The organism is Longimicrobiales bacterium, from assembly GCA_029245345.1.
Taxonomy (GTDB): domain Bacteria; phylum Gemmatimonadota; class Gemmatimonadetes; order Longimicrobiales; family Gaopeijiaceae; genus CALFPJ01.
In genome coordinates this window covers 115,344-171,828 of record JAQWPM010000012.1, presented here as the reverse complement: position 1 = coordinate 171,828, position 56,485 = coordinate 115,344, and the positions used below count along the sequence as shown (strand labels likewise).

General features: G+C 61.6%; 55 protein-coding genes, 1 tRNA gene and 1 other RNA gene (2 of these 57 only partly in view). 42 read left to right on the top strand and 15 right to left on the bottom strand.

Annotation, left to right across the window (positions count from 1 at the left end):
- The 4 genes from P8L30_03790 to P8L30_03775 all read left to right on the top strand — a co-directional run.
- Positions 1-1,946 carry the 3' portion of a 4Fe-4S binding protein gene (locus P8L30_03790; protein MDG2239298.1) on the top strand. 181 nt of this gene lie to the left of the window's left edge, so the window shows 1,946 of its 2,127 coding nt (coding positions 182-2,127); its start codon lies off the left edge, out of view; the stop codon is at positions 1,944-1,946.
- Complete coding sequence (locus P8L30_03785; GenBank protein MDG2239297.1) at positions 1,936-2,952, top strand: FAD:protein FMN transferase; 1,017 nt, start codon at positions 1,936-1,938, stop codon at positions 2,950-2,952. Before P8L30_03790 ends, P8L30_03785 begins: the two co-directional genes overlap by 11 nt.
- A 246-nt stretch (positions 2,953-3,198) precedes the next feature.
- Positions 3,199-3,435 carry a hypothetical protein gene (locus P8L30_03780; GenBank protein ID MDG2239296.1) on the top strand — a complete coding sequence of 79 codons (237 nt, stop codon included), beginning with the start codon at positions 3,199-3,201 and terminating at the stop codon, positions 3,433-3,435.
- Between the two features lie 148 nt (positions 3,436-3,583).
- Entirely contained in the window at positions 3,584-4,438 is an 855-nt protein-coding gene (locus P8L30_03775; protein ID MDG2239295.1) for a hypothetical protein, read from the top strand.
- An 18-nt stretch (positions 4,439-4,456) separates the two neighbouring features.
- Here P8L30_03775 and P8L30_03770 read toward each other — a convergent pair whose 3' ends face one another.
- Genes P8L30_03770 through P8L30_03760 form a run of 3 tightly spaced genes read right to left on the bottom strand, consistent with a single transcriptional unit; the run spans position 4,457 to position 7,532 of the window.
- Entirely contained in the window at positions 4,457-4,969 is a 513-nt protein-coding gene (locus P8L30_03770) for a histidine phosphatase family protein (protein MDG2239294.1), read from the bottom strand.
- A gap of 60 nt (positions 4,970-5,029) precedes the next feature.
- Positions 5,030-6,355 (bottom strand): sodium-dependent transporter, encoded by a 1,326-nt coding sequence (locus P8L30_03765; GenBank protein ID MDG2239293.1) that lies wholly within the window; start codon positions 6,353-6,355, stop codon positions 5,030-5,032.
- Positions 6,356-6,386: 31 nt separating this feature from the next.
- Positions 6,387-7,532: an aminotransferase class V-fold PLP-dependent enzyme gene (locus tag P8L30_03760; protein ID MDG2239292.1), complete on the bottom strand. Its 1,146-nt coding sequence runs from the start codon at positions 7,530-7,532 to the stop codon at positions 6,387-6,389.
- 89 nt (positions 7,533-7,621) lie between these two features.
- Here P8L30_03760 and rnpB point away from each other — a divergent pair.
- From rnpB to P8L30_03740, 4 genes are all read left to right on the top strand, one after another.
- Positions 7,622-7,987, top strand: an RNA gene (gene rnpB, locus P8L30_03755) — RNase P RNA component class A.
- A gap of 89 nt (positions 7,988-8,076) precedes the next feature.
- Positions 8,077-8,150: transfer RNA gene (locus P8L30_03750), tRNA-Arg, on the top strand.
- 311 nt (positions 8,151-8,461) lie between these two features.
- Positions 8,462-9,376 carry an SgcJ/EcaC family oxidoreductase gene (locus P8L30_03745; protein ID MDG2239291.1) on the top strand — a complete coding sequence of 305 codons (915 nt, stop codon included), beginning with the start codon at positions 8,462-8,464 and terminating at the stop codon, positions 9,374-9,376.
- A 137-nt stretch (positions 9,377-9,513) separates the two neighbouring features.
- Complete coding sequence (locus P8L30_03740) at positions 9,514-9,663, top strand: hypothetical protein (protein MDG2239290.1); 150 nt, start codon at positions 9,514-9,516, stop codon at positions 9,661-9,663.
- A gap of 276 nt (positions 9,664-9,939) precedes the next feature.
- Here P8L30_03740 and P8L30_03735 read toward each other — a convergent pair whose 3' ends face one another.
- Entirely contained in the window at positions 9,940-10,782 is an 843-nt protein-coding gene (locus P8L30_03735; GenBank protein ID MDG2239289.1) for a TauD/TfdA family dioxygenase, read from the bottom strand.
- Between the two features lie 49 nt (positions 10,783-10,831).
- Here P8L30_03735 and P8L30_03730 point away from each other — a divergent pair, with 49 nt between their 5' ends.
- A complete protein-coding gene (locus P8L30_03730; protein MDG2239288.1) occupies positions 10,832-12,448 on the top strand; it encodes a GMC family oxidoreductase in 1,617 nt (538 codons plus the stop codon).
- 7 nt (positions 12,449-12,455) lie between these two features.
- Here the strand turns inward: P8L30_03730 and P8L30_03725 are convergent, their stop codons facing one another.
- Positions 12,456-13,574, bottom strand: a complete 1,119-nt coding sequence (locus tag P8L30_03725; protein MDG2239287.1) for a serine hydrolase — start codon at positions 13,572-13,574, stop codon at positions 12,456-12,458.
- A gap of 332 nt (positions 13,575-13,906) precedes the next feature.
- Positions 13,907-14,845: a creatininase family protein gene (locus tag P8L30_03720; GenBank protein ID MDG2239286.1), complete on the bottom strand. Its 939-nt coding sequence runs from the start codon at positions 14,843-14,845 to the stop codon at positions 13,907-13,909.
- Between P8L30_03720 and P8L30_03715 the strand changes: the two genes are divergently transcribed.
- The 5 genes from P8L30_03715 to P8L30_03695 all read left to right on the top strand — a co-directional run bounded on the left by P8L30_03715 (position 14,844) and on the right by P8L30_03695 (position 18,311).
- A complete protein-coding gene (locus tag P8L30_03715) occupies positions 14,844-15,155 on the top strand; it encodes a hypothetical protein (protein MDG2239285.1) in 312 nt (103 codons plus the stop codon). The two genes, P8L30_03720 and P8L30_03715, sit on opposite strands and share 2 nt — an antisense overlap.
- Positions 15,152-15,376: a MarR family transcriptional regulator gene (locus P8L30_03710; GenBank protein MDG2239284.1), complete on the top strand. Its 225-nt coding sequence runs from the start codon at positions 15,152-15,154 to the stop codon at positions 15,374-15,376. The genes P8L30_03715 and P8L30_03710 overlap by 4 nt, the downstream gene beginning before the upstream one ends.
- 140 nt (positions 15,377-15,516) lie before the next feature.
- Positions 15,517-17,220 carry a D-aminoacylase gene (locus P8L30_03705; protein MDG2239283.1) on the top strand — a complete coding sequence of 568 codons (1,704 nt, stop codon included), beginning with the start codon at positions 15,517-15,519 and terminating at the stop codon, positions 17,218-17,220.
- Positions 17,221-17,350: 130 nt separating this feature from the next.
- Positions 17,351-17,500 carry a hypothetical protein gene (locus P8L30_03700; protein MDG2239282.1) on the top strand — a complete coding sequence of 50 codons (150 nt, stop codon included), beginning with the start codon at positions 17,351-17,353 and terminating at the stop codon, positions 17,498-17,500.
- Positions 17,501-17,714: 214 nt separating this feature from the next.
- Positions 17,715-18,311 (top strand): sulfocyanin-like copper-binding protein, encoded by a 597-nt coding sequence (locus P8L30_03695; GenBank protein ID MDG2239281.1) that lies wholly within the window; start codon positions 17,715-17,717, stop codon positions 18,309-18,311.
- A gap of 98 nt (positions 18,312-18,409) precedes the next feature.
- Here the strand turns inward: P8L30_03695 and P8L30_03690 are convergent, their stop codons facing one another.
- On the bottom strand, positions 18,410-19,177 hold the full coding sequence (locus P8L30_03690) for a TerC family protein (protein ID MDG2239280.1): 768 nt from the start codon (positions 19,175-19,177) through the stop codon (positions 18,410-18,412).
- Positions 19,178-19,416: 239 nt separating this feature from the next.
- On the opposite strand from P8L30_03690, the gene P8L30_03685 reads away from it, so the two are divergent.
- The 3 genes from P8L30_03685 to P8L30_03675 all read left to right on the top strand — a co-directional run bounded on the left by P8L30_03685 (position 19,417) and on the right by P8L30_03675 (position 20,852).
- Positions 19,417-19,716, top strand: a complete 300-nt coding sequence (locus tag P8L30_03685; protein ID MDG2239279.1) for a hypothetical protein — start codon at positions 19,417-19,419, stop codon at positions 19,714-19,716.
- A gap of 290 nt (positions 19,717-20,006) precedes the next feature.
- On the top strand, positions 20,007-20,225 hold the full coding sequence (locus tag P8L30_03680) for a hypothetical protein (GenBank protein MDG2239278.1): 219 nt from the start codon (positions 20,007-20,009) through the stop codon (positions 20,223-20,225).
- A 156-nt stretch (positions 20,226-20,381) separates the two neighbouring features.
- Positions 20,382-20,852 carry a MarR family winged helix-turn-helix transcriptional regulator gene (locus P8L30_03675; GenBank protein ID MDG2239277.1) on the top strand — a complete coding sequence of 157 codons (471 nt, stop codon included), beginning with the start codon at positions 20,382-20,384 and terminating at the stop codon, positions 20,850-20,852.
- A gap of 374 nt (positions 20,853-21,226) precedes the next feature.
- Here the strand turns inward: P8L30_03675 and P8L30_03670 are convergent, their stop codons facing one another.
- Positions 21,227-21,799 (bottom strand): YkgJ family cysteine cluster protein, encoded by a 573-nt coding sequence (locus P8L30_03670; protein ID MDG2239276.1) that lies wholly within the window; start codon positions 21,797-21,799, stop codon positions 21,227-21,229.
- On the opposite strand from P8L30_03670, the gene P8L30_03665 reads away from it, so the two are divergent.
- Positions 21,789-23,369 carry a M14 family metallopeptidase gene (locus P8L30_03665; protein ID MDG2239275.1) on the top strand — a complete coding sequence of 527 codons (1,581 nt, stop codon included), beginning with the start codon at positions 21,789-21,791 and terminating at the stop codon, positions 23,367-23,369. The two genes, P8L30_03670 and P8L30_03665, sit on opposite strands and share 11 nt — an antisense overlap.
- A gap of 19 nt (positions 23,370-23,388) precedes the next feature.
- Here P8L30_03665 and P8L30_03660 read toward each other — a convergent pair whose 3' ends face one another.
- The gene (locus P8L30_03660; GenBank protein ID MDG2239274.1) at positions 23,389-24,510 is read right to left on the bottom strand and encodes a saccharopine dehydrogenase C-terminal domain-containing protein; all 1,122 of its coding nucleotides are present in this window, start codon (positions 24,508-24,510) and stop codon (positions 23,389-23,391) included.
- Positions 24,511-24,647: 137 nt separating this feature from the next.
- On the opposite strand from P8L30_03660, the gene P8L30_03655 reads away from it, so the two are divergent.
- The 5 genes from P8L30_03655 (at position 24,648) to P8L30_03635 (ending at position 30,767) form a co-directional block, all read left to right on the top strand.
- Positions 24,648-26,900: a VWA domain-containing protein gene (locus P8L30_03655; GenBank protein MDG2239273.1), complete on the top strand. Its 2,253-nt coding sequence runs from the start codon at positions 24,648-24,650 to the stop codon at positions 26,898-26,900.
- The gene (locus P8L30_03650; GenBank protein MDG2239272.1) at positions 26,897-27,409 is read left to right on the top strand and encodes a sigma-70 family RNA polymerase sigma factor; all 513 of its coding nucleotides are present in this window, start codon (positions 26,897-26,899) and stop codon (positions 27,407-27,409) included. The genes P8L30_03655 and P8L30_03650 overlap by 4 nt, the downstream gene beginning before the upstream one ends.
- Positions 27,396-28,568 carry a zf-HC2 domain-containing protein gene (locus tag P8L30_03645; protein MDG2239271.1) on the top strand — a complete coding sequence of 391 codons (1,173 nt, stop codon included), beginning with the start codon at positions 27,396-27,398 and terminating at the stop codon, positions 28,566-28,568. Before P8L30_03650 ends, P8L30_03645 begins: the two co-directional genes overlap by 14 nt.
- A 104-nt stretch (positions 28,569-28,672) precedes the next feature.
- Complete coding sequence (locus P8L30_03640; GenBank protein MDG2239270.1) at positions 28,673-30,208, top strand: M20/M25/M40 family metallo-hydrolase; 1,536 nt, start codon at positions 28,673-28,675, stop codon at positions 30,206-30,208.
- 286 nt (positions 30,209-30,494) lie between these two features.
- The gene (locus tag P8L30_03635; GenBank protein MDG2239269.1) at positions 30,495-30,767 is read left to right on the top strand and encodes a hypothetical protein; all 273 of its coding nucleotides are present in this window, start codon (positions 30,495-30,497) and stop codon (positions 30,765-30,767) included.
- Between the two features lie 162 nt (positions 30,768-30,929).
- Here P8L30_03635 and P8L30_03630 read toward each other — a convergent pair whose 3' ends face one another.
- Positions 30,930-31,229, bottom strand: coding sequence for a hypothetical protein (locus P8L30_03630; protein MDG2239268.1), 300 nt, complete (start codon positions 31,227-31,229; stop codon positions 30,930-30,932).
- 200 nt (positions 31,230-31,429) lie between these two features.
- On the opposite strand from P8L30_03630, the gene P8L30_03625 reads away from it, so the two are divergent.
- Together P8L30_03625 and P8L30_03620 are read left to right on the top strand one after the other, a co-directional pair.
- A complete protein-coding gene (locus tag P8L30_03625; GenBank protein MDG2239267.1) occupies positions 31,430-31,969 on the top strand; it encodes a hypothetical protein in 540 nt (179 codons plus the stop codon).
- A gap of 7 nt (positions 31,970-31,976) precedes the next feature.
- Entirely contained in the window at positions 31,977-32,648 is a 672-nt protein-coding gene (locus P8L30_03620) for a nitroreductase family protein (protein MDG2239266.1), read from the top strand.
- A 227-nt stretch (positions 32,649-32,875) separates the two neighbouring features.
- Here P8L30_03620 and P8L30_03615 read toward each other — a convergent pair whose 3' ends face one another.
- Entirely contained in the window at positions 32,876-34,597 is a 1,722-nt protein-coding gene (locus P8L30_03615) for an amidohydrolase family protein (GenBank protein ID MDG2239265.1), read from the bottom strand.
- A 318-nt stretch (positions 34,598-34,915) separates the two neighbouring features.
- On the opposite strand from P8L30_03615, the gene P8L30_03610 reads away from it, so the two are divergent.
- The gene (locus tag P8L30_03610) at positions 34,916-35,446 is read left to right on the top strand and encodes a hypothetical protein (GenBank protein ID MDG2239264.1); all 531 of its coding nucleotides are present in this window, start codon (positions 34,916-34,918) and stop codon (positions 35,444-35,446) included.
- Here P8L30_03610 and P8L30_03605 read toward each other — a convergent pair.
- The 4 genes from P8L30_03605 to P8L30_03590 all read right to left on the bottom strand — a co-directional run bounded on the left by P8L30_03605 (position 35,406) and on the right by P8L30_03590 (position 38,548).
- Positions 35,406-35,624 (bottom strand): hypothetical protein, encoded by a 219-nt coding sequence (locus P8L30_03605; GenBank protein ID MDG2239263.1) that lies wholly within the window; start codon positions 35,622-35,624, stop codon positions 35,406-35,408. The two genes, P8L30_03610 and P8L30_03605, sit on opposite strands and share 41 nt — an antisense overlap.
- Before the next feature lie 75 nt (positions 35,625-35,699).
- On the bottom strand, positions 35,700-37,115 hold the full coding sequence (locus P8L30_03600) for an amidohydrolase family protein (protein ID MDG2239262.1): 1,416 nt from the start codon (positions 37,113-37,115) through the stop codon (positions 35,700-35,702).
- 49 nt (positions 37,116-37,164) lie between these two features.
- The gene (locus P8L30_03595) at positions 37,165-38,283 is read right to left on the bottom strand and encodes an aminotransferase class I/II-fold pyridoxal phosphate-dependent enzyme (protein ID MDG2239261.1); all 1,119 of its coding nucleotides are present in this window, start codon (positions 38,281-38,283) and stop codon (positions 37,165-37,167) included.
- A 10-nt stretch (positions 38,284-38,293) separates the two neighbouring features.
- On the bottom strand, positions 38,294-38,548 hold the full coding sequence (locus P8L30_03590; protein ID MDG2239260.1) for a hypothetical protein: 255 nt from the start codon (positions 38,546-38,548) through the stop codon (positions 38,294-38,296).
- Positions 38,549-38,601: 53 nt separating this feature from the next.
- On the opposite strand from P8L30_03590, the gene gpmI reads away from it, so the two are divergent.
- The 16 genes from gpmI to P8L30_03510 form a co-directional block, all read left to right on the top strand.
- Positions 38,602-40,146 carry a 2,3-bisphosphoglycerate-independent phosphoglycerate mutase gene (gpmI, locus tag P8L30_03585; protein MDG2239259.1) on the top strand — a complete coding sequence of 515 codons (1,545 nt, stop codon included), beginning with the start codon at positions 38,602-38,604 and terminating at the stop codon, positions 40,144-40,146.
- A complete protein-coding gene (locus tag P8L30_03580) occupies positions 40,143-40,991 on the top strand; it encodes a hypothetical protein (protein ID MDG2239258.1) in 849 nt (282 codons plus the stop codon). The genes gpmI and P8L30_03580 overlap by 4 nt, the downstream gene beginning before the upstream one ends.
- 63 nt (positions 40,992-41,054) lie before the next feature.
- Positions 41,055-42,332, top strand: a complete 1,278-nt coding sequence (locus tag P8L30_03575) for a pitrilysin family protein (protein ID MDG2239257.1) — start codon at positions 41,055-41,057, stop codon at positions 42,330-42,332.
- Positions 42,329-43,681 (top strand): pitrilysin family protein, encoded by a 1,353-nt coding sequence (locus P8L30_03570; protein ID MDG2239256.1) that lies wholly within the window; start codon positions 42,329-42,331, stop codon positions 43,679-43,681. Before P8L30_03575 ends, P8L30_03570 begins: the two co-directional genes overlap by 4 nt.
- 25 nt (positions 43,682-43,706) lie before the next feature.
- A complete protein-coding gene (locus P8L30_03565) occupies positions 43,707-44,291 on the top strand; it encodes an NUDIX hydrolase (protein MDG2239255.1) in 585 nt (194 codons plus the stop codon).
- A 187-nt stretch (positions 44,292-44,478) separates the two neighbouring features.
- The gene (locus tag P8L30_03560) at positions 44,479-45,132 is read left to right on the top strand and encodes a sigma-70 family RNA polymerase sigma factor (GenBank protein MDG2239254.1); all 654 of its coding nucleotides are present in this window, start codon (positions 44,479-44,481) and stop codon (positions 45,130-45,132) included.
- A 118-nt stretch (positions 45,133-45,250) separates the two neighbouring features.
- Positions 45,251-45,829, top strand: a complete 579-nt coding sequence (locus P8L30_03555; protein ID MDG2239253.1) for a zf-HC2 domain-containing protein — start codon at positions 45,251-45,253, stop codon at positions 45,827-45,829.
- A gap of 56 nt (positions 45,830-45,885) precedes the next feature.
- A complete protein-coding gene (holA, locus tag P8L30_03550; protein ID MDG2239252.1) occupies positions 45,886-46,887 on the top strand; it encodes a DNA polymerase III subunit delta in 1,002 nt (333 codons plus the stop codon).
- On the top strand, positions 46,884-47,729 hold the full coding sequence (locus P8L30_03545; GenBank protein ID MDG2239251.1) for an SPOR domain-containing protein: 846 nt from the start codon (positions 46,884-46,886) through the stop codon (positions 47,727-47,729). Before holA ends, P8L30_03545 begins: the two co-directional genes overlap by 4 nt.
- A complete protein-coding gene (locus P8L30_03540) occupies positions 47,730-48,293 on the top strand; it encodes a response regulator (GenBank protein MDG2239250.1) in 564 nt (187 codons plus the stop codon). It abuts the gene before it with no gap.
- 125 nt (positions 48,294-48,418) lie between these two features.
- The gene (gene mutS, locus P8L30_03535; protein MDG2239249.1) at positions 48,419-51,019 is read left to right on the top strand and encodes a DNA mismatch repair protein MutS; all 2,601 of its coding nucleotides are present in this window, start codon (positions 48,419-48,421) and stop codon (positions 51,017-51,019) included.
- Positions 51,016-51,423 (top strand): energy transducer TonB, encoded by a 408-nt coding sequence (locus tag P8L30_03530; protein MDG2239248.1) that lies wholly within the window; start codon positions 51,016-51,018, stop codon positions 51,421-51,423. Before mutS ends, P8L30_03530 begins: the two co-directional genes overlap by 4 nt.
- A gap of 32 nt (positions 51,424-51,455) precedes the next feature.
- On the top strand, positions 51,456-52,841 hold the full coding sequence (locus P8L30_03525; GenBank protein ID MDG2239247.1) for a pyridoxal-phosphate dependent enzyme: 1,386 nt from the start codon (positions 51,456-51,458) through the stop codon (positions 52,839-52,841).
- Entirely contained in the window at positions 52,838-53,854 is a 1,017-nt protein-coding gene (locus P8L30_03520) for a D-alanine--D-alanine ligase (GenBank protein ID MDG2239246.1), read from the top strand. The genes P8L30_03525 and P8L30_03520 overlap by 4 nt, the downstream gene beginning before the upstream one ends.
- Before the next feature lie 146 nt (positions 53,855-54,000).
- Positions 54,001-54,798 carry a rhomboid family intramembrane serine protease gene (locus P8L30_03515; protein MDG2239245.1) on the top strand — a complete coding sequence of 266 codons (798 nt, stop codon included), beginning with the start codon at positions 54,001-54,003 and terminating at the stop codon, positions 54,796-54,798.
- A 77-nt stretch (positions 54,799-54,875) separates the two neighbouring features.
- Positions 54,876-56,485: the 5' portion of a S46 family peptidase gene (locus P8L30_03510; GenBank protein MDG2239244.1), read on the top strand. The gene runs 676 nt beyond the window's last position; 1,610 of the gene's 2,286 nt are visible here — the first part of the coding sequence; its start codon is at positions 54,876-54,878; its stop codon lies beyond the right edge, outside the window.

Genomic DNA, 56,485 nt, shown 5'->3' with positions numbered 1-56,485 from the left:
CCGATCCGGCTACCGGCCAGGAAGTCTTGATCGGGTATGCGTTCCATACGTCGGATCTTCCTCCCGAACAGATCGGGTACAGCGGCCCGATCGAGGCGGTCGTGGGGATGGACCTCACAGGTCACATCACCGGCGTCCGGGTCACGTATTATTGGGAGTCGATCCAAAGCAGCATGGGTGACTTCTTGCGCGCGCGTGGCTTCCAGGAGCACTTCGCGGGAAAACACATCGGGGACGCCTTCAAGCCTTACCAGGACGTTGAAGGCATATCACGGGCCACCATCAGCGTTCGGGCGCTCGCGCGCGGGGTTCGCGACGCCGCACGCCGGGTTGCCATCGCCCACCTCTCCACAGAGGTCGTCTCGAATCCAGACGATGGCGACGGGCAGCTGAGCTGGCTCGAAATGCGGCAGCTGGGCATGGTCGAGACCTTCCTGATTCAGGACGCTATGGGTGCGGCGGAGATCAATTTGGTTCACATCGAGAGTGAGCCATTTGGCGAGTATCTCGTGGGTGAGACCGCCATGAACAGTGCGCGCAGAGCGCTCGCATCCAGGGGTGACGACGATCATCTCCTGATCTACGGCGTCGATGGGGCTCGGCTGCGCCTCTTCGAACGAGAGGGTTGGTCGGTGGTTCAGGGGGCGGACACGATCGAGCTGAGTGAGGGAGAGGTAAGGCCCTTCGGCCTTGCCGCGGCCGGCCTGCTCGACGGTCAGGTTGTCATCAGCGGCGCCATGATCATCGATGGTTCGGTGGATGTGTCGAAGCCTTTCACGATCATCTATGACCACGAGGCATTCGAGGAGCCTGTCGAGGTCGAATTCCTGACTGGCACTGCGCAACTCGCTCTGGAAGAGGCCACGCTCGTGGAAGCCGCGGAGGCGGCGGCGGAGGCCCCTGAGGCCCAGGAAGACGTGGCGGAGGTTGCTGCGGATGAGGCCGCTCCGGACGTGCCACCGGTGACGGTTGCGGAGGTGCCAGTGGAAGACGTGGTGCCGGCCGTAGCAGCGCCTGTGTTGATTGACGATGTCCCAGCGGTCCCCGCCGCTCCCGTCCTCGACTTCACCGTCGTACAAGAAGAGACCGTCCTCGAACGGACCTTGTTAGACATCTCTTGGCCGCGCCTCATCGGCATGGTGATCACGATCCTTCTCGCCATGGCCGCGTTCTTTTCGAAGCGAATGCTGCTTCGTGGAGCCTCGCTCACCGTGACGTTGGTCTACCTCGGCTTCGTCGACGGTGGGTTCCTCTCGGTGTCGCACATCACCGCAGCCATCTGGAGGGGCCCGTCTGTCTTCCTGAGCGACATCCCGCTCCTGATCATCGTGTCGTTCACGCTCCTGACGACCCTGTTCTGGGGACGTGTCTTCTGCGGGTACCTATGCCCATTTGGGGCGCTTCAGGACCTCCTGGACCGGATTGTCCCCAAGCGATTCCAGATTGCCGTCCCGAAGCGAATTCACCGCCCAGGTCTCTACCTGAAGTATGGAATCTTGGCCGTGATTCTGGTTCCGGCCATCGCGGGAAGCCGAGTCAGTCTCTACCAGTACTTCGAGCCATTTGCCACGATCTTCTTCGGGTCACCGTCTAGAATTCTGTGGCTGATCGCCGGTCTGATTCTGGCCGCCTCTGCAGTGATCCCGCGCTTCTACTGCCGGTACGCCTGTCCGTTGGGTGCAGCCCTTGCCGTCGGGTCACTCATCTCGTTGAAGCGCATCGCACGCGTGCCGCAATGCGGTCACTGCAACGTGTGCGAACAGAAGTGCCCGACCGGGGCGATCGAAAAAAGCACGGTCGACTTCAAGGAATGTGTTCGCTGCAATGTCTGCGAGATCAAACTGATCGAAAAGGCTGGCGTGTGTCGTCACGAGATGAGCGACGTCAACGAGCGTCTCATTCAGATTCAGACCGAGTCTACGCAGGAGGCTGGCGATGTCGTTTGATCCGCCGTCGGTCAGCCGCCGAGATGCTTTGAGGATCACTGCGGCGGTGGGCATCGCTGCTGTCGCGGGTGGGCACACGGCCATGGAAATCATCCGCCGTGCTGGACTCCACCGGGTGAGTGTGTCAAAAGCCCGACTCGGCACGCTGGTCGAGATCGACGTCGTGCACCCGGATCGAGATGGAGCGCACGAGATGATCCGTGGGGCCTTTGCCGAGATCGATCGCCTTGAGTCGATTCTCAGTCGACATCGGACGGACTCGGCGCTGTCGATACTGAACCGCGCGGGCGAGGTGATGACGCCGTCTCATGATCTGGTCACCGTACTCGAATCGGCGTTACACATCGCACGCATGACGGATGGTGCGTTCGACCCGACGGTGCTGCCATTGCTCGAAGTGCACGCCTCCAGCTTCTCAGTGTCAGGTCGCCCACCCGAGCCGGATGTCCTTCGCCGGACGGTCCAGCGCGTAGGACATCAGAACGTCGTCGTCTCGGAGGAGCGCGTGGCACTGATGCGACCGGACATGGGGGTCACTCTGGACGGCATCGGCAAAGGGTACGTCGTGGACCGAACCGTCCAGGCTCTAGTTCGCGCCGGAGCCGAACGGGTCCTGGTCGACGCCGGAGGAGATATCGCGTCAGGTGGTGAACGCTCCAAAGAGGACCCCTGGAGAATCGGGTTGCAGCATCCTCGTACGGCTCGGCTCGTTGGGGTCGTCGACCTGGCTGGACGATCCGTGGCTACCTCGGGCGACTCTATGCAGTCATTTACCGAAGATCGGAGCCATCACCACATCATCGATCCAAGAACCGGCGTATCCCCAGAGGAGACTGCGGGCGTTTCGGTAGTGGCAGAGAGTGCGATGGAGGCGGATGCACTCTCGACGGCCTCCTTGGTTCTCGGGCCTGGAAAAGCGTTGCCATTGTTGGATGGTATGGCTGGAGTTGAGGGTCTTCTAGTCACGAAGGACGGCGAGATACACTCCACCAGCGGTATGCCCTAGAAGTTGGCTTCCAAAGACGCTTAGCCGCGCACCGCTGCACGGATACGGCGTATCACGCTGGATTCGTGAGACGACCGGAGCGGAATTCCGTGCCGAGGAGAGTGCGATGTGTCGAGTGCTCCGAAGACTCGAGAAGAAGGGCCGTTCGTCGACATGAGCGAGGACAAGAATTAGAGCTGTCTCGGGGGCCGGCTCGCCACTGGCGTGCCAACGTCTTGGCCGAGATGGGCAGGCGTCCCGGACGCGATGGCCGATGCTCTTCAGACCGTCGACCTAGATCGCCTGTCACCGGCCATCGAAAGGGAGTTGGGCCGGATTCTGCTCTGGTCAGGGGACGCCGATGGGGCCCAACGCGAGTTCGACAGAGCCACGCGGCTGGAGTTTGGGTGCGCAGTCACGGTCCAGGGAAAGGCGTCGATCGCGCTTGGGAACGAAGACGCGATCGATCTGCAGATGGCGCTGACCGAATGGGCTGCGGTGTAAGAGATTCCAGGGTCGTTGGCGGCGGAGCTCGGATCGGGCATGCGCGCGCATCTACAGGCAGGCGGTGAGCAGTCGATTCCGTATGATCGGCGCCTGATTCGATTCTGGCCTTACTCCTAGCGGTGTCCCCGTTCATATTGCAGGCCTGATGCCCGCACTCCGCCGCTCCCAACTGTTTCGCACTTTCCGCATCGGCCTCGTCTTGGCCGTTGGACTCGTGGTGCATAGTGACGCGTGTGCCCAGCTCCGCCCACTGGACCCGATCGGGTGGTCGACGTTTGATCGACCTGGTGGGGTTTTTCTCATGGGTGTGGCGGCCCACGTGGACCAGCGCATTTCGTTGGCGGGTGCGCATGGTCGGCTCTACGAGTTGGGTGTCTTCCAGGCTACGTGGAGTTACGAGCGGGTGGCTGTACGAATCGGCGGTACGTTGTACCGGCTCTTCGACGGTCAGGGCGTCTACGACGACCCAGTCACCGGGACTCGTGCCCCGGACGGCACGTTACGGAAGGACTCGGGTGACATCCGCGTCTCTACGCTGATTTGGCTCACGAACCCGAAGGACCGCGTGAGCTTTGCGTTTCGTTTCGGGTCTCGTCTTCCGACCACCGACAACAAGGAAGGGCTGGGTCGTGACCAGGCAGATTTCTTCACCACGGTCGGAGTCCGGCTACGCGATGGGCCGTGGGACCTCTCCGCGGAGGGTGGCGCGGGCATAAACGGCACGCGGGATCCCCAACACGAGCAGATCGACCCGATCCTGTTTTCGGGTGCGGCAGTCTATGACGCGGGGAGCGTCGATCCGTTCCTCGAGTTTACAGGCCAGCACGACCCTCGGTCGGAGCGCGACCGCCGCGGAAACGAGAATGTGGGAGAGGTTCGCGTCGGCGTGCAGGTCGGGGGACAGCAATGGCTCCGGATCATGGCTGCGCGAGGATGGACGTCGACGAGCCCCGACCTGGGGGTCACCGTCCTGTTCGGTACTCGGTTCGGGGGCTGCTGAGGCTACCCCCGATTCGTGTCAGCCTTCGTACAGCTCGCCGAATCGGAGCATGACAGTGCTCACCTGGCCCCCAATGATCGTCACGATGTAGAAACGGTCGTATTCCATTTCTTCGATGTCACCCCCAGGGTCACCCCCAAGCGCCTCGACGAGCTGCGGCGTCGTATTGCTGTGCCCCAGGACCAAATGCCGACCGGGCATCGTCTTGAGTTGAGCTGCGAATCCAGGTAAGTCGCGCGAGTCGTAGGACTCGATCTCGATACCGGCCCCTTCCGCTGTCGGCTGTCCTGTGGATCGCGTTCGCTTGAAATCCGTCGAGTGGATTCTTGTGAGCCCCGCATCTGCGAGCATCGTTCCCACGAGGCGAGACCGCTCCCAACCTGCTTCGGAGATCGGCGGGTCGTTGCTCCCGTCCTCAGCGCGCTCCGCGTGGCGAACCAGGTAGACGACGACTGTCTCTTCTTGGGCCTGTAGGACGGTCGGTGCCGCAAGAAAGAGCGCGAAAAGCGCGAGAAAAGCACGACGACGCATGGATGACTCCCTTAGGGTGGTTCGCAACGCACCAACCTACTTGCGATCCCACCCAGGTGGCTACAGTTGCACCAGACCTAGGACGTCAGTGACGAGCCACCATCCGGAGGCGGCCAGGACCGCTGTCGGCACGACCCACCGGAGCCAGTGGATGAGGGCCCGATCCGTGCTCGAAGGGTTCGCTCCCGCGACTTGCTCAAGAAGCGTCGCGCGGCTCATGACCCAACCGACCGTCACCACTGCGATTAGGGCGCCCATGGTCTGGCCTCCCGAGCCGAACGTGAGGTCCCAGGGCACGAAGATCTCAAGGTTGATCATGGGAGGGAGTGCTAGGAGCATCGACACTCCGTAGACCGTCCAGACCGCTTTCTTCCGCGTCCACCCGAGGGAATCTGAGAAGCCCGCGACGAGTACCTCGTAAGCGGCGATTCCCGAGAGTAGCGCCGCACCGGACAGTCCCCCGAAGAAAAGGCTTCCGAAGATCCAACCTGCCGGGAGTTGCTCGAAGACTTGGGGAAGAGTGGCGAACAGGAGGCCTGGCCCCGACCCCGGCTCGAGGCCGAAGGCGAATACCGCCGGGAATATTGCGAGTCCTGCGAGTAGCCCCGCTCCCGTGTCACCGATCACGGTCCAGATGGCGTTGGCCCGGATGTCAACGTCGTCGCCGAGGTACGACCCGTAGACGAGCATGAGCGTGCCGCCGAGCCCTATGGAGAACACCACCTGGCCTAGTGCCGCGATCGCCACGGTAGGTGTGATCTGACTGGGCTCGAACGCGAGGAGCCAACGAATCCCCTCATCGGCGCCTGGGAGCGTGACGGACCGTACAATCACAATCAGGAGCGTCACGAAGAGGATGGGCGTGATGATCTTGGACGCCCGTTCGATTCCGCGCTGAACCCCCCGGAGCACGATCCTCGCTTCCGCGAGCAGCACTAAAGCCGTGAAGCCGACTTGAAGGCCCATCGACGTGGCTGAAAAACCCTGCTCAGGCGGAAGAATGCGAGACGGATCGATGGGGCGTCCGAACGGGGCCGTGATCTCGGCCAAGGCGTGGTAGACCACCCACCCGATCGCATTGGTGTAGTAGGCAACGGCCGCCCACGTGATGCCCATGAGGAGCCACCCGATGTACCGCCCGCCCGGCATTCCAATGGCCTGGTACGCCCCCAGGGTCCCGTGCCGCGTGTGACGACCCAACGACCACTCGCCCATAAGAGCCGGAACGGCCACGAGTGCTGCGATCAGCAGGTAGAGCACGATGAATGCTGCCCCGCCGAATTGTCCGACCATGTAGGGGAAGCGCCACACGTTTCCCAGGCCGACCGCCAGACCGACCATCGTGGCTAAGACCCCGAGTCGGCTCCCGAACCTCTCGCGGGTCATTCTGGCGCCGCCGTGCGGTTCGCCATGCCGATCATGTCGCCATTACTGCGGCTAAAGCATCCAGGGCCTGGTCGACGTCGTCCATCGTGTTGTAGAAGTGTGGGGCGATGCGAATCGCGGGCCCTCGCGCCGAGGCGATGATCCCTCGTGCGCGCATCTTGGCCTCGACGGTGTGACTGTCTTCACACGCGATCGCTGTCGTCGGAGCCCTACGGGCCGCCTCTGCTGAGCCCAGGACCTCCAGGCCGCGCTCTGCCGCCCCCTCGGCCGCTCTCCGGCCAAGGGCCCGGTTCCATGCGCCGATATGATCCATCCCGATCTCTCGCAGCCATGCCATCCCGGCCCTGGCGACATACGCTTCCATGATGGGTGGTGTGCCCGTATCCAGCCGTCTCGCGCCTTCTCCCCAGTCGAGCCGGTCGGCTTCGAAGGAGTATGGATTCGCCCTTCCGAACCAGCCGGTGATGGTGGGTTTGAGCTGATCCGCTAGGCCAGGCCGTACCCACACGAAGGCGATGCCTGGGATGCCCATCAGGAACTTGAGGTTCCCCGATGCCACGAAATCGGCTCCGCACTTTGGGGCATCGAAAGACTCCGTACCCAAAGTCTGGTAGGCGTCTACGTAGAGCAGGGCACCCTTGGCATGAGCGAGTTCCGCGATCGCCCCGATGTCCTGCTTGAAGCCGGTTTGGTAATAACCCTGGCATGCCGACACGATCGCGGTCTGTTCGTCGATCGCGGCCTCGTAGTCCTCGAGTTCGATGCAGCCGTCACGTACGGGGACCCAGTCCACTTCGGCTCCCATGCGTTCCTGGGCGAGCCACACGTGGCCTACCGTGGGGAATTCGCCGCCGCTTGCTACAACGCGGTGCCGCGTCCCCGTGTAGTCGAGTCCGGTGGCGACGCTCGCTGTTGCTTGAGACACCGAGGTGGCCACCGAGACGTCATTCGGGTCCGCATTGATAAGGGCCGCGAATTCAGCTCGGGCCGCATCCGTCTCGGCCATCCAGCTGTCCCAGTCCATTCCAGCCTCGTTCCATGAGGCCAAATAGGCGTCAGCTGCAGCTCGCGTCACGCTGCATTGCGGCGCTTGTGAGCAATTGTTCATGGGGATCAACGATCCCAGGATCGGGATCTGCGCCCTGACCGAGTCGAGGTCGTATGCGGGAGAAGTCATGGCTCAGAGGATATGGGTGGGGGAGAGGCAAGGCGAGGCCTGACCGGCCGCCTGTAGATGCAAGTGAGCCAGGACGTTACCATGGGGATGAGCGTGCGAGTGAGGATCGCCGGTAGCTTAGGCTGCTGGAGGAAAGTCCGAGCTGCTCAGGGCAAGGGTGCCGGGTAACGCCCGGGCGTCGAAAGGCGACGGAAAGTGCAACAGAGAACAGACCGCCGATGGCCGCTTAGGCGGCACAGGCAAGGGTGAAACGGTGCGGTAAGAGCGCACCGGGCTCCTGGTAACAGTGAGTCGCTGGTAAACCCCACCCGCAGCAAGGCCAAATAGGGAACGAGGAGTGGCCCGCTCCATTTGAGTTCCGGGTAGGCTGCACGAGGCTGTTGGTAACAGCAGTCCTAGATGAATGATCCTCCCCCGTAAGGGGACAGAACTCGGCTTATTCCGCGCGTTCAACTGACGGCGCCCGTCGCGAAAGCGGCGGGCGCCGACTCCTTGCCCCTCGCTTGACCCGGACCCCCGTTTGGCGAGATTGATCCTCCACAAAGCGCCCGTAGCTCAGTTGGATAGAGCGCGTGCCTCCGGAGCACGAGGTCGCAGGGTCGAATCCTGCCGGGCGCACTGTGATCATGAGCGCCGTCAGATCCCGCTAGGGTCTGACGGCGTTTGTGCTTTGAATCCGAACCTGTGACCTCGTGGGCAGCAAGATCAGCGCTGGTTCGAGTCAAGCGGTCAGGCCGCTAGTGATGACCTATGTGATGTTTCGCGAGACCACGGAGCGAAGCTCCGTGCATCCATCCATCCGCCGGGCTGCCTGGCCCTGTCCGCCTGCCATCAAATGCGGGATCGGTTGCGATCCTGTCCGGCGCCGCGCAGATTTTCCTCCGCGGCATATCCGTAGTCGCGTGCTGGACACTCCGGGAGATAACTCTATGAAGATCCGTACCATAGCCACTCTGGCACTGGCATTAGCGCTGGGCGCCTGCGCGTCCGAAGAAGCCACCGACGACGCGATGGCGGATGCTACGCCCGAGGCATCCGCGGACGCTCAGGCGGTCACCGAACTCGCTGAGTATTGGGCTACGCATTACAACATGGGCCATCCCGGTATGGTTGCCGGCAAGTATGCAGATGAAGCCTGGTTGCTCAGTTCGGACGGAACCCTTTCTGAAGGTTCAGAAGCGATCGAGACCTTCTTGGGAAGCACGGCCGAGATGAACCCGCAGGTTGTGATCACGCCTGGCGAAGTCAGGGTCTTCGGTGATCAGGCTGTGGGCGTGGGGATGTACGAGATGACGCTAAGCCCGGAAGGGGCTGAGCCGGTGAGCTACGGCGGATCCTACATGACGCACAACGTGAAGGTCGATGGTGCCTGGGTGATCGCAGGGCATATTGGGAACCTCACGGACGACCCGTTCGAAGGCTTTGAGTTCTCGGCGCCTGAGGGTGAGGCTGGGGAGAACCAGGGGACCATGGGTGAGCTGACAGGCGGCTGGGCGACCCATTACAACTTGGGCCACGCTTCGATGGTCGCGGACTACTATACCGAGGACGCGATGGCATCCTTATCGCGCGGCGGGCAGGTCATGGGTCGCGAGGCGATCTCGACCGCTCTTTCGGACATGATGGAAGCGCGCCCGGGGAGGACGGTCGACATCAACAGTCTGCAAACGTGGGAGCTCGGCGATGGCTGGGCGCTCGACGGCGGCTGGTTCGCTTCGACGGAAGCCGGCGCGGATGCACCGTTCCAGTCGGGCGGTTACCTCAACCTGCTCAAGCAGGCGGATGATGGGTCGTGGCAGATTCATTGGGGGGTGTCCAACGCTTGGCCGACGGGCGACATGTAGTCTGTCTCGCTTCGAGCGACACTAAAGGGGGGCGGGTCCAAAGTGGGCCCGTCCCCTTTTTTCGTCTCTTGCCCACTCGCGCTTGGACCTTGGTATTCGGTCGGAGGAACAACGTCGGCCTCACCTAACATTCGCCCATGACCTTCGTCTTGATCGCTCTCGGTGTCCTCACGGGTGCGATCGCCTTGGTTAGGGCGGTCACGATGAAGAAGGTCTCCGTTGAAGACCTGGTCGAGGCGGCTCAAAGCGCTGCGGCCCCGACGCTGAGGACTAGGAGCGCCCCCTAGGTGCTCCGCATGCCGAAAGAGCCGCCCAAAACACGACATCATGCATGGCGACAGGGCTGCTCGGTCGTTGTTCGGACGACTCGGCCGTGACTGACGTGGTCTCGCCACCTCGCACTAAGCCCCACGCCATCCATCCGATCTCAAGCGCGAAACTCCCGTACACTAGGGACTACACGACGCCCTGAAAACGCACAGCAAGGTGAGGACGGCGTAACGACGCATGGGCCGGGCAGAGTAGGGAGCCACCCTCGGCGTAGTGCGGAAGATGGTCGTGTCCTACGCTTGGGGGCGCTCCCCTCGAACGGTTACTCGGTACCCGGAGCGGACGTTCGGGGAGTAATCCCAGACCGCGTAGTGCTGTGTACACCTGTTGTCCCAGAAGGCGATCGAATGCTGCTGCCACCTGAAGCGACACTGAAAAGCGGGGCTCTTCACGTGGTCGAACAGGAAGTTGAGGAGTGCATCACTTTCCGGGATGGGGAGTCCAAGGATCTGGGTGGTGAACATCGAGTTCACATAGAGGCACTTTCGCCCCGACACGGGATGGGTTCGAACCACCGGATGTTCGCTCTTCGGGTAGACCTTCCGCGTGTCGTCGCGCCCGATCATCGCGTTCACGCTCTGGTAGTACGGAGCACCGTCGTGGATCGCGGTGAGGCCCTCGAGCATCTCCTTCATTCGCTCGGACAGGGCTTCGTAAGCGGCGTACATGCTGGCAAACATCGTGTCACCGCCACTTTCCGGGACGGTAAACATCCTCAGGATCGATCCCATGGGGGGCTCTTCACCGCAGGACACATCGGAGTGCCACATCTCCCCCGCTACGCGCTTTGAGGTTTTGTCCGCATGAATGATCATGACCTCGGGGTGTCCGTCCAGCCCGGGGTCGTTGGGGTGGATGTCCAGGGTGCCGAAGCGCGCTCCAAAGGCTTTATGGGCTTCCACGGAAATGTCCTGGTCACGGAAGAAAATTACTTGGTGCTCCGTGAGAGCCTCGCGAATCGTGGCGAAGTTCTCGTCCGACAAATCACCAAGGTCCACACCGAGTACTTCCGCCCCAATCGTGGGTGTGACCGGTCGGATGAAGAGTCCCGAATCGGTCGCCGCAGTGTCGCTCATGGTATGATCTCCGTAGCGTGTGTCGAACTACTTCCGCGACCACACTACTATGTCCGACGACCTCCAGCACTACGACGCCGACTTCGTGGTGATCGGCTCCGGCTTCGGCGGATCCGTGTCGGCGCTCCGTCTCGCGGAGAAGGGCTACAAAGTCGTCGTACTCGAGCAGGGCAAACGATACGAGCGCTCGGATTTCCCTGAGACGAGTTGGGGGCTGAAGAAGTACCTGTGGATGCCCCGCTTCGGCTGGGGCGGCATCCAGGCGGTCAGCTTCTTCCGCCACATGCTGGTGCTTCATGGGACGGGGGTGGGAGGCGGTTCGCTGGTCTACGCGAACAACCTTATTCATCCACCGGCACAGGCCTTCGGTGAGGACGAATGGGGGAGGGCCGACTGGGTCGGTCGTTTGGAGCCTCACTACGCCGAAGCCCGCCGCATGCTCGGAGCCAGCCCGTGCGAAGGCCTTGGCCGCACCGACGAGCTTCTTGAACAAGTGGCGGCGGAGATGCCTGGATCGGGAACGCTCCGAGCCAGCGATGTCGGAGTCTTCTTTGGCGAATCCGGCGTCGAGGTCGCCGACCCGTACTTCGGTGGGGAAGGTCCACGCCGCACCGGGTGCACGCGCTGTGGGGCGTGTATGATCGGATGCCGTGTCGGTGCGAAGAACACGCTCGATAGGAACTACCTGTGGTTCGCAGAACGGCTCGGGGTCGAGATCGTACCGGAAACCCGAGTCACGGGAATCGAGCCTCGTGACGGAGGCTACACGGTCCACGTCCGAGACCCTCTCCGTCGCGATCCGGGAAGGAGGAGTTGGCGTGCGAAGCAGGTCGTGGTCGCAGGAGGGGTCTTAGGTTCTGTCCACTTGCTACTCCGCTCCCGCGACAAGGGATGGCTGCCCGATCTTTCTCCTCGCATCGGTGAGTTCGTACGCACGAACTCCGAAGAACTTCTGGTGGTGGAGAGCAAAGATCGGACGGTGGATCTCGGCGACCACGTGGCGATTACGTCCGGCCTTCAAGCGGACGCGGACACGTTCGTGGAGATGGTGCGTTTGAACCGCGGGTCGGACGTTCTGTTCTGGCTGACCGCCCCGTTGGCTGGTGTGTCACGCCTTCCTCAAGCCGTGGCTCCGCTCGTCGCTGCGCTCTCGAGTATTCCGAGATTCTTGCTCGGACTGTGGCCGTTCGGACGGGCCTCACGGTCAGCGATCCTACTGGCCATGCAGCCGACTGAAGGACATCTCAGTCTCGTACTCCAACGACGCTGGCTTGGATTGGGCCGTGCTGTTCTCAAATCCGAGTTGCCGATCGGTGAGAAGCCGCCTGCCGTGCGAATCCCCGTCGCTCGAGAGATCGCACGCCGCTTGGCCGAGAAAATGAACGGTACTGTGTGGCAGAGCCTGTGGATCCCGTTCGCCGGATCACCCACAACTGCTCACGTCCTAGGTGGCTGCCGAATGAGCGATACCCCAGATGACGGAGTCGTAGATCGGGCCGGGCGCGTGCACGGCCATCGCGGACTCTACGTAGCGGACGGCTCGGTCGTGCCGTCCAACCTGGGCGTAAATCCGAGCCTCACCATCACAGCACTCGCCGAATACATCATGGCCCAGGTCCCCGGAGCGGGCGAAGCGCCCACGAGCGCCGCGCCAGAGGACGACTAGGCCGGGCTCACCCCCACGGGTACGGTCCGGACATCTCCACATTGCCCGCGTCAAAGAGCAGCTCGATCATCCGATGCCACGAGTCCCAGCTCGTGGTTCGACCGTACACCGAGTTGGTTTTGTGGGAGATCACGAGATCGACGGCAGGGAAGACCGTAATCCACTGTCCGATGGCTCCGCGCCCTGTGTAGGCGCCCGCAAAGGGGCCCACAGCCAGGGGCCCATCGAAGACCCACCACATGTACCCGTACCCGAAGTAGCCGTCACGGCGGCCGACCGGGTTCATCTCCTCAAGCGGGGTCACCACGGACACGATCTCTTTGGCCCACTCGCGGGAGATCACCTGCCGTCCATCCCAGCTCCCCTCATTCAGCATCAAGTGCCCGATCCTGGCCATGTCACGAGTCGAGAGGTGGAAGTGATAGGAGGGGAAGCGAGATCGTGAGAGGTCGCCACCCTTCTGGTGGATGGGGCGATTCCAGTCCTGGAACCCGATCGGGATCCCGATCTGCGCTTGGGTTTCGTCGTAGAGGTCCCGCCCTGTGAGCATCTCGAAGACCCCGCCGGCGGCGTTGAAGTCCCAATTGCTGTACAGCATGTACTCGCCTGGTTGCTGCGAACCCCGGGCAGGGGCGTCGCCCAGGTTGTCGCCACCGTTCGAGGCAGGGTGGTAGACGCCTGACCGCGCGGTGATGAGGTGCCCGATCTGCGCTTGCTTCTCGATGGGGAGGAGCCCGCCCACGTCATCGACTCCAATGTCCTCCATCGTTGCGCTGAGATCGATCGTGCCGTTCTCGACCCAGTAGCCGTAGAGCATCGAGAGGATGCTCTTCCGCACCGACGCGAGATACGAGAGCTCTTCGATATCGCCGAAGGTGTAAACCAACCGGCCTTTGTGGGCGACCACGACACCGGTCGAGTTCGCGGAGTCGGCCAGGAAGCGGGTCACGCCGCGGAGCGCCTGCACGTCCCAACCGGCTTGGGCCAGGCCAGGCCCACGCAGGATCGTCCACTCGTCTCCGGGGAAGACGCAGTCCGCGCACTGGGCGGCGGTGGAGGCAGGGGTCAGTCCGCCAAATGCAACGAGAGCGACCCACATGAACAGCGTCGCGCGGATGTGCTTCATCTTCAGCTCCATGGGCTCCGGAATGATCACGAAGGTAGGAGCCGCAGGCCCGGCATTCCACCCTGGACCTTTCCTGTCGTCACTTCGTAGGGTAGGTGACCATGGCCATTCTCATCTCTATCCTGGCCGTTCTCGCGATGCTCGCGTGCCTCGCGCTGATACCCCTGGGCCTGCCCCGGCCTGTGGTTGATCGTCGTGATTGCGATGGGGTGTGCTACTCGCCCGCACGGCCGCAATAGCCATGAAGGTTGCCGTCTCCGTAGGAATCATCACCGCTGTGGGAATCACCCTCGAGTTTTAGCGGTTGGGGCCTGAGCGGGCCCACGTGATCTCTAGCGACCCGTCCCCGGCGGTCGCAGCTCATTCCAGCGCTCGATAAACGCGACGGCTGCGGCTACGCCTGCCTCGGTCCCCACGCGCCCGCGCTCGAGCGTGGCTTCTGCGGGGTCTCTGACGCCCCATACCCCTGTGCTCGACATCTCCACGGAAGAGGTCCCCTTGCCGGTCGCTTCGTCCTTGAGGCCTTCGGCAAGGAATACCGCGAGCGCCGTCGCATCTCCGGCGACCACTTCTGGCAGCATCTCTTCCATGTGTGGCGGAAGTGTGAGCTCGGCTGCGTATGCAGCGTCGAGGTCGACGAGTTGAGGAATCATGTAGAGTGAGCTTGATGTTTCTGGCGTGCCCCCGTGCCGATCGAACATGGGCTCGGCCGGAAGCGGTAGGTCTCGGCTGACTGTGCGGTCTCTGAAGGGACCCGTTACGGCGTCCAGGCTCACCGCGATCCCTGCGGTCTCTTGGTTGATACGATCCACGATGAATGTCGTGATTGCGCGGTTTCCGCCGTGGGCGTTCATGAACAAAAAGCGCTTGAACCCATGCTGTATCAGGCTCTTCGCTGCCTCGACGTAGACCTCTTGGATCAGCTCAGAAGGCAGCGTCACCGTGCCGGCGAACCCCATGTGATAGGGTGACTGCCCCGGCATCATTATGGGCGCCACCAAAATGTCCACACGTTGCGCGATGAGTTTTGCTCGTTCCACACCGTTGAGGTAGTCGGTGCCAATGGGCAGGTGCGTCCCATGTTGCTCAAGAGAAGCGACGGGGATCAGCACCATGTCACTTCGAGTTAGGAGATCTTCCACCTCGGGACGAGTCATGTGTGGGAGGTAGTTCTTCACCTTCACGATCTCGGGTAGCCCTGTGTGTTGGGCTTCTGTACCGCACGGTGTGAGGACGAGAGCGGCGGCGGCGAACAACAGGACACGCTTCATGATCCGACTCCTTCTGGACGATCGGGTTGCTCGGCACATCTTAAAGTGGAATGTGCCGGAAGGCGATCACTTTGGAGTGTCGAGATGGTTGAGTCAGGCGGCGTTCTGTCGTACTGCCGGAGTATTTATCGCCGCGCTCGCGCGGTGGCGGAGTGTGTCCCGGAGTTCAGGATGCTCCGTAAGTAGTCAGATCGATCTCACGTGGCTCATGCGTGATGACCGAGAAGATTTTCACTTCATAAGGAGCGATGGACATGGTTTGGGCGTTTCAAAGGCCATGGTGTCGGCCGCCGACACGTATCAGGGATGATCGGCGAGCGGATGATCGAACGGACGCCTGGCGTCACCCGCCTGATTGATTGGATGGAGAAGCGAGGTTGGGTCGTTCGCAAGCGTTGCACAGAAGACCGGCGCCGTGTGTGGTGTCGAGTTACGCAGGAGGGACTAGGCCTGCTCGACTCACTCGATGACATCTTGAATGCCGTGGACGACAGTCTCGGCGTAGCGCTGGAACCGTCCGAATTGACCTAACTCACTGAGTACCTCGATCGGTTCAGAGCTGCAGCCAACCAATAGGAAGCCCACGGCAGTTTGACGTAACACTCCTCCCGTAGGTATTGGTCGGTTATAGGCCGGCCGCTTGGCCGCGCGCCAATTGCCCGGAGGCTCTCGTGAATCGCCACTTATTTGCTCCGTTCCTTTTCGGTCTCTTCTTATTTGGATGCGGGGGTGCTCCCTCTGGCGTCCTGCCCCAGCCGACGTCTTCGCCGTTCGATGTCGTGATCTCAGGTGGTACCATCGTGGACGGAACCGGGAATGCGTCGTTTCCGGCGGATGTCGGGCTCCGCGGAGATCGCGTCGCTGCGATTACTCCCCCGGGCATGCTCTCCGAAGAACCGGCGAACCGGCGGGTCGATGCGACGGGCTTGGTAGTGGCTCCCGGCTTCATCGACATTCAAAGCCATTCACGATTCAACTTCTTGGGCAACGGAGATGGCCGGGTCGTTTCCAAGGTCACCATGGGGGTGACCACAGAGATCATGGGCGAGTCCACGACGAATGGACCTGCTAGTGCTGCCATGCTTTCCGCCGCCGGCGGAGCTGTTGGTCGCTCGGTCTTTGAGACGTTCGGAGATTGGATGAGCGCGATGGAAGCCCACGGCGGGAGCGTGAACTTTGGCTCTTTCGTCGGCGCGACCACGATCCGCGTGCTTGGTATGGGCGAGGCCATGGGTAAGGCGGGGGGACCCGAAGTGAGCGCGATGCAGGACGCAGTCCGTCAGTCCATGGAAGACGGTGCGTTCGGAATCGGGTCGGCACTCATTTATCCTCCCGGAAACTTCGCTTCCACCGAAGAGTTAATCGCGATCAACAGTGCGGCGGCACCCTACGGCGGCGTGTACATCACACACATGCGTTCGGAGGCGGACAATTTCCTCGAGGCCATCGATGAGGCGATCAAGATCGGGACCGAGGCTGGGGTGCCGGTCGAGATCTACCACCTCAAGGCGGGCGGCCAGCGGAATTGGCACAAGGCCGCACAGGCTGTGGCCAAGATCGACTCGGCTCGTGCGGCCGGCGTCGATATTCAAGCGAACATGTATCCGTACACCGCCGGTGGCACGGGTCTAACCGCGTGTTTCCCCCCTTGGGCGTCGGCAGATGGGAAGCTCTTCGACAACCTCGCGGACGCCGACATGCGTGGCCGGATTCGCGCCGAGATCGAGAACCAGACGGAGGACTGGGAGAACCTGTGCTCTCTCTCCACTCCAGAGGGAGTCCTGCTCCTCGGATTCAACAAGGCCGAGAATCGCAAGTACATGGGCCGATACCTCGCTGATGTGGCAGCGGAGGTCGGGAAGGACTGGATCGAGACCGCGTTTGATTTGGTCTTAGACGAACGGCAGAGAATTGGCACGATCTACTTCATGATGAGCGAAGAAAACGTCGCGATGCAGATCGGTCAGTCGTGGATGAAGTTTGGGACGGATGCTGGCGGGATCGATCCGGAGACCGCTACAGGCCTCTCACACCCGCGGGCGTATGGCACATTCACGCGTATCCTCGGGAAGTATGTCCGAGAAGAGGGCGCGACTACGCTCGAGGAAGCCGTCCGAAAAATGTCGTCTGCGGTGGCCACCCGACTTCACATCAAGGACCGCGGACTGCTCAAGGAAGGCTTCTTCGCAGACGTGGTCGTCTTCGATCCGGAGACCGTCGGAGATCGTGCGACGTATGATGAGCCCCACCAATTGTCGACCGGTATCGAGCATGTATTTGTAAATGGGATAGAGGTCGTAAACAGAGGCCGTCACACCGGAGCCATGCCAGGGGTGCCAGTCCGTGGACCCGGATGGACGGAGTGGCGCCGTTAGCCTGAGGCAACGTCCCAAGCCGTCACAACGTCTCAAGTCATGCAGGCCGGTGATACAGGTACACGCAAGGTTCGTGGGTGTGGACGATGGGTGGTTGGGGAGAACTGGGGCTTCGGACCGAGAGGGGATGATGATGAACGTGGAAGGGCGGATCCGATTTCTGCTGAGGGCGGCAGTCCGAGCAGAGGGAAAGGGTGATTTCCGGATCGCTCAGTTATTTCGTAGAGTGGCGGAGGACATGCGACCCATGGAGCATGCTCTCAGCGCTGCAGGGCCCTGAGCTAGGGGGTTTGCACTGACAGGGACGGTGTGGAGCCACAGTATCGAAGGCCCGATCGCCCGTTGGGCGGCCGGGCTTTTCTTAGTCGTGATATTCCCCACGTGCTTGTAGGCTATTTCCCGGATTCCCGTTGGGATCGAACGAATTACATTTCTGCTCCCGCTGCGGTCCACCGGACGGCTGCGGGCTTCTAACTCAGACAGGAATGCCTTAGATGAAGCGTTTTTCGATCCTCTCGGCTCTTGCCGTTTTCGCCGCGTGTGGTGGTGGCGAGCCGGCCGAGAGCGGCGCTGCCAGTAGCGCCTCCGCGGAGCCCGCGGAAGCGGCTGCTCCGACAGCAAAGCTCCCCGGCGGTGAAATGACCACTCCTGAGTGGTTCGCTGTGGATGCGGATGCACAGGTTGCTCACATCGTCCTGACCGCCGGTGCGACCAATGCCAACAACTATTGGAACTACAATGGTGCCACCAAAGGCAGCATGGCCATCACTGTTCCAGTGGGTTACACGGTAACAATCGACCTGGTCAACAAAGATCCAGCCATGGCGCACAGCGTTGGGGTCTCTGCGGAGGCGTCGTCGTTTGGTGCGATGCTCGACCCAACGCCTGTCTTCACGGGTGCGGTCACTGAAAACCCGACGTCGATGATCGATGGCACCATGCCGGGCGAGACTGAAACGGTCACGTTCACGGCGGATGCCGCTGGCACCTACACGTTGGTCTGCTACATCCCTGGTCACGGTACCACGGGCATGTGGATTTACTTCGTCGTCTCGGCTGACGGCTCGGCCGGCGTCCAGAGCACGATGTAGGCGCGGAACGTCCCGCAGTAGAGCACAGCAGTAAGACACAAAGAAGCGCCGCTCCGATTTCTTCGGGGCGGCGCTTTTTTGTGGATCCGGTGAGACGCTTAGTCGTCGCTGGACAGCGCCTCGGCTTCCTCGAGGGTCGGCCCGCGCAGGTGCACCGGTGCCTGTGTGCCCTTCACGCACAGGTTGAGCACCTCCACGAAGACCGAGAAACCCATGGCGAAGTAGACGTACCCCTTCGGGAAGTGGGTCCCCATGCCTTCTGCGACAAGGGACATTCCGATCAGGAGTAGGAAGGACAGCGCGAGCACTTTCACAGTGGGGTGCTGACTGACGAAGCGACTCACGGGGCTTGCGGCCCAAATCATGAAGCCGCCTGCGATCAGAACCGCGAGGACCATCACCTGGATGTCGTCAGCTACACCGACAGCCGTGATGACGGAGTCCAACGAAAAGACGATGTCGAGGAGAGCGATCTGAACGATGACGGCTCCCAATGCTGCAGCGCCACGGGACGTATCCTGACTCGCTTCATCACCCTCGAGCTTGTGATGGATCTCACGGGTGGACTTGAAGAGGAGGAACATGCCACCCGCAATGAGAATCAGGTCGCGACCAGAAAAGCTGTGATCGAAGAGCGCGAAGAGTTCGCTCGTGAGCTGCATGATCCACGTGATGGAGAACAGCAGGAGAATTCGGGTCCCGATCGCGAGTGTGAGGCCGATTTGTCGAGCCTTGGCTCGAGAGTCTTTCTCCACACGATCGGCCAGGATCGCGATGAAGATGATGTTGTCGATCCCCAGCACGATCTCTAGGATCGTGAGGGTGAACAAAGCGACCCAGGCTTCAGGGCTGTTGATCCATTCCATCGAGGCGCGGCTTGTTGAGATGAGTCGGCGCGCAAAAGCTATGTGGTGGCTCGCCTGTTTCCTATCGTGCGTCGAGACCCTGGATGGTCCGTCTGAATCTTTGGGTCTGCTGGGGCGTCCAACGACCTGGCAGTCTCCCCTTCGTCCGTTCCCATTCCCAGAGCCTGATCGGCTGGCCGTAGTGTGGAGTCAGTTTTCCACCATGGGACTCAACGAATGTCCCTCGTCCTGGCCGGAATATGCTGACTTCCGCGAATAGAGCCGGGCCTTCGAAGAGCTCGGCGCCTGCCGCGGCGCTCTTCCTTGCCGTAGTCGGCATATACGGAGTGCTGTCGTATTCGGTGGCTCAGGGGACACAGGAGATCGGGATTCGAATGGCGCTGGATGCAGAAGAGGGCACGATCGCAAAGATCGTTGTGGGCCAGGGCCTGGCTCTGATACTGCTTTCGTTCGCAATTGGCGTGCTGAGTGCGCTCGCTACGGCGCAGGTGTTTTTGAGCTTGCTTTATGGGGTGACTCTGAGAGACCCGCTCACCTAAGTGACGGCGACGGCTGTCCTGACGGTGGGGGTGGCCCTGGCCTTCCCAGCCCGCCGGGGCCAGCACGGTGAGTCCCCAGACGGCTCTCCGCTCCGATTGATGGCCTGATCGAGACCGGACTCTGGATCAGGGAAAGGGCTCTGGCATTGGCGTCGGGCCCCTTGTTTAGTCATCTATGGCGGCTGGCGACGCCTCGCTCCGCGACAAGCTCGCGTCCAAATTCAAGATCAAAAACGGCCTTTGCCAGAGATCCCTCCCGGGGACGAAGGCGTTCGTGATTGATGGTGGCGATGATGGGGGGCCTAGTCGACGCCGGTAGGACGGACTGGGCCGCGAAGATTGCTGGGGGAATCCGGGAGATGCCGCTCAACGAGCACTTCGGTCAGGCCGTGATGAGCTTGAAGAAGCTTGCCTCCCCCGACTTTGGTGTCGCTTGCTTCACGCACGGCGAGCCGATCAAGAAAGGCGCTTCCAGGCGGTTCATGAAACGCTGGCGAGGAGGCCGCTGACGGCGCTTTCGGTAGCGATCAGCTCGAAAAACCCCGCAGGAATCCCAAAATGTACAGATCCATGTCATTGTGTGTGACAAGACTATTGATTTGACGAATCAAAATATATTACTCTATAGGTATCACGGTTTTCATATTTTCGGTGTTTTTCTGTAAATGTCTGACATCCATACCTTCTTGAGCGCCTATCCACGGATCCGATCTGCGTGCCGGATGCGCCACGTGGCTGACCCTGAGTCGGGGAAGCGCCTTACCGCACATCAGGCGGGCATTCTGAGGCACCTCGACACGAAAGACCCGGTGATGGTCGGTGAACTGGCAGAACACCTGGGGGTCACCGCGTCCACCATGTCCCTGACTCTGTCACGGCTCGAGGTGGGTGGTTTCATTTTCCGGGAGAGGGACGCTGCCGATCGGCGCGTGATGAATGTCCTGCTCACAGACCACGGGGAGCGGATGCGTGAGGGGCTGGCCGACTTGGACCCGGATCGTGTACATCGGATGCTTCAGCATCTCGATCCGGAATCGCGCCGACTCGCTCTTCGTGGACTGGGCTTGCTCGCGGAAGCCGCCGACGCTCTGACCCGAAGCGGCCGCGAACACGTCGACGCGCTATCGGATCCATAAGAACGCCACTCAGCAGGAGATGCGGATGGTGACGTCCGGATACTCAGCGACTCCGTTCCCCAAGAAACTCGGAATCGAAGGAAGGGCACCCGGTCATGGAACTGTTGCTGGAACTCCACAAAAGAGGGCGCCCCGATCTGCATGGTCACACACGATCCGCGGTATGCGCACATGGCTGACCGCTCGATCCATCTCTTCGGTGCTCAGGCCGTCAGTGAAGATCAAGCGCAGATGCACTCACTCGAAGAATCGGGTTTCGACGTCGCGACCTGAGTCGTCTCGCTCCGTCGTCGATTAGGCGGCTAAAGAAAAGAGAGGCCCGCGGGATTCCCCGCGGGCCTCTTTTCTTTCTTTCCAGCTGACGGCGGCCTCGATTAGTCCCCCGCCTCCAGCTCAGGCCATTCACCCGGGACGTTGTACGCGCGGGCAACGGCATCGGGATCGTCGTGGTCCGCCCGCTCTGACATTAGGAAGACGTAGTACCCACACGTCGTCCCTGCGGGATGGCCACGGCACACCTCGGGCCGTGACTTGTGCACCGTGCAGAGCCGCGTCTTGAGGTCCAGCAGGTTGCAGGCGCTCCCGTATACCTCGTCCTTTTGATGCTTGAGTACGCGTTCTCCCTCGTCCCAGCCCTTCTTGGTGTAGCGTTCTCGTGCCTCAGACTCTGTGACGCCAAAATGACGCGCGAGACGTGTCACATCACGAACCGTGACCTCGATTCGTGAGTATGTGCAGCAGTACGACGGACAGTTGTGACAGTCGTACAAGAGGGGAAGGGAGGTTGCCACAATCGCTGACGGCGAGGGTCGCTGGAGCGTACACCACTCTTTGGTGGCGCCAGAAGCTACTAGGAAACGTCGGGGCGTGGCCATGCGTTCGAAGCCACGGTAATTTGCCGTCCCTGACCCGAACCAATTGCTTGGAATCACGGATATGCGCCGCACTACGATTGCTCTGATTGTCTTCGGGTTCGCCTCGATTGGCGCTCCCGTGCCTTCTGCCGCACAGGCGCGTTTCGACGAACTGCTCACGCGCGCCGAACGGACGGAGTTCACCGAGACCAGCTCGTACGAGGACGTGGTAGAACTCGCGACGCGCATTGCCGAGATGTCGCAGGATATTCACATGACGACGTTCGGTTATACCAACGAGGGCCGCGCGCTGCCGCTCCTGATAGTGGGGGCCCCCGATGCGACACCGGAGTCGGTGCTCGGAACCGGGAAGACCCGGGTCTATATCCAAGGCAACATCCACGCCGGTGAGGTCTGTGGCAAAGAAGCGTTGCTCATGTTGTTACGGCGATTTGCTACTGGTGACTACCCAACATGGACGAACGATCTCGTCCTCCTTGTGGCCCCTATCTACAACGCCGACGGGAACGAGCGCGTGTCGCTGGGGAATCGACCACGGCAGCACGGCCCTATTGGCGGGATGGGACAGCGTCCGAACGCTCAAGGGCTCGATCTGAATCGAGATCATACCAAGCTGGATTCTCCAGAGGCTCGATCCTTGGTCGGTATGATGAACGCCTATGACCCTCACGTTGGTATCGACTTGCACACCACCAACGGGACGAGGCACGCGTACCACCTCACCTATTCGCCGCCCTTGCACCCGAACACGCCTTCTTCCATCGATCGTATGCTTCGCGATCGATGGCTTCCTGAGGTGACGTCACGCGTGAAGGAGAAGCATGGGTGGGACTACTACTACTATGGGAATGCGAATCCGCGGCGCCCCGGGTGGTACACCTTCGATCACCGCCCGCGCTTCAACAACAACTACGTCGGGCTTCGGAATCGCTTTGCGATCCTGAGTGAGGCGTACGCCTATGCCACCTTCGAGGACCGAGTGCGTGGCACGTTGTGGTTCGTTGAAGAGGTGCTGGATTTCGCGGAACAGAATGCCGGAGAGATCAGGGATATCGTTGCTGCTGCGGATCGTCAGACGGTCGTAGGCACGAGCCTGGCCACGCGCGCTCAGTTCCAGCAGTCCGAACAGGAAGTCACGATCCTCATGGGTGAAGTCGATGAGGAACGGCATCCGAACACCGGCTCGATTATTCTGCGCCGGCGGGATGTGGTGAACCCCACGCGGATGTACGAGTACGGCACCTTCGAACCCGCTGAGACCGCAATTGCCCCGGCGGCGTATTACATCCTTCCAGAGGCGGACGAGGCGATCGACAAGATCGAAGCGCACGGGCTCACGGTGATCCGATACGCTACCGAGAGAGAACTCCCGGTGGAGCGATTCGTGATCGACTCGACCACAGTCGCCCCGCGCGAATTCCAGGGCCGCCACGAGCGGACGATTTGGGGCAACTGGGTCGCCACCATCGAGACTCTCCCGGCCGGGACCGCGTACGTGTCGGTGGATCAGCCCCTTGGCCGGCTAGCCTTTACGCTGCTGGAGCCGCGTTCGGATGATGGCTTCGTCGCGTGGGCGCTCCTCGATGAGCAAATCGAAGCCGGTGAGCTACCTGTACTGCGGGTGGCTGCACCAGGCAGATAGGCCCTCTGAGGGAGGCCCTCTAGAGCTCGTCTACACGTTGGAAGATGTGCACGCCTCGGTCTTCCAAATGATTGATCACGGAATCGAAACACTCCGCGTTTCGGCCGACGATCTCAGGCGGTGCTACGCCTGGCTCGTTCCAGAGTCCACTCGTGACCAATCGTACCATGCCGGTGCATGTGTATCCCGTCGTCCGAGCTATGGATGAGGTCTCAGTGTCCGGGTTGTAGTAGTCGAGCATGTTGTATGTGTGCAGGAGCGCTTTGTCGTCCTTCGCTCCTTCAATCGTGATGCGCATGACGGTCAGGTCCGGCTCGCCTTCGTCAAACGTCCAAGCGTCGAACAGGAGGGCCTCAGTGACGTCCCTTGGCTTAACGATTCCCGATGCTGCTGAGATGTCTTGCGAAGAGAAAAAGCCGGCGTCGCGGAGCACCTTCATTTTGTCGGCGTGCCCCGGGTATCGCATGGTCTTCTCGACCATTTCCGGGACGTCCGACGTTTTCAGGAGCGAGCGCAGACCGTCTGTGTTGAAAGCCTCCAGGGTCCCCAGCCCAGGGAAGTTCACCAGTTCGACTTCGGAGAGGCCGGGAAGAGCGACTTCAACACCACCCTTCCTCATGCGAGCCTCGCGCATGTAGAGCGCGATCACGTCTCTTGGGGAGAATGGCGCCTTGTACTCCCAGGGCCACGAACGCTCCACGGGGAGTCCGCCGACCAAGCAGTGGAACGAGTAGGTCTCGTCCAAGTGCTCCTCGAGACGTCCGAACATCATGTTGCTGAGGCCAGGAGCCACGCCACAGTCGACGAGGCATGGTACGCCTTGTTCCTTCGCGAGCGCGTCGAGTCCGAACGCGTCTTCCGGGAAGAACGAAATGTCGACAATGGGTCGTCCCTCTTGAAGAACGCGTTCCACGGTCTGGTAGCCCATGAAACCGGGTACGGCGCTGACGACGAGGTCTGCGTCCGCGACCGCCTTCGAAACCATCTTCAGATCTGAAAGATCTGCAACGACTCCGTCGGCACCGTGCTCCGTGAGACGATCCACAGCGACAGGGTCAACGTCGACCACGAGGACTGAAAAGTCCTCTTCGGCGGCGAGGTCGCGCACGATGGCGTTTCCAACTCTTCCGCCGCCCAACACCACGATCTTCAGGGGTAAATTCTCCGAATCAGTTCGTATTTCCGGACCTGGAATGAGTCAATTAGGGTCGTCCTGTGCAAGGGGGTGCGCCCGGAGCGTCATATAGGCCGATGGAGGAAAGACACAGGAGGAATGTGATGCGGACACCCGGCCGGTGGATGGTATCGATGGGATTGGTGGTGGCTCTTATGGGGGCGGCCGCTCCAGCGTCGGCACAGGGATGGGTCGAACTTCCCGTTCTGCGGGGCGGGTTCTCTGTGGAGAAAGTGCGCAGTGACGTTCGTGTTCGCGTCCATGGCCGTGTGGCTGTGGTCGAGGTGACTGAATGGTTCGTGAACGACGGAAATCGGGTCGCAGAGGGAGACTATCTATACCCGCTCCCGAGTGAGGCTGTCTTCGAGGGCTTTTCCCTCTTTCAGGGCGACACAGAACTCCGCGGCGAGATCATGGACGCAGGCCAGGCCCGGCGCATCTATGAAGACATCGTCCGTCGCAGGGCCGACCCTGCCCTCATCGAGTTGGCCGGACACGGACTCTTGCGGGCACGTGTCTTCCCTATCGAGCCCGGTCAGGAGCGGAAGGTGACGCTCCGATACACGCAGGTGCTGAAGCGCGCAGGTGATGCCCTTCAACTGGTCTATGCTGGCGCGGTACGGGGGACCATGGGGCGCTCGGGGATCCATACGCCGGAAGGCAGGTCTGTTCCTGAGCCGGTTGAAGCCTCGTTCGAGATAGAAGTGGCGAACGGTCACGACTTCTTGGATCCGTTCTCTCCGACCCATGACTTGGAGGTCAGTCGGCATGAAGAGGGACTCGATGTCAGCGTCGACGACGAAGTTCTCGGTCGGCTATCGATCTTCTTTCCGTTCGCGGGAGCGGACGTGGGACTGTCGCTCGCCACGCACCGTCCTGTTGGTGAGGACGGATACTTCATGCTGACGTTGTCTCCAGAGCGCCTCAGAATAGAAGCGGCGCCCAGGGACGTTACAGTCGTGCTGGACGTGTCCGGGTCCATGTCGGGCGACAAGATCGTCCAGGCGCGACAGGCGCTGAACCAGCTCCTGGGGTCGCTCTCTCGCGATGACCGCTTTCGCCTGATCGCGTTCTCGAACTCTGTCAGAATGAGTGGCGTGGATTGGTCTCTGGCGACCGGGCACGAAGTGGCAGAGGCCCGGGAATGGGTTTCGCGGTTGGTGGCGGACGGCGGCACCGACATTGGGTCGGCGCTTGAAGAGGCCTTCCGGCTCGAGAGCCCCGAGGAGCGGCTCCCGATCGTGGTGTTCCTCACAGATGGCCTCCCGTCGGTCGGTGAGCAGTCGCCCGAACGGTTGGCTGATCGGGCTGAGAAAGTCGCTGGTCGGGCACGTGTGTTCACCTTTGGTGTGGGGCACGACGTGAACACCCATCTGCTCGATCGTTTGGGCGAGGCTGGCCGGGGGAGCACCGATTACGTGCAGCCGGGCGAGAATGTGGAGAGGGTCGTCGGGCTCCTCACTGCGAAGATCCGGCACCCTGTGCTCACAGACATCGCACTCTCCGGTGGCCCGACGCGATTGACCGACGTCTTTCCCGTTCGAATCCCCGACGTCTTTGTCGGGCAGGAGTTGGTGCTGTTCGGGCGTTATGAGGGAGATGGGCAAAGCCGGGTGAGCGTTGACGGGAGCCGAGCTGGGGCGGCTCTGACGTTCACGACTGAAGTTCGTTTTCCGGAAGCGACTGAAGCGAACGGGTACATCCCTCGGCTCTGGGCCTCCAGAAAATTGGGACACCTCGAGCGCCAGATCTGGACGGAAGGTGCGTCCGAGTCGTTGATCGCTGAGATACGTGGCGTGGCGCTCCGGTACGGTCTGCCGAGCAAGTACACGTCCTACCTCGTACAGGAACCGGACATCGTAGCTGCTACGCCGGGCATGCCGGATATGCAGCGCTTGATGGTCACAGGGGCCGCCCGCACCGCCGTCGGGACGCTGAACTCCCCTGCACAGGCCAGCGGACAGCGTGCTGTGCGAGACGCGTCCGCCGCACGCAAGCGGAGGGAAGCGACGACGCTCGACGAGCTCAGACAAATGGAAGAGGAATACGCTGGGGGTGAGACGGCGACCGTACGTGCGGTGGCGGGGCGGACCTTCACGCTAGAGCGTGGCGTATGGACGGATGCGACGCACGACGATGTTCTGGAAGTGATCGAAGTGAAAGCGTTCAGCACCGCGTACTTCGAATTCGTGCGCGCCCTTCCGGAACTCGCACCGGTATTCGGTGAATTGGATCGTGTGATCATTGCTGGGCAGCAGATGAGCATCAGTATTTCTGACACGGGGCTCGACGAGATCGACAACGATCGGCTCACCGAGCTGGTAGATGCATTTCGAAATGGGGAGGCGGTGCGATGAGCGTGGACTGGACCGACGTATATCGGAACACCTATCCCGACCTCGTGCGCTTTCTGCACCGGAAGGTGTGGGATGTCGAACGGGCTCAGGATCTCGCGCAGGAGGCGTTCGTGCGCGCGCTGCGCCACGAGCCCAAAAAACCCCGGGCGTGGCTCTTTCAAGTTGCCGCCAACCTAGCTCGTGACGAAGCCCGCACTGTAATACGGCGCAAGCGACACCTCACCCTTCTCAAGAGTGAGACCGAGGACCTCCAAGCTTCAGCTCCCGACTTGAACGATCAGTTGTCCGAGCAAGAGAGGATGGTCCGTGTGAAGGCGGCCTTGGAAGGACTCAGTGACCGCGACCGCGATGTCCTCCTTTTGTGGGACGCCGGACAGAGCTACACGGAAATTGCCAGGCAGGCGGGGCTGGCGGTGGGGGCGATTGGGACCACGCTCGCACGTGCCCGCCGCCGTCTAGCAGATGCATATCACGAGACGGAGACGGAGAAGGCCAATGTCGCACGTTAGCGAAGGGATCCTTCATGCCTACTTGGATGGAGCTCTCGATCAACTCCCCGGTGGCGAGGCCGATTCGGTTCGGGACCACCTTGCGAGATGTACACAGTGTTCGATCCAGTTGGGCGAGGCTGGGGCCGTCCGTGATGAGGCGATCGCGATTCTGGGCGGAATCTTGCCTCCGTTGGATATGCCTCCGCTCGAGGACCTCCGGTCCCGAGCTGCTGCCGTGCGGGTTGAGCCGACCGGCACCAGTGGTCGTCTCTACAGAATGGGTTGGGCCGCCTCTGTGGTGTTGGCGGTAGGAGCAGGCTGGATGCTGCGAGGCGGAGAAGTGATTCCGCTTGGCATGATGGATCCGATTGAGGTTCCGTCGGCCCCACGTGCTCCGTTGCGGTCTCTCTCTGAGGAGCTCGCGGGACTCGAGGTGACGGCGGACGACGAGGACTTGGTCGCAGCGGCCACCTCGGCCACCACCTCTTCTGATGTTGTGGCGCAGGCAGCACCTGATCGAGTCCGGGAGGACGTCGAGAGGGCCGCGTCACCCGTCCAGGAATCGATGACGGATGCACTGCCGAGGACCGGATTGCGGGAGATGACGGCGGAGGCACCTGCGGTATTCCGTCAGTTTGTGGACTCTGCGGAATCAGGCGTGGACCAGTCTGGACCACCCGCGCCAGAGGAGTCGCCAGAGCCGCTCGGAGTCTCTGGATCAGAGTTGGTGGCGCTCGCACCGGCGGCTGAGCGCTACGCCGCCACCAGTGTACTGAGGGCTGAGGGCCGGCGGCCGGACGTGGTTACGTCGGCCCGGAAGGCCACGGCCGGCCTGTCCCTGGTCCCGTCGAACCACTCAGACGAAGAGGATCCTGATCGACATGTAGGGGATGCGCCCCCGTTTGTGATTAGCGGACTCGAGTTGATCGATATGTCCTGGATTTCAGAAGGTGTGACCGCCGGGGGCGTCCGGGTTCTTCAAGAGCTCGAGGACGGGGAGATACTCGAGTTGCTGCACCTTCCCGAGGGTGTGGATCCAGATGACTTGGATCCGTTCCCGGAGGATGGGAAGGCGGGTGTGATCACTCCCCGCGATGGTGGGTGGCTCATCATGCGCGCCAACCGCACCGTCGAAGAGCTGCAGGCGCTCCTCGAACGACTGGATGGCGCCTCGTAACAGCAGGCGATTCGCAGGATATGCGGCGGCGCACCAACACTGGTGTGCCGCCGCTTTTTTGTTCAGACTTCACGCTCCTAAAGCGTTCAACACAGAGCACCTCGATGACGAAGACTTTCCGGGCGATTGCCGTCGCCCTTCTGGCCCCGGCAGCACTATCGGCCCAGCAGGCAGGACTCGAAGAGGCAGTCGCGACCATCACGCAGGACGACTACGCGTACCGCATTGGAGTGATCGCGCACGACTCCATGCAGGGACGAGACACTCCGAGCCCCGGTTTGAGCAAGACCGCTGAATGGGCCGCATCAGAGTTCCGCCGCATGGGGCTCCGCGGGGGTGTCGAGGACGGTGGCTTCATTCAGCGCTATCCGCTGCGGTCAGTGACGGTTGACGCGGAAGCCTCGGGCATGGACGTGGGCGGCGCACGCCTCTCGTTCGGAGAGGATCTGCTCCCGCTGTTTGGTGCTTCCGCTGAAGGAGAGGCCACCGGGCGGCTTGCTCTCGTCTCGGGATCGCTAGGAATGGATGGCGCCTTCGCCGGCAACGCGCTTGCGGGCGCTCACGTGGTTTGGGTGCTCTCTGCTGATGCCCAGGGCATCGATCGTTCAATGTTCGAGACGCTCGGACAGATGCGGGAGGCAGGTGCCCTTTCAGTGATCATCACGAACTCCACTGAGGATGAGCGTTGGGCGAGTAACGCTCGCCGTTCTATGGGGTCCGGCGTTCAGAAAGGATGGGGAGGCGAGAACGGTGGTGGCTCGGATGCGTTTGAGCCACTTCTCCAGGTACGGACGCAGTCACTCCAGGAAGTCTTGCGAGAGCACGGCGTGAACATGATTCCGCTTCAGGCCCGTGCGGAGGGGGACGTCGAGATCTTGGTTGTGGAAGACCTTCAGGTCACCGTTTCCCAGAGCATGCGCTCGGAGATGATTGACGCACCAAACGTCGTTGCGGTCCTGGAAGGCAGTGACCCCGAACTCAAGAACGAGTACGTGGTCTTTTCCGGTCACATGGACCACGTCGGGATGGGTGCACCGGATGCGAACGGTGACTCCATCTTTAATGGAGCGGACGATGACGCATCGGGAACGGTCGCCGTCATCGAAGTGGCCGAAGCGATGGCCTCTCTCCCGGTCGCACCCAAGCGTTCGACCCTCTTCATCCTCGTGAGTGGTGAAGAGAAGGGACTATGGGGTTCCGAGTGGTTCGCGGAGAATCCAACGGTGCCAATCGAATCCATGGTTGCCGACCTGAACACTGATATGGTTGGTCGGAATTGGACGGATACGATCGTGGCGATCGGGAAAGAACACTCGGATCTGGGCGAGACGCTCAATCGTGTGAACGGAGACCATCCCGAGCTACGCATGACTGCGATTGACGATGTATGGCCGGAAGAGCGGTTCTACTTCCGTTCGGACCATTACAACTTCGCTCGCAAGGGTGTGCCGGTGCTCTTCTTCTTCAACGGTACCCACGACGACTATCACGGACGGGACGACGAGCCGGACCGGATCGATACGGAAAAGGCAGCGCGCATCGCTCGCTTGGTTTTCTACTTAGGGGTCGATATCGCAAATGCTGCGGAACGCCCGAAATGGAATCCTGAGAGTTACTCGCGCATCGTATCAGACCGCTGACCTTCGTGGCCTTCTAGGCCGGGGGCCTTCGGCGAAGAGACGTTCCTTGAACTGATCTGAGGACTGGGATGGCGCCGGGGTCGTCGTACGCTAAAGACCACCCCACCGGAAGTTGGATCGTCGTGGCGAACCACGACGATACCCTGGGGCCTGCTACGGGTGGCTGTCGGATGAAGGTCTACGACCGGCCGGAAGAGGGTCTGGGCGATGCGATGCGGTTGGCTCGTGGCATGACCCACAAGTGGGCGGCAACGGGGCTCCCGGTGGGCGGAGGCAAATCCGTCAGGTGCATGGCATCCCGGGACGCCCGACAGATCCCGGTCCGTATACGGCGCTCGGTGTGTATGAAGAGATTCGTGCAGCGCTGGAGCATGTATATGGCACCGACTCGGTCATGGGGAGCACGGTTTTGATCCAGGGCGTGGGAGATGTCGGTGGATCACTCGCACGACTCATCCCGCAGGGCGGCGGGCACGTCTTTTATCTGGGACGTGTACGCGCTGGCTTTCGGATTGATCTCGCTGGGCGAGGTCTTCCCAGAAGCGACCGAGAAGAGTGAATCCCCGATGCATGCCGCCATGAGAAGGGTCAAGCGTGTTCTGCAGCGAGGGACTGTGGCCCAGTTGCCCCTGTCCTCTTTGAAGGACGGAGTTGCTGAAAACAAAGAGCCCCGATGCGCTTGGCGCACCGGGGCTTTCTTTCGCTTGATGCCCTCGGACCGTCAGTGCATCACGCCGGTGCCGGGATAGTGCCGGAAGAGATGATCCAGCCCTAGGGCCCTCAAGATGAAGTCGGTTCTGGGGTCGATGGCCCGGACCCAGACGCTCTCATGTGGAGGTGTTTGCAGCCGAGCCGTAAGGATTAGTGCCAAATCTGCGACGTCAGGCCGATGTAGGCCTGTGAAATCGAATACGACGTGGCGTTCCGCAATCGAAGCGTCACTCCGCTCATCGACCTCACGCATCGCGCGGCCGAGGTCACGTTCTCGACCGCTTCTTTTGTTGTTTCCTTTGGCGTTCATGGCTGCCTCCCATCGTCAGTGTCCCCTCGTCATCCGAGACTGCAGGTGTCTATATCTCAAGAGTCGTGCCACGGACAAGGCGTTAATGCTGCCATCGTGACAGAGCGCCTCGGGGCTTTAGCCACCCAGAACCCTACCCTGGCCCGAAACGTGTATCTGTAGAAGATTCGAACGGTCAGGAACACTCGGGGGGGGGACGTATGGATTGGATTCGTGGGATCGCGTGGGCGGGGATCGCGGTGGGCTTGCTGGCTCATGGGGCCGAAGCCCAGGATCGGCCCTCTACGGAGGACGCCTATTTCCGCGCCGTCGCCGAGTTTTTCCGCCTGCCCGCATCTGAGATTTCGATCATGCGCGACTCGGCCTTGCCAGCGCATGAGATTCCCGCGGTCCTTTTCATCGCTGAACGCGCCGGTGTCTCGCCAGAGGCGCTTGATGCGCTCCGACGAGCTGGGGACGGTTGGGGCGACCTGGCCCGACGCTACGGCGTGGGTGGCGAGGCCCTTCATCTCCCCATCTCTGATTCGGCGGACGCGGGGCGCCTCGAGGCTGCCTACCGCCAGTTCCGGAGCCTCCCCCTGGAGAATTGGAGTGAAATCGTGCTCACGGGAGACGATGTCATAGCTCTGGTGAATGTTCGACTTCTGTCCCAGACTCTCGGAGTTCCGCCCGCGGAGATCTTGGCACGCGCGGGCACGTCGACCTCGTTCGTCGAATTGTACGGCGAACTGATCAGCTAGGAGTCCCATGGCTCGCGCCGACTTCGTACCCCTTTCGACCTACCACGAGCTCTCCGAAGAAGAGATGCAGCAGGCGGCGGACGACTTCTTGGCGACGATGCAGCGTCGGCGCACAGTGCGTGACTTTTCGGACCGACCCGTTCCTCGGGAAGTCATCGAGAGCTGCCTCCTTGCAGCGGGCACGGCGCCCAACGGAGCCAATCGCCAGCCGTGGCGGTTTGTGGTTGTTGGGGATCCCACGATCAAGACTCGCATCCGTGAAGAAGCCGAAGAAGAAGAACGCGAATTCTACAGTGGTAAGGCGCCGCCGGAATGGATCGAGGCGCTTGAGCACCTTGGGACGGATGAGCACAAACCGTTCTTGGAAACCGCGCCGTGGTTGATCGTGATTTTCGCCGAGAGCTACGAACTCATGGACGACGGAACGAAGGCGAAGAACTACTACGTGTCGGAGTCGGTGGGGATCGCGACAGGGATGCTTGTCACCGCCTGCCATCATGCGGGTTTGGTGACGCTCACTCACACGCCGTCGCCCATGAAGTTTCTGAACGAGGTGCTCGAAAGGCCAGCCAATGAGCGGGCCTTTCTGATCCTGGTGTGTGGGTATCCGGACGAAGCTGCGACAGTGCCCGATATCACCAAGAAGTCCATCGACGAGATCGCTGTCTTCGTAGAGTAGCGACCACGCTCGGTCGGGAATAAGATCGGTCGGTTGGGCTACCTGCGTAAGAGTGAGGAGAACAATCTCCTGCGCCTCGGGCCGATGCGGAGAACGACCTCGGCATTATGGTCTTTACTCAGACTCCCAGCGGTGCAAACCCACGCGACAAGCTCGTTGATTCGGTTCGAGAGGCTACCGTCAGAGAGGCTGGACACGACACCAGGTTCAAGCGTGCCTAGCCCCCCCTAGGAAATCTCGGGCGGCCCGCCTTTCCGTGACGTAATCACCTTTCCGGGGAGTGTGTAGAGGATCTCTCCATCCTCGACCACGAACTCGCCGTTCACGATCACGTGATCGATACCCTCGGCGTGTTGATGCGGCTCGAAGAACGTCGCCTTGTCAGCGATCGTTTCCAGGTCGAACACGACGAGGTCGGCGAAGTACCCCTCGCGAATCTCACCCCGATCGCGTAGCCCCATGATGCGGGCGGGCAGGGATGTCTGCGAACGGATCGCGGCCTCCACGGAGAGAGCGCCAGCCGTCATCGCGTAGTGCCGGATCTTGCGTGGGAAGGTGCCGTAGAAACGCGGGTGCACCGAACCGTCTGACTCCACAGCGATGCCGCCGTCTGATGCCGTCGCGACCCAAGGCTGGGCCGCATAGTTCTCCACGTCGATCTCGGACATTGAGAAGCCGCGGAAGCGGCCGCCGCCCGCCCGATCCGGGTTGCCCTGGAGCTGGAGATCGATCGCGGTTTGCACGGGATCCGTCCCGCGCGCCACGGACACGTCCTGGATTGTCTGCCCAACGGTTGATTCGTCCGGGTAATCCATGATCATGACCCGCTCGGCGCCACCTCTGCGACGGATCTCATGTGCGATGTCCATGCGAATGTCGGCTTCGTTCTCGGCATTCTCCATCGCGACCCGGAACATCTCTCCCGGTGGCCGTCGGTCCTGTGGGCGACGTGCCTCGGGGTCGTTGAGCGCCCAACGCGGGATCAACACCGTGTTGCCGTCCGAACCGCTTGTCGCATACGGGTACTGGTCCGCGAATACACGCACACCTTCGTCGCGAGCTCGCTGGATCAGCTGAATTGCGGATCCGCTCGATCCCCAGAAGTGCGCACCCTTAGCCTTGATGTGCGAAGCGACGACGCGGGCTCCCGTCACACGCCCAATCTCGATCGTCTCCATGACCGCGTCCTGAAGAGTGGGCGGTCCCGGTTCGTCCTGGCTAGGCCAGTACCACATGGGGTCCGAGCCTTCCGCCCGTTCGTGTGATATGTAGACGCCATCGTACGGAACCAGTTCCTGAGCCATCTGGGCGACCTCGGCCGTCTCGCTCCAACGCCCGGGCGAGTACTCGAGCCCTGCCGACATGCCGACGGCACCTTCTTCCAGAGCCTGGCGGACCAGGGCGCGCATGCGCTCTTGCTCCTCCGGCGTGGACAGCCGCTGGAAGTCGTCCTCCATAACCAAACCGCGCACCGTTCCGTGCCCGACCATCATCATCACGTTCGGCCCAATGCCCTGGCTTTCGAGGAGCGCCCGCTGGTCCCGGATGGGCCACGGTGAGCGCCCGTCGTGATTCACGACGACCGATGTCACGCCCTGAGATACGATGTTGGGTGCCGCCTTTCGGTGGATCGAATCCGTCCGAATCGTATTCCGCCCGATGCGTGAAGAGCCGTCATCCGCATGCGAGTGGATGTCGATGAATCCCGGTGACACGTAGCGGCCTGTGGCGTCTACGGTGCGTGTGGCCTGGGCCGCGCTTAGGTCACCAACCGCGACAATACGCCCGTCGCGGACGCCAATGTCCGCGCGGAACCACGGGTTGCCCGTGCCGTCGAGGACTCGGCCGCCGGTGACCAGCAGGTCGAAGGGGCCTGTGTCTTGGGCCGATGCGGGAAGGGCAGCAGTGGCTAGGGCGATGAGGCCAGCGAATAGCGTACGCTTGAGCATGGATCGACTCGGATGTGGGTTGTGATTGTCGGCTAGTGTGGGGGGCAGTGGGGTAGCGGGCCAGTGGTTGGTCCCGCGGCCGCCACGGCCTTCAGATCTTCCTCGGTGAAACACCGGTGCGTACCCTCGGTCCCTAGGCCAGAAACCGCGCGCGGTCTTCGGGCCGCCCCCATTCACCTCCAGCGGCTGTCTACGATGTCATTCGCCAAGTCACTCGCCATGTTGCAATGCCCCTTGGCGCTTCCGCAGGATATCACTCCGATTCTGTTCGCGGGGAAAGTCATGTAGGCGACCTCCTTCGTTGTACTGATCGGTGTTGTGATCAACGTGTGGCGTAGGGAGTTCATCCCTGAGATCTCGTATGGGGAGTTGCCGCTCGCCCCGAATCGGATGCGATGGCTGTGGACGAGGTTTCTTGTTGGATCAACGCTCGCAGCGGTGTCTGGAGATCCCGTGGTGATCTCCACGTATTCGTTCGAAGAGCCCAACATCGAAGCGAATCTCCCGCCTGGCGCCGAGAGGGCTCAAGGCAGCCTCGACCTTCCGCTGCCGTTCTATCTCTACACTCGCCAGCTCGTGACGGGCGACGGAAACATCTTGGAGGAGACGGTTGCCGAGGGTATTCCGTTGCCATGGGGTATGATGACCGCTGTTCTTGCGTACTTCGTTCTCGTAGTGGGTTGGAATCCGGAGAACCGATGGGCGCTCCGCATTCTCGGAGGGAAGCGCTGGGTCCGGAAGAACGGTCCTCGTTCGTCCCGCCGCACCAGCGGATCGGATCCCAACCGGAGCCCGCACTCTCTGATTTTCACACGCCGCCGGACGCAGTCGCCATGTACACCGTGGTGAAGTCGGTGTCCAAGCTCTCTATGTCCACGATCCGACCGCCCATGTTGGCCGGTCCGATGTTGCGCCACTGGAACGGCTCCAGGACTTGCTCCGTCGTGGCCTGTGCCGCAAGCGGGACGGACATGACCAAGACGGCGAAGAGTGAGGCAAGAATGCGAGAGACGGAGCGGCTATTCACGGGCTCACGGCTCAGTTGTAGGGTCCGGGTTAGCGCGTCCAGTGCATGTCACATGCAGCGTAGCTCACGAGCGCGTTACCTGATGAGAGCCGCCAACGCCTCGCTCGTGAGCAGTTGGCCCTTCGTCACAACCGCATGCACCGTCCGGGTGTTGTGGATGTCTTCCAGGGGATTGGCGTTCAGAAGTACGAGGTCTGCGAGCCGTCCGACGTCGACCGTGCCCATCTCGTTTTCCAGCCCGAAGAACTCTGCAGGGCGGAGCGTCGCGGAACGGAGAGCTTCGATCGGTGAGAGGCCAGCTCTGACGAGCATCTCGAGCTCATTGTGAAGGCTGTAGCCCGGAACGGCGAAGCCGATCGGGGTGTCGGTGCCGGCCCCGATGGGGACGCCAGCCTCGTGCATCTGACCGATGAGGGAGAGGCTCCATTCCGGGAATGTCATATCCGTCGTAGCGGTCCGTTGCTCGCGCTCGGTCGACATCTCAGTCCACGGTGCAGCGGCGGCTTCGGGTAGACGACTCAATGCGTCAGCCCAGTCATCCCGGGCGAACGGGGGCACGAGACTCATCGCGTTCAGACGGAGCGTGGGGACCTGGATCGTCGTCGCCATCGCGGCGATCACGGCCGCGCATTCCGCCGCGTCGTACGCCTCGATCGCGGGCAGGCGCTGCGAGCTGTGGAGGCGGGACCGCAGTGATGCGCCCGGGACAGCATCGGTGTTCTGCAGGATCGCGCGGCGCTGCTCCAGAAGTGCGGCGGGTTCCTCGGCGCAGTCCATCTCGATGTTGCGTAGATGTTCGAGCGAGTTCACTCGTGGTCCGACGTTGCGGGCCCGCATTGAAAGCGGCACGTGACCGTCCATGGGCAGACCATGTTCGTTCGCTGCTGAAACGAGCGCCTCGAATACTTCCGGCGAGATCATCTCGTAGATCTTCACAAAGTCCACGCCCGCCTCGGCGAGCATCGCGACATTTTCTCGGGCGGTCTCGACGTCGGGATTGCCGATCCCGAGTTCGGGTCGGTTCACGCCGTCATAGACCACGTACTCACCGTCGAGAAGCGGTCCCGCGAAGAAGACGCGAGGTGCGATTGCCCCCTCGGCTTCGAGTCGATCGACGACCGGCTTCAGGAGAGCGAGTGGCCCGCCGGTGTCGCGTACGCTCGTGATCCCGTAGCTGAGGAAGAGCCCTGCCATCGCGTCGGTGAACGCATCATCGTAGGTGAGGTGAACGTGGAAGTCCCACAAGCCGGGTATGAGATACTTACCCGTCCCGTCCACGACTTGCTCTGCGTTTACTGGACTCCCAGGCTCCGCGACCGTCACGATCGTTCCGTTGTTCATGACGACGTTCTGCCCGGCGCGCACCCCGTTCACGGCGTCGATGACAGTGACGTTTGTGATGGCGAGGTCGGCTGGCGGGTCTGCTGGGCTGCAGGCGGCGACCGCAGTCAGGGTGATGACAAAAGCGGAGTGTATGATTCGACGGAGCACGGGCGACCTCAATTGGAGTGTGAAGCAGGTGAAGCTAGGTGGGGCAGGCCTACATCGCGATCTCGTCAAACGCGTCTCGCACCAATCCAAGCCCTTCCATCAATTCGCTTTCCGGGTTTCCGAACCCGATCCGCAGGTATCGATCCATCCCGAAGTGATCCCCTGGAACGACCAACACAGACTTCTCAGTCCGCAACTTCTCCGCGAAGTCCGTTGAGTTCACCTGGGCGTCATAGGCGGTATAACAGATCGCCCCGGCATCCGGCGGTCGATAGCTGAAGCGCCCTTCCTGGGCTGCCATCCAGTCCTCGACCAACTGAAGGTTTGCCCGCACGATTCCGCGGGTCCGCGCCATGATCCGGTCTCGCGTCTCCGGCTCGAGCGCCACGCACGCCAGAGCGTCGGACACGGATGCAACCGCGATCGTCGTGTAATCGGTGTGCCCCCACAATTTCTCGATGAGCTCGCTCGGCCCAAGGATCCATCCGAGCCTTAGGCCTGGAAGCCCGTACGCCTTCGAGAGCGAGTTCGTCACCAGCACCTTGTCGTGGCATCCCCAGAACGACCGGGTCTTCTCCACGCCTGTCTCTGCCCCCGCGTACACCTCGTCTGCCATGATCCATGCGCCATGGCGTGCAGTCATTTCGGCGATCGCATCCATCGATGCGTCCGAGAGTGCCGCGCCGGTCGGGTTGTTCGGGTTGGTGATGAGGACGAAACGTGCGCCGGCCTCGAGTGCTGCCTCCAGCGCCTCCAGGTCGGGCTGCCAATCGTTCTCCTCGACCAGATGCACCGGCATGATGCGGCCTTCGAACGAGTCGATCAGGCCGGGGACCTGCCCGTAGGTGGGCAGGATGACTGCGGCCTTCTCCTCGGTTTCGAACAGATGCCAGAAGCACGTGAAATTGGCCTCGGCACCACCCACCGTAACAAGCACGTTGTTCTCCGTCGCGCCCTCGTACTGTGCGGCGACCTTGTGGCGTAGCTCATCGGATCCGTTCGACTGACCGTACCCGAGTCGGATGCCACCGACGCCCGCGTCTGTGCCCGCGATCTCGAGGAGTTCGTCTACGGTGAGCGGATGCACACCGCTCTCTGACAAGTTGATGCGCACGCGGTGCTCGAATGTGGACTGGTACCGCTCCATTGTGAATGGCGTGAAGCGCAAGTTTTATCTCCTAGAGGAGGGCCGCCGACTGGGTCAGCCCTGTTGATTTAGCAGTGTGGGTCACAACGGCGAGAACATACTCGGCCTCGTCCTTGCCGTAGATGTCTTTCACGAAGAAGTCCCGTCCGCCGTCGACGTAGTCGGCGTATCGGTGAGCGTACTTTATCCGGAATCGATTGCCTTCGACATCATCCCAATCGTCTCGGTCCATCGGCTGTGGCGAGGTCGGGCGTGACGCCCTGGATTGTAGGGTTAACGCTTCCATTTTGACCATCCTAGGCGAGACCCAACCGAATGCAAGCTGTTAAGATTCCCCGTATGAGAAACGTGCTGCTCGTGATCCTAGATGGCTGGGGCCACTCTGACTTCGGCGATCCACCAAACCACGCGAATGCGGTTGAACTCGCTGATGCGCCTCGGTTCCGGAAGCTGTTCGAGGAATTCTCTCGCACGCGGCTCGCGTGTTCGGGCCAGGACGTTGGTCTTCCGGACGGTCAGATGGGGAATTCTGAGGTCGGGCATCTCAACCTCGGGGCCGGGCGGATCGTGTATCAGGCCATCGCGCGTGTAGACGGGGCGGTGGAAGACGGATCGTTCGCGGACCGTCTGGAGCTCGATTCTTTGGTGGCTGGACTGCGAGAACGGGGCGGCACGCTACACGTGACGGGCCTCGTTTCGGATGGCGGCGTCCACAGTCACCTCCGGCACTTTCAGGCCCTCATGGACTTACTCCCTGAGGACCTTCCCGTCCGCCTTCACTGCATCACAGACGGGCGTGACACGTCTCCGACGGGTGGCTCAGGGTTTGTGGGTGCGCTCGAGGATTTGTGTGCCCAGAGTGAATCATGGGCCATCGCCTCGGTGATCGGGCGCTACTGGATTATGGACCGGGACAAACGCTGGGAACGGACAAAGCGTGGGTACGATCTGATCGTGAACGGTGTCGCCGAGACTTGGGCTGATTCAGTCGAGGTTCTGAACTCGAATTATGAAGCCGGGGTCACGGACGAGTTCATTGAGCCCACCGGCATCCGGGGCGTGGGAGAAGAGGGCGTCAGTGCCCAGGACACGGTCCTGCTTCTCAACTTCAGATCGGATCGCATGCGGCAGTTCGCGTCAGCGCTGAGTGTTTCCGACTTCGACGGATTCGCCCGGGGCGGTTCGATGCCCGCACAGGTCGTCACCCTCACCGAGTACATGGCGGGACTGCCGGTTCAGGTCGTGTTCCCACCCCTGCCCATCGAAGCCTGCTTGGCGGAAGTGCTTTCGGAGGCCGGCAAGAAGCAACTCAAGGTCGCGGAGACTGAGAAGTATGCGCACGTGACCTACTTCTTCAATGGCGGTGAAGAGACTCCGTACACCGGCGAGGACCGAGACCTGGTCCCTTCGCCGAAGGTCGCTACGTACGACCTCCAGCCTGAGATGAGTGCAGCGGGTGTAAGTGCAGCCGTTGCCCGAGGCATGAACAGCGATGACTACGACTTTATCCTCGTGAACTTTGCCAACCCGGACATGGTCGGTCACACCGGTTCGATCCCGGCGGCATCACAAGCGGTAGAGGCGGTGGACGAGCTGCTCGGGGGGCTGGTTGACCTCGTTCATGACAAGCCCGAATGGGTGGCGCTCGTAACGGCGGATCATGGCAACTGCGAGAAGATGCTGACCGAGGACGGAGCAGTGCACACTGCTCACACAACCGAGCCGGTAGACTTCATCGTCGTGGACCCACGAGACCCCAGGCGTGCTGTTCGCGCACAGGGGCGCCTTGCTGACGTCGCACCGACGGTGCTCGCCTTGATGGAGGTCCCACAACCGACCCAAATGACCGGCTCCAGCTTGGTCTCTGACGCGGAATCTGTATGAGCGTGATTGAACTCGAATCCCTCTTGGGACAAGCACTCACCTATGCGGACGACGGGGACTGGCAGTCGGCGATGGAGTTCCTCCGGCGCCATCTCGAGGACTTCGAACAAGAGCCGGCGGTGCACTGCGCCTTGGGTGTGGCCGAGCGCGAACTGGGTCACGAGGGCATCGCGTATGAGCTCTTCAAGAAGACACTCTCCCTAGAGCCGGACGATCCCTATGTGATGGCTACCGCAGGGAACGGCATCGCGGCCTTCGATGATCCGGATGCGATGGATGCGCTCAAGAACGCCGCGCTGCTGGCTCCCGACGTGCCAGTTACCCGCCTGCTCTATGGGGCCTATTTGGCGCGAGAGGGCTTTCACGAATGGGCCATCGAGCAGCTGGCGGCCGCGTGGGTCCTTGATGCGGAAGATCCCCAGATCGCGTATGAGCTGGGCGTGGCGCATGCTCTTTCCGGTGCAGTGGAAGCTGCGGTGGACGCATTGTCCGACTCGGTCCGACTCGATCCGGAGGACGGATGGACTCGCCTCGTGTTCGGCCTCTTGTTGTTGGAGGACGGACAGCCCGTGGAGGCGTCGGGGGAACTCACCGAGGGCGCACGCTTGCTGCCCGAGGACGTTGAGGCGCAGTTATTGGCCGCTCTGGCAGCAGCAGCAACCGGAGAAGAAGGAACTGCGTACGAGATGGTGGAGCGGGCTCGCATGCGGGCGGCAGAGGGTGACCTCGCGCTCGTGGCTTCGGTAGAAGAGCACGTGGATTCCGGAACTGAGGCTTCCGAGGCACTTCTGAAGGAAGACCTCGCGCCGGACTCGCTTCGCGCCCGATTACAGGAACGTCCCTGACGTTCCAACTGTCCTCCGCCCGCGATGGTCGGAGCGATCCAACTCGATCCTAAGGAACCTGGTGTGAGCCGACTTACCATCCCCATAGAGCGGCACAGGTTGGACAACGGACTGAAGGTCGTCCTTTCTCAGGATCGGACCGTGCCGGTTGTCGCCGTGAACCTCTGGTACGGCGTGGGCTCCCGGAACGAGACCGAGGGCAAGACCGGATTCGCTCACTTGTTCGAGCACATGATGTTTCAAGGCTCGCAGCACGTTTCAAAGAACGGGCACTTCGAGATGGTCGAGCGCGCCGGTGGTTCGCTGAATGGCAGCACGTGGTTCGACCGGACCAACTACTACGAGACGCTCCCGTCCCACGAACTGGAACTCGCCCTCTGGCTCGAGTCGGACCGGTTGGGCTTCATGCTTCCCGCGATGGATCAGGACAAGCTCGACAATCAGAAGGACGTGGTGAAGAACGAGAAGCGTCAGCGCTACGACAATCAGCCCTATGGGGACTGGGATGAGCGACTGCAGGCGTTGGTCTACCCGAAGGGGCACCCCTATCACCATCCGGTGATCGGATCCATGGAGGACATCGACGCGGCTACGCTCGAAGACGTCGCCTCCTTCTTCGAGACCTTCTACGTGCCCAACAATGCTGTCATCACCTTAGCTGGTGACTTTGACAGCGGGGAAGCACTTGGCCTCATCAATCAGTATTTCGCGGACATCCCGCGAGGTGCGGACGTACCCCCGCTCGCGAAAGACCCCACTGTGGCGCCGCTCATTGGGGAGACAGTTCGCCAGGTCGTGGTGAGTGATGTGCCTCTCCCCCGCGTCATCATGGCGTTCCGGATCCCGCCCTTTTCTTCGGATGACTTCGCCGTTGCCGAGGTCGCGCAGGCGCTACTCGGCCAGGGCAGGGCTGCCCGGTTGTACCGGCGCCTGGTTCGTGAGCGCAGAGTCGCTAAGAGCGTGGTGTCCTATGCGTTCCCGCTCTTGTCGGGAGCTTCGATGCTACTCGTGTGGGCCACGGGGTATCCCGGCATGGAGCATCAGGCCCTTGAGGCCGCGATCGCGGAGGAAGTCGAGGACCTCAGAAATGCTGAGACCGCTGAGGTCGAGCGGGCGATCGCACTGACCGAGACAGACTTGGTTCGGGGGCTAGAGCGTGTCTCGGAACGTGCGGACTTGTTGTCAGCGTTCGAGTTGCATTTCGATGACCCTGATCGCGTGAATCGAGAATTGGATCGTCTTAGGGCCGTGTCTGTTGATCAGATCCGTGCCTTTGCCGATTCACATCTGGGTCCGGATAATCGGGCCGTTTTGATCTATGACCCGAAGGAGTCGTCATGAGCCCCCTGGATAGGACGCTCCAGCCAGCCAGAGGTGCCATCCGGCATTTTGACTTCCCGGAAGTCGAGCGCCGGCCGCTCAGTCAGGGGTTGGATCTGAGGGTCGCCCGACTCTCCCGGTTACCGATGGTCAGCGTGAACCTCTTCTTTCGTGCCGGCGAGGCCGGACTATCTGACGAGTGGGCGGGGCTTGCTGTCCTGACAGGCGACGCACTAGAGGGTGGCACGAAGCGCCGCAGTGGGTCTGCGTTGGCTGAGGCGCTAGAGAGCATCGGTGCACGAACAGGGGTCACCACGGGGTGGGAGGGGACCAGCGTCGCGTTGTCCTGCCTCGCGGACCGTCTCGAGGAGGCCATGCCGCTTCTGATCGAGACGATGCGCGAGCCTGACTTTCCGGAAGACGAAGTCGATCGGGTCCGGGAGCAGCAACTGGCCGCCCTTCGCCAACGGAAGATGGATCCGGGTGCCCTGGCCTCAGACGAAGCGACTCGCCGTTACTTCGCCGCCGGCCAGCCCTACGCGCGTGGTCAGGGAGGGACTGAGGAATCGGTGGGTGCGGCCACCACCGATGCGATGAGAGGTTACGTCGAATCGAACTACCGGCCCGAGGGTGGCGGGCTCGTCGTAGTCGGCGACCTCGATCCCGATGAGGTAGAGGTTCTTGCCGAGCGTTATCTCAGCGAATGGAGAGGAGCGCCGCCTGCGGTCGTGGACTTCGACCCACGGCCTCCGAAGCAGGAGCGCGCCATTTTTGTCGTGGACCGGCCTGGCTCGGTCCAGTCTGAGATTCGGGTCGGCCATGTTGGGGCGTCACGGTCCACTCCGGACTACTTCGCGCTCTCGATCGGGAACATGCTGCTGGGGGGGACGTTCACGAGTCGGCTGAATCTCAACCTGCGCGAGAAGAACGGATTCACGTATGGGGTTCGGTCCAGCTTCGGATTCCGATCGCGGCCGGGTCCGTTCCAAGTCTCCACGGCCGTCGGGTCCGAGGTCACTGCTGATGCCGTCAGGGAGACCCTCTTCGAGATGCAGCATCTCGTGGAAGGGGGCGCGACGGAGGACGAGGTCGCCGCGGCCCGAGACTACTTGGCCGGGATCTTTGGCCTCCAACTCGAGACGGCCGGGCAGATCGGCTCGCGCCTGTCACAGATCTTGATGCATGGGTTGGATGACGATTACTACCACCGCTATCGCGACAACGTGCGAGGCGTGACGACGGAGCAGGTTTCTGCCGCGGTCCGCGCGCATATGCGCCCTGACGAAGTTCAGATCGTCGTCGTTGGCGATGCGGAGGCAGTCGTGGGCTCGCTCCAAGATTTGGGTGTCGGCTCCGTAACCGTCGTCTAGCTGCACATTTTTGTGGGAGACGTTGATGTCCATTGAGGATTCCGGCACCCGTGTCGGCATGATCGAGAGCAGGGTCGTTCACGAGGGTCCCCGGCTCAGGGTAAGCATGGATCGGGTGTGCTTTCCGGATGCCTCTGAGGGTGAGTTGGAGATGATCCGACACCCGGGGGCGGCCGCCATCTTGCCGATTCTGGACTCGGTGGAGGATAAGGACCCCGAGGTCGTACTGATTCGGCAATACCGGTATGCAACCGACGGATACATCTACGAGGTCCCCGCCGGCGTCCCAGACTACGAGGGGGAGCCTTGGGAAGCGTGTGCACACCGAGAACTCGAAGAAGAGACCGGATACCGAGCGGGCACGCTCATCCCTCTCACGCCCATCTACACCACGCCGGGCTTTACCGATGAGATCATCCACCTCTACGCGGCAACCGATTTGACCGCAGGTGAAGTCAACCTAGACGTGGACGAGTTCGTCGAGGTGTGCCGGTTCCGCTTCTCAGAAGTCCTGGAAATGGTACGCACCAGTGAGATCGTCGACTGCAAGAGCATTGCTACGATCCTGTATGCGGCGCAGTTCGTAATCGGGAAGCCTCAGACGACGTAGGCTTAAGAGGCCCCAGGCGGGTGTGTCACCTTTCCGCCGAACGATGCGTCACAAGAAGTGGACGGAGGGGAGCCGAGGCCTGATAAACCACGCGGTTTCAGGTCTGGCATGGTGCCTGCACCATAGGGGACGGTGCGGGTTGCGTTCCTGCCAGTGTGGCGGGACAACCGCGAACGTGGAGGCGGATGTGGCCAGGGCAAAAAAGAAGAAAGTCATCGAGATTCGTCGGGGAACGGGCGAGGCACGCGAACATCGACTGATGCTCCGGGACCTCTCGGACTCTGACGTCGTGCAAGCTTCGCTAGACGGTGACTCACGGGCGTTCGGGGAACTCACTCGGCGCTACGATCAGCGCCTTCTGAATTTCGTCTACCGGACGATTGGTGATCGCGAACGCGGTCAGGACCTGGTCCAAGAGACGTTCGTCAGGGTCTACCGACATCTCCATCGCTTCGAGCAGGCCAAGAAGTTCTCGACATGGATCTATACCATCGCGAGCAACCTGGCCAAGAACGAACTGCGGAATCGGTCGCGGAATCCTCTGGTACTGTTTCAGACCATCAAAAAGAACTGGGACGCCGACCACAGGCCGCTGGAATGGGAAGACACGCAGTACAAGCCGGATGATCTTTATCGCAAGCGGCATCTCCGTGCGAAGGTCGAGGAAGCGGTGAAACAGCTTCCCGAGGATCACCGCATCGTGTTCGTGCTGCGTGAGATGGAAGGCAAGACGTACGAAGAAATCGCGGACATCACCGGGTGCAACTTGGGCACGGTGAAGAGTCGGCTGAACCGGGCACGCAACAACTTTGCACAGATTGTCGCCCCAATGATCGACTGAGTTGGCGTCGCCCCGAAGCGCTGGGGGAGAGGGATGGGTGGAGGCCCCGCCGGGTACGCTCGGCGGGGCCTACGTGTATGCATGGAACCCGCCTGCTCTGTCCGAAGTATGAAGTCCCATGAACTGCTCTAGGTATGTAGCTGACTTTTCCATTTTTCTCGACGGGAATGCGCCCGAGGACGAGCTTCGAGATTTCGAAGCTCACCTCGCCGAGTGTGATGCGTGTCGTCGGTATCGTCAGGTTGTCGAGCAGGGCTCAGAGGTACTGAGGGCTCTTCCATGGCCCGAACTGACTGAAGATTTCGGTCCGCGACTGCAACACCGCTTGTACCATGTGGACGACTCCTTGGCACTCGCGCACGGTGCATCGGCTACGTCCGCGATGACGGTTGTGGGGATGGCACTTCTTCTCACCGCGATCGCCTGGTCGCCCACACTGTGGCCGAACGCCCCGCAGATCTCCTTGGAGCCCATTGTCGTGGACCAGGCGCCGCGTCGTACGTCACGCACGCTTCCTGTTCGGCCCGCCATGGCGATGCCTGGTGAGTTCTCTCAGCGTCCACGTGAGCCGCTCCCGGACTTGGAGGGCGGGCTGTGGGACGATGCCCAGGCGCTCATGTACGAGTATTCACCGCTCTCCCAGCGGTATCGCCAACGGGCGTCGGTTCGCCGCACCGGACTGGAGCGAGACCGTTAGCCACTCATGGGCGGCTGGGAGTTTCGCTTGAAACCGGAACCCCCGACATTCTTAGTGTGACCGATTCCGTACTTCCCTCCGCTCTCGCCCGCGCTCGCGGCGGCGCGTTCTACCTGCATGGTGACGACCTCTTTCGAAAAGAGGAAGCCGTGCGGGCGTTGATCGCCAATCATCTGGACCCCGCGACGAAGGACTTCAACCTCGACCCGCTCCGAGGGACTGATGTCGATGCGGAGACGCTGGCGTCCGTGCTGGCGACGCCTCCTATGATGGCCGAGTGGCGCTGTGTCGTGCTACGGGAAGTCGAGGGACTCGCTTCTGGGAAGCACGCGCGAGAAGCCTTGATGAAGGTGGTCGCCTCCCCTCCGCCCGGACTCGCTCTCATCATGAGCGGGACCGTCCCCCAAGGTTCCCGTGCGAAGTTTTACAAGGAGCTGGCAAGAACAGCCCAGTCCTTGGAATTCCCGGAGTTCAGTGAAGCGGATGTTCCAGGGTGGATTATGGACCGCGCGCGGGAGGTGCATTCCGTCGAGTTCGAGATTGCTGCCGCGCAAGCACTGGGAGCTGCCATAGGCACCAACTTGGGCGTCCTCTCTCAGGAACTGGAGAAGTTGGCAGGATTCGTAGGTGACGCTGCGGTCGTTACAGTCGCCGACGTGGAGGCCGCGGGGACGAAGCTCCCCACTCAGGACCGATGGCGTTGGTTCGACATGGTAGGAGATCGGAAATTCAGGGACGCCGTCGAAGGCCTTGGGATCCTTATGGGGCAGGGGGAGTCGGGCGTTAGCCTGGTCATTGGTCTCAGCACGCAGTTCCTGCGTCTCGGAGTAGCTTCCGAAGGGGGTTCGCGCGAGCTAGAAGGTGTCCTGCCACCCCACCAGAAGTGGCTCGCGAAGAGGATCGGGTCTCAGGCCAAGCGATGGCCGCGGCGTGAGCTGGAAGCAGCGCTGGATGGGCTTCTTCGGGCGGATCGGCTTCTGAAGGCGAGCCCTCACACAGACCATCACTTCGTAGAGGAGTGGCTTCTCGCCCTCATGGCCCGAGCTGAATTGGCATGAGACACCACGTCTATCGCACGCTGTTTTTGGCAGTGGCGCTCGTCACCCTCCCTATCTCCGTTCGAGGCCAGGCGGAGCTCGATGAGGTCGAGCAGCTCGTAGCGGCGGGTCGCGCCGATGAGGCCCGAGACATGTTGATTGAGTGGTGGGAGGTCGAGAGAGACGATGCGTCCCGGATCGACCTTCAACGTGGTCTGTGGCTTCGTGGGTGCCTTACCGTGGAGCCGAACCAAGCCTCCCGAGATTTCAGGCGCCTGGTCGTCGAATATCCAGGGGGTGCGTATACGGACGCCGCACTCTTCCGGCTCACTCAGGGAGCGCACGCCGTGGGGGACGAAGAGCGTGCCCGCGGCTACATGGCTTCGCTGGTCCGGGACTTTCCGAACTCGGTCGTACGTCGTGAGGCCGAGGCGTGGCTGGTCGGGGCGGGCCCACTGCCGGCTCCTGCGACACGCGGCGAAACGAGGGCCATTAAGGTTGAAGTGGCGGCGGGCGCCGAAGCTCGGGCGACTCAGCCCCCCGTGGAAGAAGTCGAAAGAGATACCGTTCAAGCGTCCCCGGAGCGTCCGACACGAGTGGACCCTCCGAGGACTGCGGGCCGATATTCTGTGCAACTGGGCGCCTTTTCGGGTGTCGAGCGCGCAGAGAGTCTCCGGAAGCGCGCCAAGGACACCGGATTGGATGTCCGGATTGTTAAGGTGCAGGGTAGTCGCTTGCTTCACGTGCGTGTTGGTAGGTTTGATTCGTCGGGAGAAGCGAGTGTCTTTTCCCGAAGCTTGACTGATCTAGGATTTACTGCGGCGGTCGTTCGTGACGCCGACAAAGAGGAGTATGCACGTTAAATGAGCCGACGACGCGTGCGCGAGCAATGGAACGTTCTCCTTGCCGAGGACAACGATGACCACGCCCTACTTATCCAGATGGCGCTTGAAAGAGCGACCCGCATTCCCGTTGAGGTCCACAGGGCCCGCAACGGTGATGAGGCGATCGTCATGGTTGAGGATCTCGTCCCGGATCTCATTCTCCTCGATCTCAAGATGCCCGGTCGGAACGGACATGAAGTTCTGGAGGCCATCAAGGGTGACGATGAGTTTCGGAAGATCCCGGTCGCCGTGCTCACGTCCTCAGATCGGGACGACGACGTGGCGCAGAGTTATGGGCTCGGCGGGAACCACTTCATCACGAAACCGGAGAATCCGGCGGAGCTCGAGCAGCGATTCCGCTCGCTCCTGAAGAACGTGGAAGAGCTTTCATCGATTCGTCGCGGCAGTGGTGACCTCGAAGCGACCGCAGCCAGTGCGATCAACGCGGGCAGTAGGGCCGCCCGGCAGTTCTTCCTTTGGGTCGCGCTCGCGGCTGTAGCGGTCTTCTTGGTGGTCTTCGCGTACTCGCTCGGCGTCATCTAGAAGGCAGCGTTTTATCTAACTCGGCAGTAGGTGCGAGGCAGGGCGATCCGCTAGGGATGTGACCCGATGGGTTGAGCCGAACGCTCGCCTGTCTACCTTGTCGGATGGCCGGCGACGACACACCCATGATGCAACAGTGGCGGGACGCGAAATCCCGTCACCGTGACTCCCTTCTCTTCTTCCGTGTGGGCGACTTTTACGAGCTCTTTCACGGCGATGCGGAGGAGGGTGCGCGTCTTCTTGGGTTGACGCTCACTTCGCGTAACAACGGCGCGGCGGCTCGGGTTCCGCTGGCAGGAGTTCCGGCCAAGGCGCTCGACGACTATCTGGCGCGCCTGGTCCGGCTTGGGAAACGAGTCGCGATTTGCGACCAGGTCGAAGACCCAGCTCTCGCGAAGGGAGTCGTAAAACGTGAGGTGACCGAGACGGTCACGCCGGGCACGGTGCTGGCAGACAGCCTCCTGACCTCCCGTCGCAACAATTATTTGGTTTCCATCGTGCGCGGCCCAGGCGAGTCGTTCGCCCTCTGCGCGCTCGACGTTTCCACAGGGGAGATCAGCGCCCAAGCCGTGCCAGCGAGTGAGTTGCGCGCTGAGCTAGGCCGACTCGAGCCCTCGGAGCTCTTGTTCCCACGCTCCCTAGAGGACGCGCCGGACCTGGGGGGAATCGTTCCGGATAGTGTCATCCCGCGGACGTACCGGGACGACTGGATGTTCGAACTGGACATTTCAGAGGACGCACTGCTCAGGGCGTACTCTCTCCAAGCCCTGGACGGCCTCGGCGTTCAGGCGAGTGACACAGCGTTGGTCCGAGCCGCGGGATCGTTGGTCCAGTATCTGAGTGAGATCCGCCCGGCGGGTGTGACCCATCTAAAACCGCTGCGCCTCCGTCGCCCCGGCCGGATCATGCTTCTGGACGAGATGACGCGGAGAAACCTCGAGCTGATCGAACCGCTGCGGACGGGCGAGGAAGGTGGGACGCTCCTGGACGTCTTGGACCGGACGGTCACCGCCATGGGTGGACGTCGGCTGCGTCGGTGGATCCTGGAGCCCCTGGTCGTTGCTGAGGAGATTTGGCCTCGGCAAGAAGCCGTGCGAGAGCTCGTCGAGCGGGCGGACACGCGTGAGGGCGTGCGTGACGCGTTAGCCGGGGTAACGGATCTCGAGCGGTTGGCTGGGAAGATCGGGACGGGACGGGTGACTCCGCGCGATCTGCTCGGGTTACGTCGCTCTCTCTCCAAGCTTCCTGCGGTCCGCCAGGCCGGGGCCGATCTCGCGTCTGATCTGGTCCGGAGCCTGACGGATGACTTGGACTGCATGGAGGATGTGCTCGAGAGCCTAGACCGAGCGATTGCAGACGATGCCCCGGCCACCCTGTCGGAAGGGGGAGTAATCCAGAGTGGGTGGTCCGAAGAGCTGGACGATCTCCGCTCGGTGCGGGACGGCGCGCGCGACTTCATCGCGAGCCTCCAGACCCGGGAGCGGGAACGGACGGGCGTCACGTCGCTCAAGGTCGGGTTCAACAGAGTGTTCGGGTACTACCTCGAGGTCACCAAGGCGAACGTCGACAAGGTCCCGGACGACTTCGTTCGTAAGCAGACGCTGACTAATGCCGAGCGCTACTTCACTCCCGAACTCAAGGAGTGGGAAGAGAAGGTGTTTGGTGCGGAGGACCGTATTGCACAGCTCGAGAGTGAGTTGTTCGCGGATATCCGTTCAGGGGTATCCGGCGAGGTGACTCGGCTGCAGGACGGTGCGGGTCGAATCGCCGACTTGGATGTGCTTGCCACCTTCGCGGAAGTGGCTGTGGCGCAGGGGTATGTCCGTCCCGAGGTCCATACTGACTTCGACATGGAAGTGCTGGGCTCTCGTCACCCTGTGGTTGAGACGATGATGCCGCGTGAGGAGTTCATCCCCAACGATCTCGTCTTGAACGATGACGGGTGGATCGTAGTGCTGACCGGGCCGAACATGGCCGGTAAGAGTACGGTGTTGCGCCAGATCGGCCTGATCCAGCTCTTAGCACAGATCGGTTCTTTTGTACCTGCGGACTCGGCTCGTTTGCCGGTGGCAGACCGGATCTTCACTCGGGTCGGCGCCTCGGACAATCTGGCCCGTGGGCAGTCCACGTTCATGGTCGAGATGAGCGAAACCGCCGCGATCGTGCACGGTGCGACGAACCGCAGCCTCGTTCTCTTAGATGAAATCGGGCGAGGCACGTCCACCTACGACGGCGTCTCCATCGCCTGGTCTGTGACGGAGTATCTGCACGAGCAGATCGGCTCGAAAACGATCTTCGCGACGCACTACCATGAACTCACCCAGCTGGGGGATCTCCTGGACGGGGTGAAGAACATGAATGTGTCGGTGCGCGAAGTCGGCGACGACATCGTTTTCCTTCGACGGCTCATGGACGGGGGAGCAGATCGCTCCTACGGAATCCAGGTCGCTCGTCTTGCCGGACTTCCCGACGCCGTTGTGGCGCGCGCTCGGGAACTTCTGGCCGAGTTGGAGGGAACACATAGCGGTGGTGGAGAAGGCCTCGGACGGCATGGCGCGCATCGTCCACGCTCGGGGGCCCCGCCCGACCAGATGTCCATGTTTCACGTCGAGCATCCTTTGGTGGGTCGTCTGCGCGCGCTGGATCCAGACGGCTTGTCCCCCAAGGAGGCTCACGAACTCCTCTACGAGCTGAGGAAGGCCGCAAAAGGCCGCGGAGAAGAGTGAAGGCAGCCGAATTTGAAGGGGTGAAGCGACTGCGCGTCTGGACGGGAGGTCTACTCCTGACCGCGCTCGCATGTGGGGGTGAGGGTGAGATTGAGCAGCCGACGCCGCTCTATGGTGACATCCCGATCGAGTACCCGCTCCAGCTGTGGGACCAGGACATGGAGGGCGAGACCCTCCTTCGAGTTCGAGTCTCTGACGTCGGAGGAGTCGACTCGGTTGAGATCGCTGAGTCGTCCGGATACGCCGCGTTCGATTCAGCTGCGGTAGAGGGGGCGCGCGACCTTCGGTTCGAACCGGCTCGTAGAAACGGCAAACGCATCGAGGTGTGGGCGACAGTTCCAGTACATTTCTCTAAGCGGCCGCGTCCTGACACGGCCCGGATCTTGCCCATCACAGCTTCATAACCGACCGTCACCAATTACTCGCCGGAGCGAGGATGACACAGCGCCACGCGCAGCCCTACGACAGCGTTCTCGATCTCATCGGTTGGACCCCAATGGTGCGCTTGACGTCGGTCACCGACGGAAGCAGGACGCCGGTCTATGTGAAGTGCGAGTTCATGAACCCCGGTGGGTCGATCAAGGACAGAATTGGCCTCGCCATGGTGGAGGCTGCGGAGCGTGACGGGAGCCTTAAGCCAGGCGGCACCATCGTCGAGGCCACCGGTGGCAATACCGGTCTCGCCCTCGCCATGGCCGCCTCGCTGAAGGGATACCGTTGCATCTGCACGATGCCCGACAAGATGAGCACCGAGAAGGTGAAGCTCCTGCGCGCGTTTGGGGCCGAAGTCATCATCACGCCGACTGCTGTGGGGCCCGATCATCCCGACCACTACTTGAACCGGGCCCGCACCATCACAGCCGAAACTCCTGGCGCCGTGATGGCGGACCAGTTCTACAACCGGGCCAATCCCGACGCGCATCACGACACGACGGGTCGAGAAATTTGGGAACAGAGCGGAGGGCGCGTCACGCACTTCGTCGCTTCGGCGGGTACTGGCGGCACGATTACGGGGGTCGGACGCTACCTGAAGTCGAAAAATCCAGATGTGAAGATCATCGGGATCGATCCGGACGGCTCCATAATTTCGCCGTATTTTAATACCGGCGAAAAGGTCGAGGGGCAGCCGTACAAGGTGGAGGGAATCGGTAACGACAAGATTCCCGGAACGCTCGACCTCGAGGTGGTCGACGAATTCCGGCCCATGGGTGACGGAGCAGCTTTCAGGATGGCTCGGCGATTGACCCGCGAGGAGGGGCTCTTCGCAGGGGGCTCTGCGGGCTTGCTCGTTCAGGGGGCCCTAGACGTCGCGAAAGAGATCGACGATCCGGACGCTTTTGTGGTCTCGCTCGTTTGTGACTGGGGCGAGCGGTACCTGAGCAAGGTCTACGACGACGACTGGATGCGGGAGAACAGTTTCCTGGAACGGACCAAGCGCTCGAGCGCGAAGGACCTTGTCGCGGCCAAGTCCGATGGTGGAGGAAGTCTCATCACGGTGGAGCCGACCACCCCGGTGAGAATCGCGCTGTCGACGATCACTGCACACGATATCGGGCAGCTTCCCGTCGTGTTGAACGGCTCTTGTGTGGGCGCAGTCACTGAGAATCGCCTCATGGCGCAGATCATCGAAGACCCCACACTGTTGGACAAACCGGTCGAGGCCGTGATGGGGGCTCCGTTCCCCGTCGTGGACGGCGGGTTGGATTCGGAAGAAGTGCGCCAACTCCTCACGCGCGGAAACGCAGCGTGCCTCGTTACAGAGGATGGCGCCTTGAGTGGCATCATCACTCGGTACGATGTCGTGCGAGCTTTGACTGCATGAGAATTGCCGTCCTGATGGGTGGCACCTCTGACGAGCGTGACGTTTCGCTCTCGTCTGGGGCGCAAGTAGCGTCGGCGCTCCGGGCGTGTGGGCATGACGTTATCGCCGTAGACACGGTATACGGTGTTCTCGGGGTGGAAGAAGAGGTGCAGCTTCTCTCGGGTGGTGTCCGCCCGGCTCCACCTGAAGCCGCAGAGTTGGCCTCTCTCGACGCGAGTCACACGGTTGCACTGACTCGCGACCCCGCGCTCGGTGACATCGACGTCTTCTTTCTGGCCCTACACGGGGGATCAGGTGAGGACGGCACGATCCAGGCGCTGTTGGACGTGGCTGATGTGACCTACACCGGCAGCGATCGACTCGGATGTTCGCTCGCCATGGACAAAGAAGTTACGAAGCGACTTCTGCGTGATGCGGGCGTCCCTACACCGGACTGGATGGTCGGGACTCCTACGGTCGATGAGGTCGTGGATGGACTTGGACTTCCGGTGATCGTGAAGGCATCGGGTGGCGGGTCGTCTCTGCGCTTGATACTCGCTCACGACCGTGCTGAGTTGGCGGCGGCCATTGAGGAGAGCCGGGACTGGGGCGATGTCGTGCTCTTCGAGCGCTACCACGCTGGACGGGAACTCACGGTCGGTGTCGTCGGAGACGAAACTCTGCCAGCAGGCGAGATCATTCCCGAGCATGAGATCTTCGACTATGAATGCAAGTATCAGCCTGGATTGGCGCAGGAAATTTTTCCGGCGGACATTCCGGAAGAACTAGCAGGAGTCCTTCGGAGCCTCGCGCTGAGAGTCCACCGCGCGCTCCGAATGAGGGACTATTCTAGAGTCGACTTTATTGTCGACGATGACGGCCAGCCCTGGTGTCTTGAGGCCAATGCGCTGCCGGGGATGACGGCGAATAGCCTTCTCCCGAAGGGGGCACGGGCGGGTGGTACCGGCTTCGAAGACTTGTGCGACCAGATCGTGTCGCTCGCGGCGGCAAGAAGCAGCACCCATTCTTCTTAGGGAATGGTAGAGCGGCACGGCTCCTGCGTATTCAGGAACCGGGGTCAGTCGAAGGTGTTTCTTAGGTCCCGGTTGTATCGAGGTTCTCACGAGGCGAAATGGCGTATTCATCCAGAAGCTATGGTTTCAGCTTTACGCTGACCTCGATGGTCAAGCGTCTGATGATCGCCAACGTGGTGGTCTTCGCCGTGACCTCGGTTGGACCTCAAGCCTTCTTGTTCGACTGGTTCGCGTTCCAGCCCCAGGAGATCTTCTTCCGGCCTTGGGGCGCGATCACCTACATGTTCTTGCACGGCGATTTGATGCATCTCGCCGTGAACATGCTGGTCCTCTTCTTTTTCGGCCCGCCGCTCGAGGGGAAGTGGGGAGAGCGCGAGTTCTTGCGCTTCTTCATCGTGTGTGGACTCGGCGGCGCGGCGCTCAGCTACGTCTTCATGTTCTCATCCGCGCCGATCCAGATCGTGGGTGCCTCAGGGGCCGGGTATGGCATCATGCTCGGGTTCGCCATGAGTTGGCCGGACGCCCCGATCTACATTTGGGGCATCTTCCCGGTGAAGGCGAAGTACCTGGTGGGCTTCTTCTTCGTCCTGAGCGCCATGAGTGCAGTACAAGGGACCGGTGGAGGCGTGGCCCATTTCGCGCATCTGGGTGGTCTGTTGGCGGGCTTCGGTTACCTGAAGTCGGACTGGCGGCCAAAGCAGGGCCTCGGCAATCTTAAAAAGGCCGTGACCCGCTCGCGCCGCCTTGCCATAGTGCCGGGCGACGAGGGGAGAGGTGAAGAGCCCGCTGTGGGCACCTCCGCGCGTTCCCACGACGAGAATCCGGCCTTGTACGACAAGGTCGATGTCGTTCTCGACAAGATCTCTGCCCAGGGCATGTCTTCGCTGACATCTGAGGAACTGAAACTCCTGGATGAGGTTTCAAAGAAGCACCGGACGAACTAGCTGGGACGCGGGGTTTTCCGTTGGGGTGCGCTGGTCTAGAGTCTACGCTTCATCCCTTACCATTCCTGTGAGATCTGATGTCTGAGCCGAGACGTTCCTTTGGTGTGCTGGTCCTCGGGTTGCTCGTGTCTGCCTGCGGTGGATCAGCCCCGCTCCCGCCGCCTCCCATTCCTAGCGCGAATCAGCCGGCGGAGACCGCGACGGACACGTCGCCTCGGCCGGATATCGGCGACATGGAAATCGTCCAGATGGACGCTCCTGAGGCTCAAACACCGTTTGTGTTCGGAGTCGATCTTGACACGGTTCAGGCCGGTGAGTTCGATCAGGGCAAAATGTGGACGTTCGAGTTCCCGCCTGCTGACTACATCGAGGCTACCTACGGCTTCCGGCCCGATGAGGCTTGGTTCGAGCGGGCTCGCCTGGGCGCTCTACGCATTCCGAACTGCTCGGCCTCGTTCGTATCTCCGAACGGCTTGGTGATGACGAACCACCACTGTGCCCGTGAATTCGTGTCGCAGGTGTCCGGCGAGGGCGAATCGTTGCTCGATGATGGTTTCGTCGCCACGGATCTCGCGGATGAACGTCCGGTTGAGGACTTCGAGGCAGACCAGTTGGTCGACATCGTGGACGTTACCGAAGAAGTGAATCTCGTCCTCGACCCAATGGAGTCGGCGGCACGGGCGGAGGCACGTGAGGACCTGCTCGAGGGGATTCGCGAGCGCATCCTCGAGGAGTGGGGCGGCGAAGACGGCGGCCACGAGGTCGAGATGATCTCGCTGTACAATGGAGGACGGACCTCAGCCTACGTGTTTCGGCGATACACACAGGTGAAGCTGGTCATGGCTCCCGAGGTGCAGATCGGCTTCTTCGGTGGGGATCCCGACAACTTCACATACCCGCGGTACAATCTCGATTTCTCGTTCTTCCGCGTGTATGACGATGACGGGAACCCGCTCCAGAGTGACAACCACTTCCGCTTCGACACGGACGGGTTGGAAGAGGGCGAGCCGATCTTCATTGTCGGTAATCCGGGCTCGACCCATCGGCTCCAGACGGTTGCTGAGCTTGAGTATCGCCGGGACGTCGGGGACCGATACTTACTGGACATGTTCCGCTCGCGTATGCAGGTACTGGAAGCATACATCGACGCGAATCCCGAGGTGTCCGAGGAATTGGACCTCCGGAATCAATACTTCAGCCTGAGCAATTCGGAAAAGGCTTATGAAGGTCAGATCCGGGGGCTCGAAGACCCCATAATCATTGCTCGACGCATGGACACCGAGTCGGATTTCCAGACTGCGCTCGAAGCAGACCCGGAGCTGGACTCACGTTATGGTGCCCTCATCGAGCGTATGGCGTCGCTTCAAGACATCAAACGAGACGGTGCTGCGGTGACGGGCGCGTTCTCCGCGTTTGGAAATCCGTTTATTGATGGGTCGACGATCATTCGCGGCTTTTTCGCCCTTCAGGTCATCGCGATGCGGCAGGGAGGGGCTCCCGCCGAGGACATCGACGGCATGATGGACGTCGTTCGGGAGACGCCCAACATGCCAGCGGACCTGGACGCGCTGCTGATTGCGGACCGCTTTCAGGAGATGTTGGACTTCTTGGGGCCCGACCATCAGGCGGTGACTCAGTTGCTGCAGGGTAGATCTCCGCTCGCGACGGCCCAGGGCATCGTTGCGGC

Excerpts from the sequence above, each read along its gene's own strand:
- P8L30_03620 (MDG2239266.1), top strand. The coding sequence starts at position 31,977 with ATGGCTCGCGCCGACTTCGTACCCCTTTCGACCTACCACGAGCTCTCC.
- P8L30_03650 (MDG2239272.1), top strand. The coding sequence starts at position 26,897 with ATGAGCGTGGACTGGACCGACGTATATCGGAACACCTATCCCGACCTC.
- P8L30_03745 (MDG2239291.1), top strand. The coding sequence starts at position 8,462 with ATGAAGATCCGTACCATAGCCACTCTGGCACTGGCATTAGCGCTGGGC.
- gpmI (MDG2239259.1), top strand. The coding sequence starts at position 38,602 with ATGAGAAACGTGCTGCTCGTGATCCTAGATGGCTGGGGCCACTCTGAC.
- P8L30_03525 (MDG2239247.1), top strand. The coding sequence starts at position 51,456 with ATGACACAGCGCCACGCGCAGCCCTACGACAGCGTTCTCGATCTCATC.
- P8L30_03690 (MDG2239280.1), bottom strand. The coding sequence starts at position 19,177 with ATGGAATGGATCAACAGCCCTGAAGCCTGGGTCGCTTTGTTCACCCTC.
- P8L30_03680 (MDG2239278.1), top strand. The coding sequence starts at position 20,007 with ATGATGGGGGGCCTAGTCGACGCCGGTAGGACGGACTGGGCCGCGAAG.
- P8L30_03645 (MDG2239271.1), top strand. The coding sequence starts at position 27,396 with ATGTCGCACGTTAGCGAAGGGATCCTTCATGCCTACTTGGATGGAGCT.
- P8L30_03580 (MDG2239258.1), top strand. The coding sequence starts at position 40,143 with ATGAGCGTGATTGAACTCGAATCCCTCTTGGGACAAGCACTCACCTAT.
- P8L30_03615 (MDG2239265.1), bottom strand. The coding sequence starts at position 34,597 with ATGCTCAAGCGTACGCTATTCGCTGGCCTCATCGCCCTAGCCACTGCT.
- P8L30_03685 (MDG2239279.1), top strand. The coding sequence starts at position 19,417 with ATGCTGACTTCCGCGAATAGAGCCGGGCCTTCGAAGAGCTCGGCGCCT.
- P8L30_03665 (MDG2239275.1), top strand. The coding sequence starts at position 21,789 with ATGCGCCGCACTACGATTGCTCTGATTGTCTTCGGGTTCGCCTCGATT.
- P8L30_03775 (MDG2239295.1), top strand. The coding sequence starts at position 3,584 with ATGCCCGCACTCCGCCGCTCCCAACTGTTTCGCACTTTCCGCATCGGC.
- P8L30_03675 (MDG2239277.1), top strand. The coding sequence starts at position 20,382 with ATGTCTGACATCCATACCTTCTTGAGCGCCTATCCACGGATCCGATCT.
- P8L30_03730 (MDG2239288.1), top strand. The coding sequence starts at position 10,832 with ATGTCCGACGACCTCCAGCACTACGACGCCGACTTCGTGGTGATCGGC.
- P8L30_03520 (MDG2239246.1), top strand. The coding sequence starts at position 52,838 with ATGAGAATTGCCGTCCTGATGGGTGGCACCTCTGACGAGCGTGACGTT.
- P8L30_03740 (MDG2239290.1), top strand. The coding sequence starts at position 9,514 with ATGACCTTCGTCTTGATCGCTCTCGGTGTCCTCACGGGTGCGATCGCC.
- P8L30_03570 (MDG2239256.1), top strand. The coding sequence starts at position 42,329 with ATGAGCCCCCTGGATAGGACGCTCCAGCCAGCCAGAGGTGCCATCCGG.
- P8L30_03590 (MDG2239260.1), bottom strand. The coding sequence starts at position 38,548 with ATGGAAGCGTTAACCCTACAATCCAGGGCGTCACGCCCGACCTCGCCA.
- P8L30_03640 (MDG2239270.1), top strand. The coding sequence starts at position 28,673 with ATGACGAAGACTTTCCGGGCGATTGCCGTCGCCCTTCTGGCCCCGGCA.
- P8L30_03565 (MDG2239255.1), top strand. The coding sequence starts at position 43,707 with ATGTCCATTGAGGATTCCGGCACCCGTGTCGGCATGATCGAGAGCAGG.
- P8L30_03765 (MDG2239293.1), bottom strand. The coding sequence starts at position 6,355 with ATGACCCGCGAGAGGTTCGGGAGCCGACTCGGGGTCTTAGCCACGATG.
- mutS (MDG2239249.1), top strand. The coding sequence starts at position 48,419 with ATGATGCAACAGTGGCGGGACGCGAAATCCCGTCACCGTGACTCCCTT.
- P8L30_03735 (MDG2239289.1), bottom strand. The coding sequence starts at position 10,782 with ATGAGCGACACTGCGGCGACCGATTCGGGACTCTTCATCCGACCGGTC.
- P8L30_03545 (MDG2239251.1), top strand. The coding sequence starts at position 46,884 with ATGAGACACCACGTCTATCGCACGCTGTTTTTGGCAGTGGCGCTCGTC.
- P8L30_03785 (MDG2239297.1), top strand. The coding sequence starts at position 1,936 with ATGTCGTTTGATCCGCCGTCGGTCAGCCGCCGAGATGCTTTGAGGATC.
- P8L30_03710 (MDG2239284.1), top strand. The coding sequence starts at position 15,152 with ATGATCGGCGAGCGGATGATCGAACGGACGCCTGGCGTCACCCGCCTG.
- P8L30_03725 (MDG2239287.1), bottom strand. The coding sequence starts at position 13,574 with ATGAAGCACATCCGCGCGACGCTGTTCATGTGGGTCGCTCTCGTTGCA.
- P8L30_03515 (MDG2239245.1), top strand. The coding sequence starts at position 54,001 with ATGGTCAAGCGTCTGATGATCGCCAACGTGGTGGTCTTCGCCGTGACC.
- P8L30_03720 (MDG2239286.1), bottom strand. The coding sequence starts at position 14,845 with ATGAAGCGTGTCCTGTTGTTCGCCGCCGCCGCTCTCGTCCTCACACCG.
- P8L30_03555 (MDG2239253.1), top strand. The coding sequence starts at position 45,251 with ATGAACTGCTCTAGGTATGTAGCTGACTTTTCCATTTTTCTCGACGGG.
- P8L30_03695 (MDG2239281.1), top strand. The coding sequence starts at position 17,715 with ATGAAGCGTTTTTCGATCCTCTCGGCTCTTGCCGTTTTCGCCGCGTGT.
- P8L30_03760 (MDG2239292.1), bottom strand. The coding sequence starts at position 7,532 with ATGACTTCTCCCGCATACGACCTCGACTCGGTCAGGGCGCAGATCCCG.
- P8L30_03655 (MDG2239273.1), top strand. The coding sequence starts at position 24,648 with ATGCGGACACCCGGCCGGTGGATGGTATCGATGGGATTGGTGGTGGCT.
- P8L30_03700 (MDG2239282.1), top strand. The coding sequence starts at position 17,351 with ATGATGAACGTGGAAGGGCGGATCCGATTTCTGCTGAGGGCGGCAGTC.
- P8L30_03630 (MDG2239268.1), bottom strand. The coding sequence starts at position 31,229 with ATGAACGCCAAAGGAAACAACAAAAGAAGCGGTCGAGAACGTGACCTC.
- P8L30_03540 (MDG2239250.1), top strand. The coding sequence starts at position 47,730 with ATGAGCCGACGACGCGTGCGCGAGCAATGGAACGTTCTCCTTGCCGAG.
- P8L30_03770 (MDG2239294.1), bottom strand. The coding sequence starts at position 4,969 with ATGCGTCGTCGTGCTTTTCTCGCGCTTTTCGCGCTCTTTCTTGCGGCA.
- P8L30_03780 (MDG2239296.1), top strand. The coding sequence starts at position 3,199 with ATGGCCGATGCTCTTCAGACCGTCGACCTAGATCGCCTGTCACCGGCC.
- P8L30_03625 (MDG2239267.1), top strand. The coding sequence starts at position 31,430 with ATGGATTGGATTCGTGGGATCGCGTGGGCGGGGATCGCGGTGGGCTTG.
- P8L30_03715 (MDG2239285.1), top strand. The coding sequence starts at position 14,844 with ATGATCCGACTCCTTCTGGACGATCGGGTTGCTCGGCACATCTTAAAG.